The organism is Pseudomonas sp. LS-2 (assembly GCF_003605735.1).
In the GTDB taxonomy this organism is placed as follows: Bacteria; Pseudomonadota; Gammaproteobacteria; order Pseudomonadales; family Pseudomonadaceae; genus Aquipseudomonas.
Genome location: NZ_QXTJ01000033.1, coordinates 286,720 through 344,390 on the forward strand (window position 1 = coordinate 286,720; position 57,671 = coordinate 344,390).

General features: G+C 58.8%; 50 protein-coding genes and 1 pseudogene (1 of these 51 running past the window's edge). 23 read left to right on the forward strand and 28 right to left on the reverse strand.

Features of this window, described 5'->3' with window-relative positions:
* Positions 1-95 precede the first annotated feature (95 nt).
* On the forward strand, positions 96-698 hold the full coding sequence (locus D3M70_RS19580; protein WP_120127326.1) for a Yip1 family protein: 603 nt from the start codon (positions 96-98) through the stop codon (positions 696-698).
* 221 nt (positions 699-919) lie between these two features.
* Positions 920-1,414, forward strand: coding sequence for a SprT family zinc-dependent metalloprotease (locus D3M70_RS19585; RefSeq protein WP_120127327.1), 495 nt, complete (start codon positions 920-922; stop codon positions 1,412-1,414).
* On the opposite strand, the gene D3M70_RS19590 is transcribed toward D3M70_RS19585, so the two are convergent.
* Positions 1,415-2,599, reverse strand: a complete 1,185-nt coding sequence (locus D3M70_RS19590; protein ID WP_120127328.1) for a CaiB/BaiF CoA-transferase family protein — start codon at positions 2,597-2,599, stop codon at positions 1,415-1,417.
* A gap of 347 nt (positions 2,600-2,946) precedes the next feature.
* Positions 2,947-4,281: a dicarboxylate/amino acid:cation symporter gene (locus D3M70_RS19595; protein ID WP_120127395.1), complete on the reverse strand. Its 1,335-nt coding sequence runs from the start codon at positions 4,279-4,281 to the stop codon at positions 2,947-2,949.
* 360 nt (positions 4,282-4,641) lie between these two features.
* Between D3M70_RS19595 and D3M70_RS19600 the strand changes: the two genes are divergently transcribed.
* On the forward strand, positions 4,642-5,640 hold the full coding sequence (locus D3M70_RS19600; RefSeq protein WP_120127329.1) for an AraC family transcriptional regulator: 999 nt from the start codon (positions 4,642-4,644) through the stop codon (positions 5,638-5,640).
* A 16-nt stretch (positions 5,641-5,656) separates the two neighbouring features.
* Here the strand turns inward: D3M70_RS19600 and D3M70_RS19605 are convergent, their stop codons facing one another.
* The 3 genes from D3M70_RS19605 to D3M70_RS19615 are packed head-to-tail and all read right to left on the reverse strand — an operon-like array spanning position 5,657 to position 7,986.
* The gene (locus tag D3M70_RS19605; RefSeq protein ID WP_120127330.1) at positions 5,657-7,000 is read right to left on the reverse strand and encodes an ATP-binding protein; all 1,344 of its coding nucleotides are present in this window, start codon (positions 6,998-7,000) and stop codon (positions 5,657-5,659) included.
* Entirely contained in the window at positions 6,997-7,674 is a 678-nt protein-coding gene (locus D3M70_RS19610) for a response regulator (protein ID WP_120127331.1), read from the reverse strand. The genes D3M70_RS19605 and D3M70_RS19610 overlap by 4 nt, the downstream gene beginning before the upstream one ends.
* A gap of 57 nt (positions 7,675-7,731) precedes the next feature.
* Positions 7,732-7,986 (reverse strand): hypothetical protein, encoded by a 255-nt coding sequence (locus D3M70_RS19615; protein WP_120127332.1) that lies wholly within the window; start codon positions 7,984-7,986, stop codon positions 7,732-7,734.
* A 206-nt stretch (positions 7,987-8,192) separates the two neighbouring features.
* On the opposite strand from D3M70_RS19615, the gene D3M70_RS19620 reads away from it, so the two are divergent.
* Together D3M70_RS19620 and D3M70_RS19625 are read left to right on the forward strand one after the other, a co-directional pair.
* Entirely contained in the window at positions 8,193-8,999 is an 807-nt protein-coding gene (locus D3M70_RS19620) for a dienelactone hydrolase family protein (protein ID WP_120127333.1), read from the forward strand.
* Positions 9,000-9,170: 171 nt separating this feature from the next.
* The gene (locus D3M70_RS19625) at positions 9,171-9,896 is read left to right on the forward strand and encodes a 4'-phosphopantetheinyl transferase (RefSeq protein ID WP_218568438.1); all 726 of its coding nucleotides are present in this window, start codon (positions 9,171-9,173) and stop codon (positions 9,894-9,896) included.
* A gap of 95 nt (positions 9,897-9,991) precedes the next feature.
* On the opposite strand, the gene fhuF is transcribed toward D3M70_RS19625, so the two are convergent.
* The 3 genes from fhuF to D3M70_RS19640 are packed head-to-tail and all read right to left on the reverse strand — an operon-like array spanning position 9,992 to position 13,089.
* The gene (gene fhuF / locus D3M70_RS19630) at positions 9,992-10,699 is read right to left on the reverse strand and encodes a siderophore-iron reductase FhuF (RefSeq protein ID WP_256659924.1); all 708 of its coding nucleotides are present in this window, start codon (positions 10,697-10,699) and stop codon (positions 9,992-9,994) included.
* On the reverse strand, positions 10,696-12,336 hold the full coding sequence (locus tag D3M70_RS19635) for an ATP-binding protein (protein WP_120127336.1): 1,641 nt from the start codon (positions 12,334-12,336) through the stop codon (positions 10,696-10,698). Before D3M70_RS19635 ends, fhuF begins: the two co-directional genes overlap by 4 nt.
* Positions 12,337-12,351: 15 nt before the next feature.
* Positions 12,352-13,089 carry a response regulator gene (locus D3M70_RS19640; protein WP_165869844.1) on the reverse strand — a complete coding sequence of 246 codons (738 nt, stop codon included), beginning with the start codon at positions 13,087-13,089 and terminating at the stop codon, positions 12,352-12,354.
* 908 nt (positions 13,090-13,997) lie between these two features.
* Between D3M70_RS19640 and D3M70_RS19645 the strand changes: the two genes are divergently transcribed.
* The 5 genes from D3M70_RS19645 (at position 13,998) to D3M70_RS19665 (ending at position 21,063) form a co-directional block, all read left to right on the forward strand.
* Positions 13,998-16,910 (forward strand): ribonucleoside-diphosphate reductase subunit alpha, encoded by a 2,913-nt coding sequence (locus tag D3M70_RS19645; RefSeq protein WP_120127337.1) that lies wholly within the window; start codon positions 13,998-14,000, stop codon positions 16,908-16,910.
* Positions 16,911-17,050: 140 nt separating this feature from the next.
* Positions 17,051-17,221: a YhfG family protein gene (locus D3M70_RS19650; RefSeq protein WP_120127338.1), complete on the forward strand. Its 171-nt coding sequence runs from the start codon at positions 17,051-17,053 to the stop codon at positions 17,219-17,221.
* Positions 17,221-17,820, forward strand: coding sequence for a putative adenosine monophosphate-protein transferase Fic (locus D3M70_RS19655; protein WP_120127339.1), 600 nt, complete (start codon positions 17,221-17,223; stop codon positions 17,818-17,820). The genes D3M70_RS19650 and D3M70_RS19655 overlap by 1 nt, the downstream gene beginning before the upstream one ends.
* A gap of 693 nt (positions 17,821-18,513) precedes the next feature.
* On the forward strand, positions 18,514-19,761 hold the full coding sequence (locus D3M70_RS19660) for a ribonucleotide-diphosphate reductase subunit beta (protein WP_120127340.1): 1,248 nt from the start codon (positions 18,514-18,516) through the stop codon (positions 19,759-19,761).
* Positions 19,762-20,529: 768 nt separating this feature from the next.
* Complete coding sequence (locus tag D3M70_RS19665; RefSeq protein WP_120127341.1) at positions 20,530-21,063, forward strand: transposase; 534 nt, start codon at positions 20,530-20,532, stop codon at positions 21,061-21,063.
* Between the two features lie 108 nt (positions 21,064-21,171).
* Here D3M70_RS19665 and D3M70_RS19670 read toward each other — a convergent pair whose 3' ends face one another.
* Positions 21,172-22,851, reverse strand: a complete 1,680-nt coding sequence (locus D3M70_RS19670) for a DNA cytosine methyltransferase (protein WP_120127397.1) — start codon at positions 22,849-22,851, stop codon at positions 21,172-21,174.
* A 49-nt stretch (positions 22,852-22,900) separates the two neighbouring features.
* Here D3M70_RS19670 and D3M70_RS19675 point away from each other — a divergent pair, with 49 nt between their 5' ends.
* Positions 22,901-23,308, forward strand: coding sequence for a very short patch repair endonuclease (locus D3M70_RS19675; protein ID WP_305955097.1), 408 nt, complete (start codon positions 22,901-22,903; stop codon positions 23,306-23,308).
* A gap of 85 nt (positions 23,309-23,393) precedes the next feature.
* Here D3M70_RS19675 and D3M70_RS31760 read toward each other — a convergent pair whose 3' ends face one another.
* The 3 genes from D3M70_RS31760 to D3M70_RS19685 are packed head-to-tail and all read right to left on the reverse strand — an operon-like array spanning position 23,394 to position 26,816.
* Complete coding sequence (locus D3M70_RS31760) at positions 23,394-24,116, reverse strand: hypothetical protein (RefSeq protein ID WP_133306496.1); 723 nt, start codon at positions 24,114-24,116, stop codon at positions 23,394-23,396.
* A 32-nt stretch (positions 24,117-24,148) separates the two neighbouring features.
* Complete coding sequence (locus D3M70_RS19680; RefSeq protein WP_120127343.1) at positions 24,149-24,928, reverse strand: hypothetical protein; 780 nt, start codon at positions 24,926-24,928, stop codon at positions 24,149-24,151.
* Positions 24,903-26,816 (reverse strand): hypothetical protein, encoded by a 1,914-nt coding sequence (locus D3M70_RS19685; protein WP_133306497.1) that lies wholly within the window; start codon positions 26,814-26,816, stop codon positions 24,903-24,905. Before D3M70_RS19685 ends, D3M70_RS19680 begins: the two co-directional genes overlap by 26 nt.
* Positions 26,817-27,393: 577 nt before the next feature.
* Here D3M70_RS19685 and D3M70_RS19695 point away from each other — a divergent pair.
* Positions 27,394-27,873 carry a Bro-N domain-containing protein gene (locus D3M70_RS19695; RefSeq protein WP_120127346.1) on the forward strand — a complete coding sequence of 160 codons (480 nt, stop codon included), beginning with the start codon at positions 27,394-27,396 and terminating at the stop codon, positions 27,871-27,873.
* Positions 27,874-29,310: 1,437 nt separating this feature from the next.
* Here D3M70_RS19695 and D3M70_RS19710 read toward each other — a convergent pair.
* From D3M70_RS19710 to D3M70_RS19725, 3 genes are all read right to left on the reverse strand, one after another.
* Positions 29,311-29,679 carry a hypothetical protein gene (locus D3M70_RS19710; protein ID WP_165869845.1) on the reverse strand — a complete coding sequence of 123 codons (369 nt, stop codon included), beginning with the start codon at positions 29,677-29,679 and terminating at the stop codon, positions 29,311-29,313.
* Positions 29,680-30,811: 1,132 nt separating this feature from the next.
* A complete protein-coding gene (locus D3M70_RS19720; RefSeq protein WP_120127350.1) occupies positions 30,812-31,795 on the reverse strand; it encodes a hypothetical protein in 984 nt (327 codons plus the stop codon).
* Between the two features lie 8 nt (positions 31,796-31,803).
* Positions 31,804-32,292 carry a type VI secretion system tube protein Hcp gene (locus D3M70_RS19725; RefSeq protein WP_120127351.1) on the reverse strand — a complete coding sequence of 163 codons (489 nt, stop codon included), beginning with the start codon at positions 32,290-32,292 and terminating at the stop codon, positions 31,804-31,806.
* A 323-nt stretch (positions 32,293-32,615) separates the two neighbouring features.
* Between D3M70_RS19725 and D3M70_RS19730 the strand changes: the two genes are divergently transcribed.
* From D3M70_RS19730 to D3M70_RS19745, 5 genes are all read left to right on the forward strand, one after another.
* A complete protein-coding gene (locus D3M70_RS19730; RefSeq protein ID WP_120127352.1) occupies positions 32,616-33,530 on the forward strand; it encodes a restriction endonuclease in 915 nt (304 codons plus the stop codon).
* A 703-nt stretch (positions 33,531-34,233) separates the two neighbouring features.
* Positions 34,234-34,458 carry a hypothetical protein gene (locus tag D3M70_RS19735; RefSeq protein ID WP_120127353.1) on the forward strand — a complete coding sequence of 75 codons (225 nt, stop codon included), beginning with the start codon at positions 34,234-34,236 and terminating at the stop codon, positions 34,456-34,458.
* A gap of 215 nt (positions 34,459-34,673) precedes the next feature.
* Positions 34,674-34,805, forward strand: coding sequence for a hypothetical protein (locus tag D3M70_RS33415; RefSeq protein WP_256659926.1), 132 nt, complete (start codon positions 34,674-34,676; stop codon positions 34,803-34,805).
* A gap of 119 nt (positions 34,806-34,924) precedes the next feature.
* Positions 34,925-35,779 carry a hypothetical protein gene (locus D3M70_RS33420; protein WP_256659927.1) on the forward strand — a complete coding sequence of 285 codons (855 nt, stop codon included), beginning with the start codon at positions 34,925-34,927 and terminating at the stop codon, positions 35,777-35,779.
* 249 nt (positions 35,780-36,028) lie between these two features.
* Positions 36,029-37,108, forward strand: coding sequence for a diguanylate cyclase (locus D3M70_RS19745; RefSeq protein ID WP_120127354.1), 1,080 nt, complete (start codon positions 36,029-36,031; stop codon positions 37,106-37,108).
* Between the two features lie 58 nt (positions 37,109-37,166).
* Here the strand turns inward: D3M70_RS19745 and D3M70_RS19750 are convergent, their stop codons facing one another.
* From D3M70_RS19750 to D3M70_RS33430, 11 genes and pseudogenes are all read right to left on the reverse strand, one after another.
* A complete protein-coding gene (locus D3M70_RS19750) occupies positions 37,167-37,829 on the reverse strand; it encodes a hypothetical protein (RefSeq protein WP_120127355.1) in 663 nt (220 codons plus the stop codon).
* Between the two features lie 182 nt (positions 37,830-38,011).
* Positions 38,012-38,311: a helix-turn-helix transcriptional regulator gene (locus tag D3M70_RS19755; protein WP_120127356.1), complete on the reverse strand. Its 300-nt coding sequence runs from the start codon at positions 38,309-38,311 to the stop codon at positions 38,012-38,014.
* 422 nt (positions 38,312-38,733) lie between these two features.
* On the reverse strand, positions 38,734-39,204 hold the full coding sequence (locus D3M70_RS19760; RefSeq protein WP_120127357.1) for a VOC family protein: 471 nt from the start codon (positions 39,202-39,204) through the stop codon (positions 38,734-38,736).
* A 36-nt stretch (positions 39,205-39,240) separates the two neighbouring features.
* Positions 39,241-39,675: a nuclear transport factor 2 family protein gene (locus D3M70_RS19765; RefSeq protein ID WP_120127358.1), complete on the reverse strand. Its 435-nt coding sequence runs from the start codon at positions 39,673-39,675 to the stop codon at positions 39,241-39,243.
* Positions 39,672-40,064 carry a YciI family protein gene (locus D3M70_RS19770; RefSeq protein ID WP_120127359.1) on the reverse strand — a complete coding sequence of 131 codons (393 nt, stop codon included), beginning with the start codon at positions 40,062-40,064 and terminating at the stop codon, positions 39,672-39,674. The genes D3M70_RS19765 and D3M70_RS19770 overlap by 4 nt, the downstream gene beginning before the upstream one ends.
* Before the next feature lie 241 nt (positions 40,065-40,305).
* The gene (locus D3M70_RS19775) at positions 40,306-41,577 is read right to left on the reverse strand and encodes an RNA polymerase sigma factor (protein ID WP_120127360.1); all 1,272 of its coding nucleotides are present in this window, start codon (positions 41,575-41,577) and stop codon (positions 40,306-40,308) included.
* 83 nt (positions 41,578-41,660) lie between these two features.
* Complete coding sequence (locus D3M70_RS19780; protein WP_120127361.1) at positions 41,661-42,980, reverse strand: MFS transporter; 1,320 nt, start codon at positions 42,978-42,980, stop codon at positions 41,661-41,663.
* A gap of 110 nt (positions 42,981-43,090) precedes the next feature.
* Positions 43,091-43,861, reverse strand: coding sequence for a helix-turn-helix domain-containing protein (locus D3M70_RS19785; protein ID WP_120127362.1), 771 nt, complete (start codon positions 43,859-43,861; stop codon positions 43,091-43,093).
* 87 nt (positions 43,862-43,948) lie between these two features.
* The gene (locus D3M70_RS19790) at positions 43,949-44,434 is read right to left on the reverse strand and encodes a GNAT family N-acetyltransferase (protein WP_120127363.1); all 486 of its coding nucleotides are present in this window, start codon (positions 44,432-44,434) and stop codon (positions 43,949-43,951) included.
* Positions 44,435-44,610: 176 nt separating this feature from the next.
* The coding region (locus D3M70_RS33425; protein WP_256659928.1) for a TonB-dependent siderophore receptor at positions 44,611-45,378 on the reverse strand (768 nt) is incomplete at its 5' end.
* Position 45,379: 1 nt separating this feature from the next.
* Positions 45,380-46,736: pseudogene (locus tag D3M70_RS33430) on the reverse strand (TonB-dependent siderophore receptor); the annotation flags it as partial.
* 171 nt (positions 46,737-46,907) lie between these two features.
* On the opposite strand from D3M70_RS33430, the gene D3M70_RS19800 reads away from it, so the two are divergent.
* On the forward strand, positions 46,908-47,546 hold the full coding sequence (locus tag D3M70_RS19800; protein ID WP_120127364.1) for a LysE family translocator: 639 nt from the start codon (positions 46,908-46,910) through the stop codon (positions 47,544-47,546).
* Positions 47,547-47,670: 124 nt separating this feature from the next.
* Here the strand turns inward: D3M70_RS19800 and D3M70_RS19805 are convergent, their stop codons facing one another.
* A complete protein-coding gene (locus D3M70_RS19805) occupies positions 47,671-48,567 on the reverse strand; it encodes a LysR substrate-binding domain-containing protein (RefSeq protein WP_120127365.1) in 897 nt (298 codons plus the stop codon).
* A gap of 115 nt (positions 48,568-48,682) precedes the next feature.
* Here D3M70_RS19805 and D3M70_RS19810 point away from each other — a divergent pair, with 115 nt between their 5' ends.
* Positions 48,683-49,111 (forward strand): PACE efflux transporter, encoded by a 429-nt coding sequence (locus D3M70_RS19810; RefSeq protein WP_120127366.1) that lies wholly within the window; start codon positions 48,683-48,685, stop codon positions 49,109-49,111.
* Between the two features lie 48 nt (positions 49,112-49,159).
* On the opposite strand, the gene pap is transcribed toward D3M70_RS19810, so the two are convergent.
* Entirely contained in the window at positions 49,160-50,671 is a 1,512-nt protein-coding gene (gene pap / locus D3M70_RS19815) for a polyphosphate:AMP phosphotransferase (RefSeq protein ID WP_120127367.1), read from the reverse strand.
* A 154-nt stretch (positions 50,672-50,825) separates the two neighbouring features.
* Here pap and mnmC point away from each other — a divergent pair, with 154 nt between their 5' ends.
* The 4 genes from mnmC to D3M70_RS19835 form a co-directional block, all read left to right on the forward strand.
* On the forward strand, positions 50,826-52,802 hold the full coding sequence (mnmC, locus tag D3M70_RS19820; protein WP_120127368.1) for a bifunctional tRNA (5-methylaminomethyl-2-thiouridine)(34)-methyltransferase MnmD/FAD-dependent 5-carboxymethylaminomethyl-2-thiouridine(34) oxidoreductase MnmC: 1,977 nt from the start codon (positions 50,826-50,828) through the stop codon (positions 52,800-52,802).
* 958 nt (positions 52,803-53,760) lie between these two features.
* The gene (locus D3M70_RS19825) at positions 53,761-54,429 is read left to right on the forward strand and encodes an ABC transporter ATP-binding protein (protein ID WP_120127369.1); all 669 of its coding nucleotides are present in this window, start codon (positions 53,761-53,763) and stop codon (positions 54,427-54,429) included.
* Complete coding sequence (locus D3M70_RS19830) at positions 54,429-56,909, forward strand: ABC transporter permease (RefSeq protein WP_120127370.1); 2,481 nt, start codon at positions 54,429-54,431, stop codon at positions 56,907-56,909. Before D3M70_RS19825 ends, D3M70_RS19830 begins: the two co-directional genes overlap by 1 nt.
* 7 nt (positions 56,910-56,916) lie before the next feature.
* Positions 56,917-57,671, forward strand: partial view of a lipocalin-like domain-containing protein gene (locus D3M70_RS19835; protein WP_120127399.1) — the 5' portion only. It continues 334 nt past the right edge of the window; 755 of the gene's 1,089 nt are visible here — the first part of the coding sequence; it begins with the start codon at positions 56,917-56,919; the stop codon falls past the right edge of the window.

Genomic DNA, 57,671 nt, shown 5'->3' on the forward strand with positions numbered 1-57,671 from the left:
AATGAGGTCGCAGCCATTCCCGCGTTGAGATTGTGGCCTTGCCCTGGCGGCATGTGGCCGGTCAGGTGCGACGGACATCATCAGGAGTAAAGGGCATGATCCATCACGTTTTGGGGCTGTTCACGCACCCCGATCAAGAATGGCAACAGATACGTGGCGAAAAAGAAGAAAGCATCAGCCACATGTACCTCACCCACACACTCGTCCTGGCAGCGATCCCGGCGATTTCCGCCTACATCGGCACTACTCAGGTCGGCTGGGTCATCGGCAACCGCGCGCCGGTCATGCTGACCAGTGAAAGCGCGGTCTGGATGACCATCATGTCCTACATCGCCATGCTCGCCGGCGTCGGCGTCATGGGCGGTTTCATTCACTGGATGGCCCGCACCTACGACGCCAGCCCGAGCCTGGCGCGCTGCGTGGCGTTTGCCACCTACACCGCGACGCCCTTGTTCCTTGGAGGGCTGGCGGCGCTGTACCCGCACATGTGGCTGGGGATGATGGTCGGTCTGGCGGCGGTCTGCTACACGGTTTACCTGCTGTATGTGGGCCTGCCGGTGTTCATGAACATCCATCCGGATGAAGGCTTCATGTTTTCCAGCTCGGTGCTGGCGGTGGGTCTGGTGGTGCTGGTGGCGATCATGGCGTTCACCGTGGTGCTGTGGGGCATCGGGGTGGGGCCCGAGTATACGAATTGAGGCCTGTCGGTCATCGATCCACCGACCGTACGCAAAACCTGTAGGAGTGAGCTTGCTCGCGATTGCGGTGTGCCAGACACAAAGGTTTTCTGACAGAACGCAATCGCGGACAAGCGCGCTCCTACACGGCTCGGCGGTTGATTCACGACCATTCGGCAGCTTGAGTTTTCGGCAAGCACACGCTTTGCGGCATACTTGCATCCTCTGGAGACCGATGAAGCATGCTCGAGCAACTCAATACCCGCGTCGAATCCTGTTACCAACAAGCCGAAGATTTCTTCAAACGCCCATTCAAACGCCCAGTCGTCATCCTCAAATTGCGGGGCCAGAAGGCCGGTGTCGCGCACCTGCATGAAAACCTCCTGCGCTTCAATCCGCAGCTGTACCGCGAAAACAGCGAAGATTTCCTGCGCCAGACCGTGGCTCATGAGGTGGCGCATCTGGTCGCCCATCAACTGTTCGGCGACACCATCCAACCGCACGGTGAGGAATGGCAGCTGATCATGCGCGGCGTGTACGAACTGCCGCCCAACCGCTGCCACACCTACGAAATCCAGCGCCGCAGCGTCACGCGGTATATCTACCGCTGCCCGTGCCCGGAAAGCGATTTTCCGTTCTCCGTGCAACGGCACAAGCTGGTGCGCAAAGGACGTCGGTATTTGTGCCGAAGTTGCCGCGAAATCCTGGTATTCAGCGGCGAAACCCGCGTCGAATGATCATGGCCCCAGTGCGCCGGCCTGACGCAGGGCCGCGATGTCCTGATCGCTGAATCCCGTCTCGCGCAATACCTGATCACTGTGTAACCCCGCCGCCACGCCAATGTGCCGGGGCGGCGGCAATCCCGCTGAGAACTTCACCGGGCAGGCCATCTGCGGCTGCAGGCTCCCGTCCTCTCTCGGCACCTGCGTCACCATGTGCCGGGCCCGGAGTTGCGGGTGGTCAACGGCTTCGGCAAAACTCAACACCGGTTCGACACAGGCGTCGATCCCCGCGAACAGCGCTTCGAGCTCCTCAAAGCTGCGGCGTTCGAATTCGATCTCGAGCTCCTGCTTGAGCGCCATCTGATCGACCTGCGCCGGGGACAAGCCGCGCCTGGCCAGCTCGGGCCGCCCCAGCGCTTCGCACAACGCGCCCATGAACACAGGTTCAAGGCTGCCCACCGAGAACCAGCGTCCGTCGCGACTGCGGTAATAGTCATAGAAACTGCCGCCATTGAGCATCTGCCCCTCCGGCTGCGGCTCGACGCCGGCGGCCAGATACCCCGCCCCCGCCAGGGCATTCAGGCTGAACGCGCAATCGGTCATGCTGATGTCGACGTACTGACCCTGCCCTGTCTGATGGCGGGCGACGACAGCGGCCAGAAGCCCGATCACCCCATGCAGCGAACCTCCGGCGACATCCGCCACCTGCACGCCCAGCGGCAGCGGCCCACTCTCCTTGCGCCCGGTATGGCTGGCGACACCGGCCAGCGCCAGGTAGTTGATGTCATGCCCGGCGCGCTCGCGATAAGGGCCAGTCTGGCCGTAGCCTGTGATCGCCACGTAGATCAGTCGCGGGTTGATGGCCTTGAGCGCCTCATAGCCGATGCCCAGTCGATCCATCACGCCGGGACGAAACTGCTCCAGGACGATGTCGTATTCGGCGACCAGGCGTTTGACCACATCGATCGCCTGTGGCTGCTTGAGGTCCAGCACCAAGCTGCGTTTGTTGCGATTGAGATAAGCGTGGCTGGCTGAAACGCCCTGATCATGGGGCGGGAGCACGCGCAGCAGGTCCAGCCGGGTGGGCGACTCGATGCGCAACACCGCAGCGCCCATGTCCGCCAACAGCAACGAAGCGAACGGCCCAGGCAACAGCGTCGAGAAATCGAGGACTTTGAGTGAGGACAGCGGACCTTGCATGTGAAACCTCCCTGATGAACGGCGAATGGGATCAGAGTAGGCAGCGGTGACGTGTGCGGCAATGACACAAAGCGCCATCCGCCTGGACTCCGCTTCGATTCTGCCCGGAGGGCGTGGGAGGCCGGCTTGCCGACGATCTGCCGGACACCGGCAGTAAATTCTGTATATACGGTGTATCAGCCAGAGCCAGGTCATCGTGTTTTACTGCCGCTGCGCAGCAGATCACTGGCAAGCCAGGCTCCCACGCCCTCCGGGCAGACGCAGACTCCGGCGTGCCGCCAGCCCAACAAAAAGCCCGCCCAGGTTTCCCATGGGCGGGCTTTTCAATTCAACGTGAAGTTAACAGATCAGGAACGACCCACCGAAGCAGGGCCTTCGGCCACGCCCAGATCGTCTTCCGGACGGGTCTCTTCGATGGCACGGCCACCGGATGCCAGCTCGGCCTGCAGTTGCGGCTCGTCCAGCTCTTTGACCCACTTGGCAACGACCAGAGTGGCGACAGCGTTACCGACCAGGTTGGTCAATGCGCGGGCTTCGGACATGAAGCGGTCGATACCCAGAATCAGCGCCAGACCGGCCACTGGCAGGTGACCTACGGCCGACAGCGTGGCCGCCAGTACGATGAAGCCCGAACCGGTCACGCCCGCAGCGCCTTTGGAGGACAGCAGCAACACCAGCAGCAGGGTGATCTGGTGGGTGATGTCCATGTGGGTGTTGGTCGCCTGAGCGATGAACACAGCGGCCATGGTCAGGTAGATCGAGGTGCCGTCCAGGTTGAACGAGTAACCGGTCGGGATCACCAGACCCACGACGGATTTTTTCGCGCCCAGGCGCTCCATCTTGATCAGCATGCGTGGCAGTGCCGATTCAGACGAGGAAGTACCCAGCACGATCAGCAGTTCTTCGCGGATGTACTTGATCAGCTTCAGGATGCTGAAACCGTGAGCACGAGCGATACCGCCCAGCACCACCAGCACGAACAGCAGGCAGGTGATGTAGAAGCACAACATCAGCTGACCCAGTTGCACCAGCGAGCTCACGCCGTAAGCGCCGATGGTGAAGGCCATCGCGCCCAGCGCACCCAGTGGCGCCAGCTTCATGATCATGTTGATGATGTTGAACATGACGTGGGCGAAGCGATCAATGAAGTCCAGGATCGGCTTGCCGTAGGAGCCCAGGCGATGCAGGGCGAAACCGAAGATCACCGAGAACATCAGCACTTGCAGGATGTCGCCGTTGGCGAAGGCGCCGACGATGGTGTTCGGGATCACGTTCAGGATGAAGCCGACGATGCTCTGGTCTTTACCTGCGGTGACGTAGGCAGCGACCTTGGAGGCGTCGAGGGTCGAAACGTCGATGTTCATGCCGGCGCCCGGCTGAACCACGTTGACCACGATCAGGCCGATGATCAGCGAGATGGTGGAGACGATTTCGAAGTAGAGCAGCGCGTAGCCACCGGTCTTGCCCACCGATTTCATGCTCTGCATGCCAGCGATGCCGCTGACCACGGTGCAGAAGATGATGGGGGCGATGACCATTTTGATCAGTTTGATGAACCCGTCACCCAAGGGCTTGAGCGTAACGGCTGTTTCGGGGTACCAGTGACCGAGCGCGATACCGATGATGATTGCAACGATCACCTGGGCATACAGGGATTTGTAGATTGGCTGACGAGTCGTCATTGCAGTTTCCTCAAGAGCATCGCTTTGCATCATTCCTGATACCACGACGCCTAAAGTGCGAACCCTCCTGCTCGGAGGGATTTGTTTTTGTCGAGCTGCGCGCGGCAGACCTCTACGGCCTCTATCGCAAGCCCCGTGCCACTCTCGACAAAATCGCTGAAAGTCCCGTGCGGCATGGACTGCCTGGTTAACGGTCGACAAGAATGTCCGGGCGCGATGGCGGATTTCCGCCCATTAACGGCAAATCAGCCCTCTCATTGGCGGGTATCCGCCTTGTCGGGCGTTCCCGTCGCCGCCTACCATCAGCCCATGCCCGAGCCTCGAGCGGCCCATCGCTGCGAACGACAACAAGAGCCCGCCATGCGCCATCGAACCATCGCCAGCCATTTTGCCCGCGCCGTCCTGCATGGCGCGCGTCGCTATGAACTCGATTGCCAGCCGATACTGGAACAGGTCGGCATTCGGCCGGAATTGCTGAACGAGCCGCGGGCGCGCATTGCCCCGGAGCAGTTCGCCCATCTGATCCAACTGGTGTGGCGGGCGCTGGACGACGAATACCTGGGTTTCGGGCTGGCGCCGAGCAAACGCGGCACGTTCGCCATGATGTGCCACGCGCTGATTCACTGCCGCACGCTGGACAAGGCCTTGCAGCGGGGCTTCATGTTTTATGGGCTGTTTCCCGACTCGCCGCGCCTGAGCCTGGAGCGTGACGGCGAATGGGTGCGACTGTGTCTGGACGATTCGAGCCTGCGCGATCCCGAACATTTTCTGAGCGAATCGCTGCTGGTGATCTGGCATCGTCTGGCCAGTTGGCTGATCGGTCAGCGTATCCGGCTGGACAACGCGACCTTCGCCTACGCAAAGCCGGCCCACAGCGCCGAGTACGACCTGCTGTTCTACTGCCCGATCCAGTTTGAGACCGAGCAGACGGCGCTGACCTTTCATTCGCGTTATCTGGACCTGCCGCTGTTGCAGGATGAGCGCACCCTCAAGCGTTTCCTTGAACGCTCCCCTGCCGATCTTCTGGCCCGCCCGGACGACGGCGACAGCCTCAGCAGTCAGCTGCGGCGCCTGCTCAGTCGCGACTGCAACCAATGGCCGGACCTGGAAGCCGTCGCCGATCACCTGCACATCAGCCCCCAGACCCTGCGCCGACATCTACGGGACGAGGGCACGAGTTTTCAGGGGCTGAAAGATGAATTGCGGCGGGACATGGCGATTTATCACCTGGGCCAGGCTGATCTTTCGCTGCAGGAGATTGCCGAGCAACTGGGGTTTTCCGAGCCGTCGGCGTTTCATCGGGCGTTCAAGAAGTGGACCGGACTCACGCCGGGGGCGTATCGGGCGCAGGAGATTTAGGCTGGCTGAAACCACACTAAATTGCGAACTGAATCCTGAACGCCGCGCCTCCCAGCACCGAGTCTCCAAGGGTCAGCTGCGCGCCATAGCTTTCGATGATGTCCTTGACCACCGCCAGACCGATCCCCTGCCCCGGGTTCTTCTCGTCCAGACGCTCGCCCCGCTCCAGAATCCGCGCACGCTGGCTGTGTGGCACGCCAGGGCCGTCGTCTTCGATGCACAACTCATCGCCCATGATCGACGGCTGCCAACTCACCCGCACCTCGTCCAGACACAGGCGATACGCGTTTTCCAGCAAGTTGCCGAGCATTTCCAGCAGCGCGCCCTCCTCCATCTGCACCTGACAATCGTCCGGCAGATCCAGCTCCACCTTCACCCGCTTGTCGCGATAGACCTTTTCCAGCGTATTGCACAGGCTCTCGACCACCGGCTTCAATGCGACGTGATGGCGCACCAGACCGCTCTTGCGCAGGCTCGCCCGTTGCAACTGATAGCCGATCTGCTGGCTCATGCGCTCGATCTGCGATTGCAGAATGCGCGCCTGCTCAAGGTCTTCGGGGCGTTTGGCGATGTTCTCGCTGACACCTTGAAGCACCGCCAGCGGGGTTTTCAAGCTATGGGCCAGATCGCCCAGCGAGTCACGATAACGAATGCGCTGCTCACGTTCGCTGCGCAACAGGCGGTTGAGGGAATCGGTCAGGCGCAACAGCTCGCTGGGGTGTTCTTCACTCAGACTTTCCCGCGACCCCGCCTCGACCTGGTCCAGTTCATGGCTCATGCCGCGCAACGCGCGCAGGCCCCAGGTCAGACCGACCCACAGCAGAATCAGCAACACCAGCAAGGCGCCGCCAAAGCCCAGATAAAGCTTCTCGCGCAGGCCTGAAATGGTTTCCTGATACTCACGCACCGGCTGCAAGGCCACGATGCTGAACGCCGCATTGCGCCCGCCCAACAGCTTGATTTCCACGTCATAGACGAAGAACTCCTCACCATTGGGCTGACGGATCTTGGCGAACTCACTGCCGCGCCCGTCGTAGCGCGGCTGGTAATCGATGGCCTGGTCTTCGGTGGCCCGAGAACGCCACACCAACTTGCCGGCGCGGTTATAGATGTAGCCGAGCAAGCGGCTGTCGGGCAGGCTGAATTGCTCACCGGGCAGCAGGCTCGGCATCAGCAGGCGGTCGTCTTCGACCCGTGCGGCGGAGATCAGCGTGGTGACGTCAGAGGCCAGACGTTTTTCGATGGAGCTTTCCAGCGCCAGGCTGAAGGCGCTTTGCAGTGCGGGCAACATCAACAGCATGAAAATGACCGCCAGGGTCGCGGCGGCCAGCATCAATCGAACGCGCAGCGAACGAATCATCGACAGCGCTCAGTGAACAGGTAACCCAGCCCGCGCACCGTATCGATCGGCTTGAAGCCGGCCGGACCTTCCAGCTTGCGCCGCAAACGGCCGACCAGCACCTCGATCACGTTCGGATCGCGCTCGTCGTCATCCGGATACAACTGCTCCATCAGGCGCTCCTTGGGGACCACCTGCTGATGGTGACGCATGAGGTATTCCAGAATCCGGTACTCATAGGCCGTCAGTGCCAGAGGCTGTTCGTCCAGCGACGCCTGCTTGCGGTTGAGGTCCAGCAACAGTGGCCCGGCGATGATCGTCGACTGGGTAAAACCGCTGGAACGACGCAGCAAGGCGTTCATGCGCGCCTCGAGCTCTTCGAACTGAAACGGCTTGACCACGTAATCGTCGGCGCCCGCCGCAAGGCCTTCGACCTTGTCCTGCCAGTTGCCGCGCGCGGTGAGGATCAGGATCGGAAACGCTTTGTTCTGAGCGCGCAACTGACGTATCAGGTCCAGGCCACCGATCCCCGGCAGCCCCAGATCGATGACCGCCAGATCGTGATTGAACTGACCGGCCTGATACAGCGCCTCCTCGGCATTGCCCACGGCCTCCACCACATGACCGCTTTCGGTCAGGCGTGTCTGCAAGTGATGGCGCAACAGGGCCTCATCCTCGACAACCAGCAATTTCATGAAGCTCTCCCAGGCACGAACATACCTCTCGATTGGTGATCTCTGGACGCCGACGGCTTACAAGCGGTGATGAGCGGGCAGATAACTGTCCGGACTCTGGCTCAGGCTCGACAACCCTGATGCGTAGGCACCGCTCATCGCGGGGGTCGCGTCAGACAGTTTAGCTGCGCCCGGCAGCATTATTCCCGTGAGTTTTTTGCTGGTTCGACCCAGGTCGATGCGGGACGCGTCTGCGGTGCTGTCTGCGGCCTGAACAGCGGCACTGCCGCCAAGGAACGCCAAAGCCAGAAAAAACTTGTTGAACGCCATCATGTGCAGGTCCTCCGGCGCCGGGCGCCTTGGTGGGTACGGATCCGAGAATACGCAGCAGGCGCTGAACCCCTCCTGAACACGTTCTGAACCTGAGCTGAACTTGCTGTGAACATATACTTACCGCACAGGGTCGGAACTTGAACGGCAGAATCGTCTAGGCTCAGTGCCAGACACGCCTTCGAACAGACGACAGAAAGGAGAACACCATGCGGTTACTGCTAGCGTTCACCCTCATGTGCCTGGCGAGCCTTGCCCAGGCCGAAGTAAAAACCCGCACCATCGATTACCAGAGCGCCGACGGCACCAAACTCGTCGGCTATTACGCCTATGACGACGCCATCAAGGGTCCGCGCCCCGGCATCGTGGTGGTTCACGAGTGGTGGGGCCTGAACGACTACGCCAAAAAACGCGCCCGGGATCTCGCCGTGCTGGGCTACAGCGCCATGGCCATCGACATGTACGGCGAAGGCAAGAACACCGAGCACCCGAAAGACGCCATGGCCTTCATGAAAGCCGCCAGCGCAGACAGCGCGGCATCCGCCAAACGCTTTGATGCCGGGATCGAACAGCTGAAAAAACAACCCGAAACCAACCCGCAGAAGATCGCGGCCATTGGTTACTGCTTCGGCGGCGGTGTGGTGCTCGATGCCGCACGACGCGGCGAACCACTGGACGCCGTGGTGAGTTTCCACGGCGCACTGACCACCAAGACCCCAGCCAGGGAGGGCGTGACCAAGACGCCGATGCTGATCGAGCACGGCAACAACGACACCATGGTCACTGCGCAGAACGTTGCAGACTTCAAGAAGGAAATGGACGCGGCCAAGGCCGACTACAAATTCGTGGGTATCGACGGCGCCAAACACGGTTTCACCAACCCGGACGCCGACAAACTCAGCCACGGCGACCACGGCGGGCCTGATATCGGCTACAACCAGACCGCCGACATGAGCTCATGGGCAGACATGAAGGCCTTCCTCAAAGAGCAGTTCGCGAAGAATTCAACGATGTAATCCTCCACCAGCGGCTCACATCCCGTAGGAGCGCGCTTGCCCGCGATAGCTATCTGTCCGATACGTGGCCTGCGTCTGACACACCGCAATCGCGGGCAAGCGCGCTCCTACAGGTTTGCATGGCAGCGTCTCAGGCTGACATCAACCAGCTTTCACGGCAAAATGCCGCCCATGACCCATTCCCAAACCCTTCCCAACTGCTGCCCCACCCTCACCGCCCACTGGCCCCTGCCCCAGTTGCTGGAGAACGCAGTATTGGTCAGCACTCGGTTCGACCCGCACAAACTCGTCGATGGCGATTTCCAGCGCTGCCTGATCGAGCCACCCGCCAGTATTCAACGCTCGGTCGCCAAACGTCAGACCGAGTTCCTCGCCGGTCGGCTCTGTGCTCGGGAAGCCATGCGCCTGCTGGATGGGCGCCAGCATGTCCCGATGATCGGCGAGGATCGCGCCCCGGTCTGGCCAACCGACGTCTGCGGTTCGATCACCCACAGCACCGGCTGGGCAGCGGCCATCGTCGCCAGCAAACAGCATTGGCGCGGGCTGGGGATGGACGTGGAACAGGTGATGACCAGCGAACGCGCCGCACGACTGGCTGGCGAAATCCTCACAGCCGACGAATTGCAGCGCATGGCCGCAGGGCCAGAGCATCACGTCGCGTTAGGGGTGACGCTGACTTTTTCGCTGAAAGAAAGCCTGTTCAAAGCGCTCTACCCCATCGTGCTCAAACGCTTCTACTTCGAAGACGCCGAACTGCTGGAATGGTCGAACAGCGGCCATGCACGGTTGCGGCTGAAGATCGATCTGTCTGAACAATGGCACAGCGGCAAAGAGCTGGACGCGCAGTTCAGCGTGCGGGATGGGCAGTTGTTGAGTCTGGTCGCGGTTCCCGCCTGAACCCACATCCCTTCTAGGAGCGCGCTTGCCCGCGATTGCGCTGCATCAGACGCCCTTTGCATCGCAGATACACCCCATCGCGGGCAAGCGCGCTCCTACAGGTCAGTGTCTCTAAGCAACGGACAATGCTCACACCGCCCCACCCATTCCACTCGATAACTCAAACAGCAACTGCGCCGCTGCCTGACGGACTGCCCATCATCCCCTTCTATATAAGTAACCGCGTTGAACAGCGGATTGCGCCTGCCATCGGGCCGCCGCCGCTCGTGCAACAGAGCGTATCCAACCTCCAGCGACACGTCGCTTGCCGCCGCCAATTGACGCAGACAGGTTTCCAGATAATCCCCGGCACTGCCCCACAACACGCCCGGCGCCACGTTGCCATACGCGCTCAAGCGGTTGATCACCTGTTCCAGGTTCTCCAGCAACGGCGCGAAACGCTCGAACGGGGCGCTGGACCGGGACGCCTCAAACGCCGCACCGTCAAACTTCACACCGTCGAGAAATCCTCGCCCGTGGAGCGCGAAGCCAAGCCGATCCAGCTGTAACGGCCAACTCACGCCATGCACCAGATTCGCCACGACAATCGGCGGAATCAACTGCATCGCGTAAAACTTCATCCACTGAGACACCAATACCGGCAGTTTCCCGGGCATGAGTTCCGGGCCGTAGACCTGCAACAACAGCCGATCAAGTGTTTCGCGCTGCAACAGCTCAGGCAGCGCAAACACCGACCGGGCCTCATCGAGCACCAGCGTTCTGGCGAACCCGGCCAGCGCCCCGGCAAAAAAATCCTGACTCACGCCTCCCCCTGTCGACGCGGCCAGGCGAGGCTAAAGCAGGCGCCCCCGAGCGTCTGGCTGCGCCCGATCAACGCACGACCGGCGTGCCAGTGAATGATCCGGCGCACAATCGACAATCCCAGGCCATGGCCGCCCGAAGCCCGCGTGCGGCTGTCGTCCAGACGCATGAAAGGCGTGAAAATCCGCTCCCAGGCGCTTTCCGGCACGCCGGGGCCATCGTCTTCGACATCGATACGGCAGCGGTCCTGACTTAACTGAAATCCGATACGCACCTCGGATTCAGCATGACGCATCGCATTGCTCACCAGATTCTGCAACGCACGGTGCAGATACCGCGGCTCGGCCTCGACCCACGCCGTCATCTCTTGCGAAGTGTTCTCGTTCACGGTGATGCAGTCCCCGCGGGTCACCTTGACGCTGGCGCGCAACGGCGCCAGTTCGGCGATGACCTGATCGATCAGGGCGGCGAGGTCGATACGCTGGAAATTCAAGGTCGGCGAGCCCTGTTCGAGGCGCGCGTACGTCAGCATCTCGTCCACCAGCTTGTCGAGGTCCTGAATGTCGTTGTCCATGCCGACCATGTACTTGTGTCGCGCCTCGGGGGTGCTGGCGTCGCCAATCATCTCCAGACCGAAGCGCAGCCGCGCCACCGGCGTGCGCAGCTCGTGGGACACCGCCCGCACCAGTTCACGCTGAATCGTCAGCGACCGCTGCAAATGCTCGGCCATGCCATTGAACGCGGACGCCAGACGCCCCACCGAATCGGCGCCCGTGGCTGGCACGCGGGTTTCCAGACTGCCCTGGGCGATTTGCGTGGCCGCGGCTTCCAGCCCGCGCAAGCGATGTTCCAGACGACGGACCAGCAGATAGACCACCAGGCCGATAAGGCACAGCCCCAGAAACGCGATCAACACCAACAGCTCCGGCGGGTAGGGATTGAACTGGTACAGCGGGCCAATCTCCAGCACCCACGGCGTTTCACCCACGCCGGACAAGACTCGGATCGAATCACCGCCCTTGCCCAGCGCCATCACCGTGTCGCCTTCATCGATGCGCCGGCGCTGGTCGTCATCGACGTCGGCCTGCTCCAGTTTGATCAGGTGCATGTCGAAGCCGAAACCCTTGCTCAGACGCAGGGTCTCCAGGCGGACTGGCTGCTCGTCGACGGAAAACCGCACCAGTTCGTCAAGCAGCAGGAAGATCGTCGCCCGGGCCAACTGTTCGCTGATCTGCTGCACCTCGCCGGTCAGCAACAAGGCAGCGCCCGGTTGGTCGGAAGTCCCCGGCTCGACCTGACGAAACACCCGCGCCGCGTGGGGCCCGGTCTGCTCGACCACCACCTGGCCGCGACTCAGGCGATTGCGCGCCCCGCCATCGAGATGCGCCTGCTCGGCGGTTTCCAGCGCCAGCGGGATCCCCAGCAGGCGCTCCCACACCGCCAAGGCCCGTGTGCGTTCGATGGCGTCCATTTGTTTGAGGTTGTCGCCCATCAGCGTGAATGTGCCGTGGGCCAGTTGCTCGCGGTACTGCTCGCCACGCACCTTGTTCGCCAGATGCAGCGTCAGCACGCCGAGCAAGGCCACCAACACCAACACGCCGAGCATGCCGCCGTAGATGCGCAGAAAAATGGAGTTCATGGCTTTACCATCGGGTCAGCCGTTGAGCATGAAGTTGTTCATGTCCCTGGCGGCTTCCGGCACGAACAGATAACCCTTGCTGCGGATGGTCTTGATCAGGCGTGGATGAATGGGATCGTCGCCGATTCTGGGGCGGATTTTCGAGATTCGCACATCGATGGAGCGGTCCTGCCCGTCATAACCGACACCTCGCAGCGCGGTGAAGATCTCCTCGCGGGACAGAATGCGCCCGGCGTTGGCCACCAGCAGCCACAACAGATCGAATTCGGCGCTGGTCAGATCGATGCTCTGTTCGTTGAGCCACGCCTCGCGCAAGGCGTTGTCCACCACCAACGGGCCGAATACCAGACGTCGCGCCTCCTGCGTGGGGGCCTCGGCCACTTCGCTGCGCCGCAGCAAGGCATGGATGCGCGCCAGCAGCACGCGGGGGTGCACGGGTTTGCCGACGTAATCGTCAGCGCCCATGTCCAGGCCCTGGATCTGGTCGCTGTCGTCGGTGCGAGCGGTGAGCATCAGAATCGGGCCGTCATAGCGGTCACGCACTTTGCGGCAGATGCTCAAACCGTCCTCGCCGGGCAGCATCAGGTCGAGGATCACCAGATCCGGCTGCTCTTCGATGATCCGATGCACCGCCCGCGCGCCGTCCCCCTCGAGGCTGACCTGCAAGCCGTTGCTTTCAAGATAGTCGCGAGTCAGTTCGGCCAGCCGCCGATCATCCTCGACGATCATCACCTGCCAGGGTTCTTGCTGCACGGTCCGTGTCTCCCGAGGTGGTTGTTCTTATTAATAGAGGGGTTGCCGAGTCTGCTTCTGCCGAAAGCGTAGACGCTTAGCTTGCTAGCGATCTGCCGGAACCCGGCAGCAAGATCAGCACACGCGGACAGCCTGACGCACCGAGATTGCAGGTTTCACGACTGCTGCGCAGCCGATCGCCGACAAGTCGGGCTCCCACGGCCTTCAGCCAGAATCAGGTACGGATTCACAGGAACCACGCAATAGTAACCACTCCCCCAACATGACACACGACATGCAAAATCGCCTTGCGTGCCCGCCGCCATCACCCTTGCCAACCCACTTTTATGTGATAGGGTTCGCGCCCGCAAAAAACCGGGCAACTGATTTCTATCCTTCGAAAAACAGTGATAGGCGGCCCATCCCAGTAGCCATGCGGCCTACACGCAATTTCCCCAATTCGCACACAAATTACACACAGCTTTATCCACAGGTAACACATTGCAATTGGTGTCCCAAACGCATTATCTTGTAGCCCGTCGTTCGAGAAGACCCTACATGTAGGGGTTGAGTCGAAAAACCAAACACAAGTGACAGAGAGATTTCAAGCATTTTTCTCGTCCATCAAGGGCTGAACCACCTCTGGTTTCCCGCCTGACCGCCCTCACGCGAATGGCAGACAACAAGGCTTCACGATCTGCGCGTAACGGTACAAGTGTTGCAACATTAAGTGGGCATTCTGCATCAGATTTTTACAGGGCGACGGGCTTAGAACGGCGCCCTTTTGGACTTCAAAGCCAGGGTCGGCCTCCTTCAGCCTTCCCATCCGTTTTGAAGTCATTGGACTGACGTTTGTCGGTCAACTGCCTCAAGACGGAACGGTGGACGCCAATGGCGTCCAAATAAACATAGAGAACGTGGAGACACCCATGCAAACAGACACAACTCGCGAGAATCCGCAGGCCATTGCGCCGCAGACAGGTGCGACCCAGCAGGACCTGTCCGCGACCGCACCGGGTCAGTTGCGTGTGATCAAGCGTAACGGCACCGTTGTTCCGTACACCGATGACAAGATCACCATTGCCATCACCAAGGCCTTCCTCGCAGTTGAAGGCGGTACCGCCGCCGCGTCGTCGCGTATCCACGACACCGTTGCCCGTCTGACCGAACAAGTCACCGCGACCTTCAAGCGTCGCATGCCTTCGGGCGGCACCATCCACATCGAAGAAATCCAGGATCAGGTAGAACTGGCGCTGATGCGCGCTGGCGAGCAAAAAGTGGCTCGCGACTACGTGATCTACCGTAACGACCGCTCCAAAGAGCGCGCCGGTCGTACGGGCGAAGCCCCTGTGCAGGCTCACCCGTCGATCCGCATCACCGCCAAAGACGGCAGCCTCGCGCCGCTGGACATGGGCCGCCTGAACACCATCATCACCGAAGCGTGTGAAGGCCTGGCCGAGGTTGACGCCAACCTGATCCAGAACGAAACCCTGAAAAACCTGTACGACGGCGTAGCGCTGACCGACGTCAACACCGCTCTGGTGATGACCGCGCGTACCCTCGTAGAACGTGAGCCAAACTACTCGTTCGTGACCGCGCGCCTGCTGATGGACACCCTGCGCGCCGAAGGCCTGGGTTTCCTGAACGTCGCCGAAAGCGCCACTCACCACGAAATGGCCGACCTGTACGCCAAGGCCCTGCCGGCTTACGTCGCCAAAGGTATCGAGTTCGAACTGCTGAACCCTGTCCTGGCCGAATTCGACCTGGAAAAACTGGGCAAGGCGATCAACCACGAACGCGACCAGCAATTCACCTACCTGGGCCTGCAGACCCTGTACGACCGTTACTTCATCCACAAGGATGGCGTGCGTTTTGAATTGCCGCAGATCTTCTTCATGCGTGTGGCCATGGGCCTGGCAATCGAAGAGAAAGCCCGTGAAGACCGCGCCATCGAGTTCTACAACCTGTTGTCGTCCTTCGACTACATGGCTTCGACCCCGACGCTGTTCAACGCCGGCACCCTGCGTCCACAGCTGTCGAGCTGCTACCTGACCACCGTTCCGGATGACCTGTCGGGCATTTACCACGCCATCCACGACAACGCCATGCTGTCCAAATTCGCAGGCGGTCTGGGCAACGACTGGACGCCGGTTCGTGCGCTGGGCTCGTACATCAAGGGCACCAACGGCAAATCCCAGGGCGTCGTGCCGTTCCTGAAAGTGGTCAACGACACCGCTGTTGCAGTGAACCAGGGCGGCAAGCGCAAAGGCGCTGTCTGTGCCTACCTGGAAACCTGGCACATGGACATCGAAGAGTTCATTGAGCTGCGCAAGAACACCGGTGATGATCGCCGTCGTACCCACGACATGAACACCGCCAACTGGATCCCTGACCTGTTCATGAAGCGTGTCTTCGACGACGGCAAATGGACCCTGTTCTCGCCGTCCGAAGTACCGGACCTGCACGACCTGACCGGTAAAGCCTTCGAAGAGCGCTACGAGTACTACGAAGCGCTGACCGAGTACCCAGGCAAGGTCAAGCTGTTCAAGACCATCCAGGCCAAAGACCTGTGGCGCAAAATGCTGTCCATGCTGTTTGAAACCGGCCACCCATGGCTGACGTTCAAAGACCCGTGCAACCTGCGTTCGCCGCAGCAGCACGTCGGTGTGGTCCACAGCTCGAACCTGTGCACCGAGATCACCCTGAACACCAACAAGGACGAGATCGCGGTCTGCAACCTGGGCTCGATCAACCTGCCGAACCACATCGTCAACGGCAAGCTGGACACCGACAAGCTCAAGCGCACCATCGACGTAGCCGTTCGCATGCTCGATAACGTCATCGACATCAACTACTACTCCGTGCCGCAAGCTCGCAACTCCAACCTGCGTCACCGCCCGGTCGGTCTGGGCATCATGGGCTTCCAGGACGCGCTGTACCTGCAGCACATCGCCTACGGTTCCGACGCTGCCGTCGAGTTCGCCGACCGTTCGATGGAAGCCGTCAGCTACTACGCGATCCAGGCTTCCTGCGATCTGGCGGACGAGCGCGGTGCCTACGAGACGTTCCAGGGTTCGCTGTGGTCCAAAGGCGTGCTGCCGCTGGATTCGCAACAGATCCTGATCGAAGCTCGCGGCCAGAAGTACATCGACGTCGATCTGGAAGAGACCCTGGACTGGGCGCCAGTGCGTGCTCGCGTTCAGAAAGGCATTCGTAACTCGAACATCATGGCCATCGCGCCGACCGCGACCATCGCCAACATCACCGGCGTTTCGCAGTCGATCGAACCGACCTACCAGAACCTGTACGTGAAATCGAACCTCTCGGGCGAATTCACCGTGATCAACCCGTACCTGGTTCGCGACCTCAAGGCCCGCGATCTGTGGGACTCGGTCATGATCAACGACCTCAAGTACTACGACGGTTCGGTGCAACAGATCGAGCGCATCCCGCAGGAACTCAAAGACCTGTACGCCACCGCGTTCGAAGTCGACACCAAGTGGATCGTTGACGCCGCCAGCCGTCGTCAGAAGTGGATCGACCAGGCTCAGTCGCTGAACCTGTACATCGCCGGCGCATCGGGCAAGAAGCTGGACGTGACCTACCGCATGGCCTGGTACCGTGGTCTGAAAACCACTTACTACCTCCGTGCCCTGGCCGCGACCAGCACCGAGAAGTCGACCATCAACACCGGCAAGCTCAACGCCGTTTCCAGCGGTGGCCACGGCCCGGACGACTCGGCGATCACCGCCCCGCGTCCTGCCGAAGCTGCTCCAGCCGGTCCTGCGCCAGTGCCAAAAGCCTGCGCGATCGACGAGCCGGACTGCGAAGCCTGCCAGTAATGCCGATCAGCTCACTCCCACATAACCTGTAGGAGTGAGCTTGCTCGCGATGGGGCCTGGCCCCATCACTGACACGACACAAAACCTGCACCACCCCGAATTCCGCTACACTCGGCTCATTCCAACCACGAGGCCATGCCATGCCAACGCCCTCTCTGGATGCCAAAAAAGCCTACTGCGCCAGAACGCGCCGCTCCAATTACGCCGCCAGCCTGCGTCTTGAAGGCTTCGAAACCTCGCCCGGCGACTCCGAACGCCGCCTCCCCTCGCGGGAAGAACTGCTCAATACCTACCGCAAAAAACAGGCCTGATGGTCGACAAATACGGCGCCGGCCAAGACCCCTACTGCCCGCCCGGCAGCACCGTACTGCGTAACCGCCTGAACCTCACCGACGCAAAGACCTTGGCGCAAGCCGAACGCGACCTGTCCGAAGTCGCCGCCGAATCCATCGACTTTTCGCCACCGCCCTACAGCCTCTCCTATCTGCAAGCGATCCATCGCCGACTCTTTTCCGACCTCTACGATTGGGCCGGAGAGCTGCGTACCGTCGACATCTCCAAAGATGACACCCACTTTTGTGTCACCAGCCGCATCGAGCCGGAAGCCAACAAACTGTTCAATGCGCTGGCCGGCGCCAACTGGTTTCAGGAGCTTGATCGAGCCGATCTCATAATCGCCAGCGCAGAACTGTTTGGCGACCTCAACGTGGTTCATCCCTTCCGCGAAGGCAACGGCCGTGCGCAACGCATCCTGTTCGAACACATCATCGTCAACGCAGGGTATGAGATCAGCTGGTGGCCCGTGGAACCGGGCGAATGGATACAGGCCAACATCGACGCCGTGGGGTGTGATTACGCAGGATTGGTGAGCGTGTTCGAGCGGTGTGTGGGGCAGGCAATCTGCAACTGAATATTCGCGTGTTCAGCGCTCACGTGTGACGGAGCCAGATCATGGCCACTCGTCGATTACGTCACAATTTGGCGCCGCATTTCGACTGGGTATTCAATACTGATTTTCGCGTGTTGTCCCCTGCACGCCTCTGGATACGCAACCTCAACGCATGATCAAGGCCTTGATCCAGATCAGCCCGGATGAATTCGTCGAAATTCGACCTCGCCCGTCGATTGCCGACAGCCAGGACACACTATATGATGTGTCTCGCTTCGAAACGAAACACTAGATACGTGATTAACCTCTAATATCAACGCGCTGTTCCTCAAGCATGACTTGGCGAAGAACGCAAAGGAAAATGAAGGCAATTCGACCCTCAAATTCCGTCAGGGACGAACCCGCGCCGGGCAAAATCTGTATAATCCCGCGCTCATCCAGGGTACTCAAAATGACCGTTTGCACATTGCAAAGCTGGCACTCTGAAAACAGCCCCGTTGACTCGCTTCGCCGGCCTTCCACAGGTGGCCATCGCAGCACGTTCGCCGATCGATCCGAAGCAACGATTCTCGTCTTCGTAGATCAATCACAGTAAGGCCCTGAGCAGCACCCAACCTATTCCCGTTGCCAGCCCTGCGACATGCAACGCTGGCAACGCCGACTTTAAAATCCAATCGACCGCCTAGGCGGTCCTCACGCAGGAGCCTCATCACCATGCTGAGCTGGGACGAATTCGACAAAGAAGACGCAGCCGAACCCGCCAAAGGCGCCAACGCCGGCCACGCTTCTGAAGCAGCCATGGACAAACTCGACAGCGCCGGTGGTGCCGCCGCACTGGAAGCACGCGCTGCCAATGCCAGCGACTCCCCTGCCGTTGCCCGCGCCAAGGCTGCCCTGAACAAACTCGACGTCGCCGAAGGTCTGGCCGAACTTGAAGGCTCCGCCGCCCGCGTGGCCGTCGACGAAAAGCGCATGATCAACTGCCGCGCCGACCTCAACCAACTTGTGCCATTCAAGTACGACTGGGCCTGGCAGAAGTACCTGGACGGCTGCGCAAACCACTGGATGCCGCAAGAAGTCAACATGACCGCCGACATCGCCGTATGGCGTAACCCGGAAGGCCTGACCGACGACGAACGCCGCATCGTCATGCGCAACCTGGGCTTCTTCTCCACCGCCGACTCCCTGGTCGCCAACAACCTCGCACTGGCCGTGTATCGCCTGATCACCAACCCTGAATGCCGCCAGTACATCCTGCGCCAGGCCTTCGAGGAAGCGATCCACACCCACGCCTACCAGTACTGCATCGAATCGCTGGGCATGGACGAAGGCGAAATCTTCAACATGTACCACGAGATCCCGTCGGTCGCCAAAAAGGCAGCCTGGGGCCTGAAATACACCCGCGCCATCTCCGACCCGGAATTCAACACCGGCACCGTCGAGACCGACAAAGAACTGCTGCGCAACCTGATCGCTTACTACTGCGTCCTGGAAGGCATCTTCTTCTACTGCGGCTTCACCCAGATCCTCTCCATGGGCCGCCGCAACAAAATGACCGGCGTTGCAGAACAGTTCCAGTACATCCTGCGCGACGAGTCCATGCACCTGAACTTCGGCATCGACGTGATCAACCAGATCAAAATCGAAAACCCGCACCTGTGGGACGCCGAGCTGAAGGAAGAGGCTTCGCAGATGATTCTGCAAGGCACCCAGCTCGAAATCGAATACGCCCGCGACACCATGCCGCGCGGCGTCCTGGGCATGAACGCCGCGATGATGGAGGACTACCTCAAATTCATCGCCAACCGTCGCCTGAGCCAGATCGGTTTGAAGGAAGAGTACCCAGGCACCACCAACCCGTTCCCATGGATGAGCGAAATCATGGACTTGAAGAAAGAGAAAAACTTCTTTGAGACGCGGGTGATTGAGTATCAGACCGGTGGGGCTTTGAGCTGGGATTGATTTGAATCCTGCTCACACCGCTTAAGAAGAAAGGGCTGCCAGAGATGGTGGCCCTTTTGGTTTCAAATGATCGTTCCCACGCCCCGAGTTTCTGCTGGAGAGCTGATCGTTCCCACGCTCCGCGTGGGAATGCAGCCACTGACGCTCCGCGTCAAACCCGCGCCTGAGCGGATCCCTCCCCATACCTGAAGCACCACGAACACAGCAAGACTTGATCGTTCCCAAGCCTCGCGTCCCCGCTGGAAAGCTGATCGTTCCCACGCTCCGCGTGGGAATGCAGCCACTGACGCTCCGCGTCAAACCCGCGCCTGAACAGATCCCTCCCCCACACCCGAAGCACCACGAAACACAGCAAGACTCACATTGAGCCTCGCTCAATCTATTGATCGTTCCCACGCCTCGCGTCCCTGCTGGAAAGCTGATCGTTCCCCCGCTCCGCGTGGGAATGCAGCCACTGACGCTCCGCGTCAAACCCGCGCCTGAGTGGATCGCCTCCCATACCTGAAGCACCACGAAACACAGCAAGACTCACATTGAGCCTCGCTCAATCTATTGATCGTTCCCACGCTCCGCGTCCCTGCTGGAAAGCTGATCGTTCCCCCCGCTCCGCGTGGGAATGCAGCCACTGACGCTCCGCGTCAAACCCGCGCCTGAGCGGATACCTCCCCATACCTGAAGCACCACGAAACACAGCAAGACTCACATTGAGCCTCGCTCAAACTAGCCTCGAAAGCTCCGTGCCCCCACTTCAGATTCAAGGAAGAATCCATGGCCCGAAGCCGCTACACCATCACCGAAATCGACAAACCTCACTTCCTGACCTGCACCATCGTCGAATGGCTCCCGTTATTCACTCGCCCTGCCCTTGTCGATATCGTTCTAAACACCTGGCGATACCAGCAAGCTAACCAGAACCTAAAGCTATACGGCTATGTCGTTCTAGAAAACCATCTCCACTACCTAGCTCAATCTCCAAACCTTGCGAAATCCGTCTCCAGCTTCAAATCCTTCACGGCACGAAACATCGTTGACCACCTTCAACACCTAAATGCTAAAACCACGCTACAGCGACTGAGGTTTGCCAAGCGAGCACACAAGCTCGACCGCGTGTATCAGGTCTGGCAGGAAGGCGTGCACGCAGAGATGATTTACAGCGAAAGCGTAATGCGCCAGAAGCTCGACTACATACACCACAACCCAGTGAAACGAGGCTATGTGGATCGGGGGGAGCATTGGCGGTATTCAAGCGCACGGGATTATCTAGGGCAGCCGGGGCTGATTGAGGTACAGCGGTGGTACTAGCTGACGCAGAGCGTCAGAGGATGCATTCCCACGCGGAGCGTGGGACCACGTCGCCGCTGAATGGACGCTGACCGCTCATAACTCTGCGAGCGGCCATCCGTCAGGGGATCAAGCACGCTCTAGCAGGTCACGCTGCGAGCTTTCAGTACTACAGATATCAGCACCTTTATTTTCCTGATTTTTCTTGCAGACAACATCATATACAACCGAAGCAATTTTATAAGCCAAGAGTGGAGGAACCGCATTCCCAACTTGGTGGAATTGATGCGTTCGATTCCCTTGAAAAAAATAATTATCGGGGAACGTTTGTAACCGCGCAGCTTCCCTGACCGTCAAGCTTCGACACTGTTTAGGATCGTAATGAATAAAATAATGCCCATCTTTTGAGATATGGCTAGTCACTGTGGTAGCCGGTAACCCCTCCAACTGAACCCTAAATCGATCGCTGAACTTCCCAGTTTCCCAATTCTTGTGAGCTGGCGCGAGACCAGATAGCCCAAACTGCTGATGCCCCTTTGGAGACACGTGGTACGCCCGGGCATAAACGCTTGCAAACATGTACCGCCGGAGATCAGATGGCATGTGTCCACGGGCATCATGATTCAGCCAATACTTGAGATTCTCATCACGATACCAACGGTCCAGCCCATCATTCTCAGTCCCACCATCATCTTTTTGTCGAGGCACCCGAAGTCCCCCAACCTGCAAAGAAGTGGAAAACAATGAATCCCGAGCTCTATTCATCGCAGATGCAAGCTTGGGCTCGACCTTAACATCCACTTCAGATCGCAATTCATCGAGATGATTGGCAACCTCGCGATACCAGACCTCGCGATCATCAGCCTGCTTAGTCAACCGACTTCTCAGCTCTGGCAAATTACCGATCACTTGCCTGGTGCTGACCCTCTTCGCGATCTCGAGGAGACTCCCATGAGCGGGAATATTCCCTTGCTCATCAAGAGCAATACCTAAAAGGATGACTCGGTGCCTTGCCTGTGGAATGCCGTGGTTCTCCGCCCTGATGATAAAACCGCGCGGGTCTATCTTGCTGACATCATCCCCAGGGCCAAAGGACTGCTCACTCACTAGCGAGCAGATTCGGTATTTAACACCAGGTGACGTATCCCCAAGAGCTTTGTTGGGATCGGTGAGATCCTCCAGGATCTGAGAAAAAATGCTCTCACCGCCAACCTTGGATGAAAGAATCCCTTTCACGTTTTCCATCACGAAAACGGTCGGTTTTCGCTCCTTGATGATTCGCAGATATTCCTTGTACAAAAAATGCCGATGATCGTTCTCAGCGCTGTAGTCAGCCTTCCCCTTGTTCCGTGAACGACCGACAATTGAATACGCTTGGCACGGCGGACCACCTATCAACACCCAAGGTCGGTCCTTCAGACGTTTGTTCAGAGCTTCATCCAGCACTGAATTCCCCTCTGCCGAGCCCAATGTGATGCATTTGGCCTCTTCGTCAGCCTCATCCCACTGATGCTTGCTCTCATCGCTATAAGGCGTATCCCTCAGGCCGTTACAAAAATCGTAGTAGTCACATAGCCGGCTAGGATTTTTCTGCTTGAGAAGTCGGAAAAACGCTCTGAGCTTGAGCGTTTGCCTCGCATTGGGGTCCATTTCAGCAGAAACCACGATTTCAAAACGATTGCCGCCACCAGATGACGAAAACCCTTCCCCAAGCCCCCCTGGGCCCGCGAAGAGATCGACGATCTGAATCGGCTCCGAAAGCTCAACAAGGCTATCAACAGCTATTTCTCGGCCTAACGGCAAATTCATCTGGGGTTCAGTCATGGACATAGTCAGTAAAGAGGTAAGATCTCGCATGATGGCCGCCATACGTGGCAGCAACACATCTCCCGAGATGAAGGTCCGAAAGCTCCTGCATAGGCATGGCTTCAGGTATCGCCTGCATCCCCGAGAGCTTCCAGGTAAGCCAGACGTCGTACTTCCGCGCTACAACGTCTGCATTTTCATTCACGGCTGCTTCTGGCATCGCCATCCGGGGTGCAGGTATGCCACAAATCCACGTACCCGCGAAGAGTTTTGGCGCACAAAATTCGACCAAAACGTGAAGCGGGATGCCAGAAACAAAGCCGAGCTGCTCGAGCGAGGCTGGCGAGTGTTCGAGCTCTGGGAGTGCGGGATCCGGAGGCCTGAAACAGAAATAGAGTGGCTTTTGGAAGCAGTACCGGATTGTAATGAAAAATACATTTTTTGGCCCGACTTTCGGTAACACAGCCGTGCATGGAGCGCCAGCGAGCTGGAGGGTACAGGAATACCTAGGGGTAAATACCCTCCCACAGCCCCCCAATTAAGCGCTAATCAGTGGACGATACTGCCTTCTCTTTCCATCGTTGATATTCAGTCGGCAGTAGGGCCACAATCTGCTCCCCCGTCATTCGACGTAGATTATAAGTTCGCTCAAATTGACGAAATGTGAATGGCAACCGACGAACACTTCCTAATCCTGCCTTATTTTTTGGATCTATGCGGGCGCCTTTTTTACGCTGCGAAGTTGCTCCTCGCTTAACCGATCCATCACTAGTTGAATAAAGAGAATTCGCGACTGGCCAAAAGCTTCGATGGGAATAAACTTCTTGACGCGATGTCATTTGCTCCGCCATTTCACCCCAAGGAGACTTTGAAGAACCTAAGGCAACCTTTGCGGCCTCCCCATGTAGCACCAGCAAATCCCATGCTGTGCGGGCAACCAAACGATAACCTAGACGAGCAGACTCCATAACATAGTGAGATTTGGCCAGGGGATTGCCTATACGCTTGCCTTGGCGACTTTTTAGACTATCAATGAAAGCTAACGAAATCCACGCCCACATACCGTGATCAGAAAGCAAAGCTAGACGATCGATGGACCCAACAAAAACTTCATTTGCCAAGTAAGACCCAAGCTCGTAGCTAGTCGAGAACGTTTTAGAAATGTCCAGCTCATACCCACCAACTACTTCTGCATAATCATCATCCTGGAGAATTACAATCGGAACTTGTCCTGCAGGGTTGTCTAGCCATTCTGATAGTTTAGCCACGCCCAAACTGTTAAGAGACCTAACCAAAACCATTACTGAACCCCCTCCATCTCGGCAACTGCCCTAGCCACATGATGCCTGAAAATTCCTTTGGCAGTGAATTTCATGACAACCTCTTCCGACCAAGCCTGCTGAGCGAGCTCGTCTTCATCAGACTCGGGCGGACGATCGACACCAAGTGACTCAATAAACCCTGCCCACGCTGCAATCCAGTGTTCTGAATCGTCTAAAGACGATGGAGATTTGGCTATCGCTAGAGCGATTTGCCGCATCACCTCCGGCATGACAAGGATACCAAACCAAGGATGGCTTACCGCTGACGCGGCCGTTGGGAATATCTTTTTCTCGACAAGTACGTTGGGCTTTTCGCCATTGCCCGTGCCTTCAGGAAGTAATAGCGTCCAAGTCACACCCTTTAAATCAACAGGCTCAATATCTACTAGACTGGGACCTAAACCACCAGCCTCGTCCAAGGCCTTTACCCCATCGGCATAGCCCACAAGCAACGACTCGTCCGAATTATTAAAGATAAACCTAAACTTAAGTGGGCGATCCGTGGCAAGTCCACGGATGCTTTTAGGTTCGTCATCTAACTCGGAGACGGAACCCAGCTCAAAATACTCCTCCGTACTGCCAGCATGCGCGATACAGCTCAGCAGCAAACTTGAATTAAGGCCAGCGGCCTTATAATCGAAGCTATCTAACCAAAAAACTTTCCCACCAGAAGCATCAACTCCAACCCTTACCACAAAATGGCTCTTATCTACCTGCTTCAATTTAGTAGGATTAGTTGTCCTCGTAATCTGCCCCATCAGACACCTCCTTGTATTTAATGCGTATTTCCAATTGACGATTCTTATCAAACCCTGAAACCGACAGGCTTGCAGCGTCAGTATTGAGTAAAAAATTCATTCTATTAAGAGACGTTTCCAATTGAGTAATGCCAGAGAGAGAGCGCTTATAGAGATGCTGATCCCCAATCCAAAAATCTGCAGCATCCCACAACTTGAATGCATCACCTACAGCAGTCGCATAAGCCAACGTAACTTCACACTCAATTGGAAACAGAAAGTCATCGGAACTCTTCGCGCGAACCTCAAAACCATCATCTAAAAGCCGCAACTCTATAGGTTTTGGTTTTGGCTTCGGGATATCACCGAGAGCTTTTTGATCACCTCTCTGCTTGTCAGGCACCTCCCCTCGCCCCCCACTAGCAGCGGGCTTCTCGGCCGCGGGGTCAGCGAAATAGATCGCCAAAGCTGTTTCATCTTTCTTCCCCTCGGGTGAAATCAGCTGCACAAGCCGTAGTGCCGCGTTTCGGACCGCGTTTAATACGTCGCTGGGGGACTGGTACAGAGCTAATACTTTCGGTCGCCGAGCATTCCAGTTGCGGTGAGTTGGTTCCTCAGCGGCAACGAGTAAATCAGAAAGAGCAGCGTCCTGAATGAATGTTAATGCTTTGACGTTCGCTACGGTTCTCGCCGCCTTTAAGCGTTTTTCGCCATCAATGCCTAAATCTTGGCGGACGAAGAGCTCCTGACTATTGTCTGAGCTCTCGTCTTGCTGAAGAAAAACGCGAAAGCTTGCGACTGATACGTCTTTTGCGAGTTTCCTCTTAATTGAAAGCTTAAAGTCTACAATTACAAGCTCGGAGCTTGCGAATCTTTCCTTCAGCAAATTTAGCTCTACATCTTCAAAGCTGCTCGCTGTTAGCTTTGCCTCTTTATTCCATGAACTTTTTGCAGTCGCTGTTGCTAGATCCCCAACACGACCAGCAGCTGACAAAAGAAACCCACGAAAACTTTTATCCAGCCTGCATTGCTCTCCCATTTCATCCGCTATGGACGAAATACTCGACGCATCTAAGACATACTCACCCACTTTGACTACTAAACGGCCTCGACTGATCGCAAAGAAGAATTCGTTCACTACTGCGTTACGTAGTGCCACTTCGGTGATGTCATCCATCGGCAACGGGACAATGAATGTGGTACCGGCCAAACCGGATCTAGCTAAGCCGAGTTCAGCTTTTACATTACTAAGTATCGCTTTATCAGAGATAGGGACTGCTAAGTCGTTGGGATCGCTGATTGCGCCCCACCGCGCTTCTTTCGCCCAACGTCGCACGTCACCTGCAAGCCGATAGTTACGTTTAAAACGGCAACATCCGAATAAAAGCTCCTCTCCGTCACTCTTACGCTTAGTTAGCGCAAACACACTCCTCAACTTGCTAGCAAGATATAAGGTAATTTTACCTTGACCTGCACCTCCATTAGACTTAGTCGTTTTTGCCCCTTCACCCTCACGAAACCAAAATGCGTTCCAATTTTCGCTCGAACCTTCATATGAAGAGTCGGTATAGCATCCCTCCAGCCCAGTAGTGCCAAAATCCTCGACAACAAGAAAGGTTACAATGGCAGGGCGCTCGCCGTTGTCGATAAGTTCTCCAGCTTGAAAATGCTTGACCCAATTGTCGGAAAAAATAGACTTAGCGAACTCACTATCAGCCAACCTCAGCGTGGCCAACTTATATTCAACTCTAACAACGCCATCGCTACTTCTAGCATCCAAGGGGTTCTGTAGGGTTTCACGAACCAGAATCTCCACACTTGTACGTTCTTCATCTGCAAAATTATCGTCAGAAATACTTGATCCCGAAGTTTCATTAGGATTTAACGGTCGAAATTGCCAGTGAGCCACAATCAAATCTCCATTTTGACATCCCCGTTTTTCCGGGGTAACACACCAAGATTTAAACCTCAGACTCTTGGAAAGAAACGTTAGGAAGTGCAATCATCTGCGAAACCTAGCTCTCCGCGCAACAATTTTAATGGCCCTAGGCCACGGTTGAGCCAAAGACCGGAATGATTAATGGCTTTGGACACGCTCGAGTTCCGTGACCATTCAATCAACGGGCTTGTGAATATTTTCCGAAGATTGATTTCAGAAAATTCTTACACACCAGAATTTTGCCGACTCATGCGGTGCGCCGTACTCTTGCGCCGCGCCCAAAAAACGCACAAGAGACCTAACACAGCAGCGGCCTGCCCGCTTCCGATACCATGCGGCTTTTTTGATCCTGCGGCTTCTGGCTGCGCGTCATAAAATCTCTGATATGTCGGGAGTGGACGAATACAAGACCCGCAAGGGGAATCAGTCCGGCCTTTCTGCTGTGGGGTTTCTTAGCTCCCGACACCCTAGCCATGAAGGCTATTCGTAGAGAAAGGACAATGACAAACAGCCTCGCCCCACCACCTTCCACCGCCACAACCGCCCCCTGCGCACCCTCCTTCTCGAATCCCAAGTCTGGTTCTGCGCCCGCGACATGGGTCGCCTCATGGGCTGGCCTTTGAACGAACGCACGACGCGCAAGCTCGATGCTGATCAGCGTCGGGTGGTGACATTGGTGGATTCGTGCGGTGAGGCGGATGAGCTGATGGTGAGTGAGTCGGGGGTGTATGCGATGTTGGTGCATCACCATCACGCGGAGAATCGTGAGCTGCGGCAGTGGATCACCAACGAGGTGGTGCCGTGTGTGCGCGATGAGCTTGAGCCGCCAGAGGCGTGCAGTCCTTGCCTGAGTTTTCTGCAGTGGCCGGGATTGTCGGTGAGCATGCTGCATTGGCGCAGTGAGCCATGGATTCGGTTGCGCGATATGCCGAGGGTGTTGGCGCACTCCAGTGAGGCTGACCGCTTTCATCGAGAGTCGCGCCATTCGTGGTGGAGGATTGCGAAAGCGTTCTTAGGGCGCAGTTGAGCTGGATGCGGCCTGGATAATGAGAGCAGCGAAGCTATGCACGAGTCGCTAGGCTTTGCTGAAACCGAACGATTGGTCTACTTCCTGAAGTCTCTCGGTCAATAATTTCGGGAAGGCAACCTTACGAGTGCGCTTGGGGACTCATTACCAAGGGGCGATCCCAGTTCTCATGATTAGCCAACCTGCCCCCGCCCAAAAGTCCGAATACTATGACTGTCATAAACGTAGAGCACTGATCAATAACGCAGAACGCGGGCAAAAGGAAAAGCCCTAGATCAAACCTAGGACATCGACAACTACCGTCAACACTAGCTGTGCGGCTGTCAAATTACTAAGCAACCTCTCCATAAATCACCTCGCCAATGCTTTCAGTAGAGAGAGTTCCGACTTCGCCTCCCACCCTGCCACTCAGCCCAAAGCCCAAGGAGGCGCAGGCGTTGATGCTAGCCCTCTCGCCAGCACCGGAGCTTACCCACATAGACAAGGCTATTTGATCCCAACGAGGAAGCCGCAACATCAGGCGCAAGCTTTTTTGCAAATCAGACAGTAGTCGGTTCTCGAATGCCTTATTCCACTTCGAACATCGCTAAAACCCAACCTGACGAGCAGTTTCCATCGGCCCCCAGACCAGTAATTTGCATGCGATCAACGCTAACATCCAAACCCAACAAGCTATGAACGGCGGGTACAGCGCCATTTTTAACTTATTGGACACAGCCAGAACTTCTTTTTCAAGAACCCATCCTTTCCAGATACAGAACCGACAGTTGATGCACAGTGAAAATATTGAACTACAAAATACGACGTCACCTGCCAACCCCAAACGCCTCATCCACTTCTTATTTTCCAAGACGAGCGGGCTGCGTTCAAAAACCGCCTCAAGCTTACTTGCTAACTTGTGTGACGCGAACACCACCCAAATAGAGACAAAGGGCATAGGCACCATTACTGCTACCGTTATAATGTCAGTGACATCCGATCTAATCATAGACTTGCTCGTAAATTACTCTGCCAATCACTTCTGCGCCATCGCCACCAAGTTCTCCTCCTCCCAAGAACCGGCGCCAGCAGCAACCGGCACACAGGAGGCCATGCCTCTTCCGCGGGTGAGTAACCCATCAATAACTTACAAGCCTGTAAGGATTGACCGCCACCGATTGCCCCGCCTGCTACACCCCCACCCAAACTCCCAATAAACTCCCCCCTCCACATACCGCGCCTTCCTGCACTGCCGCTCATCCCCCGCAAGACAATCCTCTCTAATCTCCGGAGAGGTAGATGCCACATCAAGCGCGACGCCGATGTAGCCGCCTCGTTTGATGATGGTCGCAGCTCTCGCCACACCCGCTACGGTATCGGCGTAGCGGGCGATCTCGCCGTGCTTCGTGTTGCTTTTGGTCGATAACGCGCCTCAGTCACAACAAAAACACATATAACTTACCAGACGAACACACCACAAATAAATAGTGCAACTGTCCATATGCCAGACGCAATGAAGGGAGGGTAGACCGTCATTTTCCACTCTTTAGGTACCGCATCGACTTCCTCTTGCAAGACCGATCCATCTCGCACAAATGATTTTGGGCAGATAAGAATTGCACATACCGAACCGCAGAGCATTATCTTACCTGCGATTCCTAGTCCTTTCATAACCCCCTTGTTTTCATTAACAAACTTGCTGCGCACCCATACACTCTCTAACTTAGCCACCATTCGATGAGAAACAATTGCCGACCATAATGCTATAAGCGGCAGAGGGCCAACTACCATCAGGGTCACGATATCGGTGAACGCTGTTCTACTCATCATTATCCTCGTAGACGACCTCACCAAATTTTTCACCGCCCCTTCCTCCGACTTCGCCTCCTGCCAAGCTACTTAGCCAACCGCCCACGGCGGGGCAGGCTTTAGGGCCTGCCCTCTCGCCAGCACTGCAGTCCACCACAGTGATGCCAAGACTATTTGATCCCAACGAGCAAGCTGCAACATCAGACGCAAGCTTGCCTTGCAAATCAAATAGACTAGATTTGTAGTCAATCTTCGAACCCGCTATTCAATTTTCAGTATTGCTACAAACCAACCTCACGCGCGCTTTTTATGGGGCCCAGATCAGAAAATTGCATGCGATCAACGCTAACATCCAAACCCAACATGCAACAAACGGCGGGTACAGGATCGTTTTTTGCCTCTTGGACACAGCCAACACTTCGCTTTCGATAATCCAGACCCTTCGGATACAAAATCGCCAATTAATACATAAGGCAAATATCGAACTGCAGTACATGACCTCCCCTACAATTCCCAAACCGCGCATCCAAGCTATGTTTTTCCTCACGAAAGAGCTGCGTGAAGAAATCGTGTCCAGATCATCTATCACCTTGTGCGACGCTATCGCCGTCCATAGAGGGATAAACGGCAAAGGCAGCGTAACTATCATCGTTATTGAGTCAGTGACGCCCGACCTAATCATAAGCTCCCTCATAAATAATCTCGCCCATCATCTCCATTGCCACTCCTGCCACTTCACCTCCTGCTCATGCAGCTGTTAGTTACTTTCCTCATTTTGATTTTGCATCATGTGATTTAGAGATAAACAGCACCCCATATAAATAGTGCGATTGCCCATAAAAAAAGAGCAGAAAATGGGTAGCAGAGTTTTAACTTCAAGCTTCTAGGGACCGATAAGATTTCACTCTCAATGGCGTCCCCTCTCGATACGCTCCAACGAGGAAATAAGAAGACTAAAAATACTGCGCCGCACCTCATAACTTTACCCGGCATCCCCAAGCGCCTATGCAGCCGCTCATTCACCTTAAGAAACTTGCTGCATGGAAAATGAGCTTCTAGCTGATCAAGTAGCAGATAAGAGGCCAAATACACCCAGCCTGCGACAACTGGGAGCGGAAGAGCTATCAACACTGTAATGAAATCTGAAATTCTAGATCTCATCACCAATTTCTCCATACAATACCTCACTGACTTTTTCCCCGCTCAAGCCTCCTATCTCACCTCCACCCCAGCCCCCCAACCCGCTTCCCACTGCTACACATGCAGTCACCCCCCTACCTCGCGTAATAACACCCAATAAAACAGTGCATAGCTTTTCAGATACAACAGATCCAAATGAACCTCCTACAACACCCCCACCCAAACTCCCAATCAACTTCCCCCCCTCCACATACCGCGCCTTCCTGCACTGCCGCTCATCTCCCGCAAGACAAGCCTCTCTGATCTCCAGCGACGTAGACGCCACATCCAGCGCGACGCCGATGTATCCGCCGCGTTTGATGATCGTTGCGGCTTTTGCGACGCCGGCAACGGTGTCGGCGTAGCGTGCGATTTCGCGGTGTTTCGAATAGCTTTTGGTCGACAGGCCCAGCATGTCTTTGATGCGGGTGTTTCTGCCGAGTCCCGAGCCGGTGCTGGCAACGCTGCTGAGTTGCTTTTGTATGTTGGCTTCCAGCAGTGCGCGTTTCTGGAAGAAGAGTTCGCGGTTCTGGAGTTTCCCTGAGGACAGATGGCTTTTGTACAGGGCGTTGATTTCTTCCAGGCTGCTCTCGATGCTTTTCAGGTGTCGGCTCCAGCCATCGGAGACGACGCCTGTCGCTATGGACGTTCTGTCGATGACGTCTTGCAGGAAGTCGTAGTTCTCGACGATGTAGCTATCCCCTTCCATGCCGTTGATGAGGAGCATGTGGTGCACTTCGGTCGCCTTTTTCATCAAGTAGGCTTCTTGCGTGGTGCAGGATTGGGTGGATGAGTCGCCAATGATGACCAGTTCGCCGGCGAGCACGACGCTGTCGCGTATATGCGCGTTGAGGATGTCGAACTTGGCCAGGGGCTTGCCCGCGAGGGATACGCTGGATTTCAAGCCCTGGTAAGTTTGCATGCGTGGGTTGATGAAGCTGTATGGAGTGGCCATGGAATTCCTCAGGCGTATTTCCTGTTGCCGATTCGGTCCCAGCCACCCGCGACATTGCCGCCGCCACTGCCGTCGGTGCGCCTCTGTTGGGTGTAGACGGTTTTGATCCGTCCATAGTTGAGCTGCACTATTTCAACGGGGACGCCGGTGCTCGCGTTCTGCGTGTATTCGGAAATGATCACTTCTTCGAGGACGATTTCGAAATATTTGAGCTTTTCGGAGCCCGCGCGGTTGAGGGTCAGCCTGACTTCTTTCAGGTGTTCGCCCGCGCAGCAGGCTTCCATCAACTTGCAACTGGCCTTGTCGAGAAACTTGGTAAAGGTGAAGTTGGTCAGGGTTGTGCGCCCGGATGACGCGCCGCCCGCAGAACTGGCCGTCGCGGTGGTGCTTTGGTGGCTGCCGAAGTGATAGCCGGTGATTTCGATCCAGTCTTTGTGCTTGTCGTCGAGCGCCTCACCCCCCACGCCATCGATCTTGATAAATGCGTCTAACGCCATTGCTTGCTCTCCCGTGTCGTTGTTCAGAATGTTGCGCAGGTGAAATTCTGCGGGTCATGCAAGGCTTCGCGAGGGGTGCGATGGCGCCGGGTGACGTAGGACGTTTTTGATTGTGGTGATGAAATTTCTTACAGACGTTGGCTTGTCGGGTGCATGAGCGAAGTAAGAAGTGGCGGCGTTAGTTGGGTGTGCGCGAGGGTTTTCTCTATAGAATGGCGCCGCTGTTGATTGTGTGAATGCTGCCGCTGGCAAGCCGGACTGCTACAGGTCTGTGGGTTTGCGGGTATCTTTTCTTTCCCGGATTTTTGAAAAAGACCACGGACATGGCCAAGAAAACCTCTGCTCTTGAAGGCTTCATTTACCTTGCCAGCAAACTCCCTTGGTGGATCAGCCTTGCGCTGGCCGCTGCGTCGGGGATGTATTTGCATTCGGTTGCCAGCGCGCCAATGCCGACGTCCATCGACATGCGTCATTTCGATACGGTGCTGACGGGTACAGCCTTTCGGGGGATGGCGACGGTTGGGCAGTTTTTCGTGCCGATGATTTTTATCGGTGGCGCGGTTGGGTCAATTCTGGGGCGGGCCAGGCGGCGCAAGTTGCTGGACTCGGTGCACACGCCGGGTGGCAATACGCTGTTGAGCATCAGTTGGCAGGATTTCGAACGGCTGGTGGGGGAAGCCTTGCGACGTCGGGGTTATGCGGTGCAGGAGAATGGCGCGAAGGGCCCCGATGGCGGCATCGATCTGGTTGCGCGCAAGGAGGGCGAAACGTATCTGGTGCAGTGCAAGCAGTGGCGTTCGGTGCAGGTGGGTGTGCCGGTGGTGCGTGAGTTGTATGGCGCAATGGCGGCCGAAGGGGCTGTCGGCGGGTTCGTGGTGACGAGCGGGACGTTTACCCAACAGGCGCGGGATTTTGCTTCTGGTCGCAATTTGCAGTTGGTCGATGGGTCAGTGTTGAAGCAGTGGATTGCGGAAGCGAAGAAGCCTGCGCCACGGCCTACGGTTGAGGTGGTTGAAGAGCGGGTTGAGCCGGTTGTCGTTGCGCAACCTGTCAGGCGGAAAGTTGAACCTGAGGTGAAGGCGGAGGTGGAGGCGCCGGCCTGTCCGCATTGTCGCAAGCGGATGGTGGTGCGAGTGGCCCGTACTGGCGCCAATGCGGGGGGAAATTTCTGGGGTTGTGTGGATTATCCGAAGTGTCGGGGCATTCGGGCGATTTTTGCGCCGATGAAGGTGCGGTGAATGTTGATTCGTTTGATTGCCTGACAGGGTAGTTGTGGATGGATTGGCTGCCGCTTCGCGCCAGATCGCTGGCAAGCCGAGCTCCCACGGCCTCCGGCCAGAATCAAGGGCAGATCGGTGGTGAGTCTGGGTCTCTCGGACTTCGGCCAGAATCAAGGGCAGATTGGTGGTGAGCCTGGGTCACTCAGCCTCCGGCCAGAACAACGGCAGATCGGTGGCGAGTCTGGGTCTCCCGGACTTCGGCCAGAATCAAGGGCAGATTGGTGGTGAGCCTGGGTCACTCAGCCTCCGGCCAGAACAACGGCAGATCGGTGGCGAGTCTGGCTCTCTCGGCCTCCGGCCAGAATCAAGGGCAGATTGGTGGTGAGCCTGGGTCACTCAGCCTCCGGCCAGAACAACGGCAGATCGGTGGTGAGTCTGGGTCTCTCGGCCTCCGGCCAGAATCAAGGGCAGATCGGTGGTGAGTGTGGCTCTCTCGGGCTTCGGCCAGAATCGAGAGGAAATCAGTGGCGAGTCTGCCTCATTCAGCCTTCGGCCAGAATCAACAGCACAAGGGAAAACTATTGATGCTTATTAATTCCCTGACACTCACATAACATTTTCTCTAATCAATATTTACTCGGGTTTCATTTGATCCGGGGCCGCTGAGTTCTTACAGTGGCCTCACTTAATCGAACTTGCACCTGCAAGAAGGTTTATTCAAATGTTTAAATCCATTGGTTTTGCCAGCGCGCTTGTCTTGTCTTCTCTGTTAGTCGCTCCGTTTGCCATGGCGGAAGAGTCTCCGGCGTTCGTTGCTCGAAATGAAGCGATTCATACGAACTTCGAACAGCATGAAGAAGCCTTGGCCGCTAAGGCCAAGGCGTATGACAACACGCAACAGGCCTCGACCTATAACCCTCAAATGGAGAACGCCAAACACACCTGACCTGTACGTCGCTTCATGGGTCTGTCCTATGTTTTACGTCGTTGTTTCATCCTGTTCCGCGTCGTTGCTCCCGGCGTGGGGCCTCAAAGCTCCAAACTTCAGCCGCTGCCCCCAGCGGCTTTTTTTTTGCACCGAAAAGCCCCCCCTCCAACAAGAGGGCTTCGCACTTATAAACACTGCCAATCGCGAATAAAGTCCATGGGGCATAGTGATCAGTGAATGCATCTTTCAAATACCGCGCGTTGTTCTCTGCCGTGACGGCGACGTTGTCGAGTGCGGCGTATGCCGATGACAGCGCCAGCAGTGAGTATCGGGTGATTGTCGATTATTCAATGGATGTGTTCTGACACGACGTGTCCACGGCCTTTGTAGGCGTCTGTCGCCCCGTCGCATTCCTACCCACTTGCTAGCCCCCTCAGGCAAAATGCCGACCCTCTGTAGGAATTGGCTTTTTAACGAGGTAGGAATGCGCTTGCTCAATCTGAAAACCGTCGTGACCTCCAGCGCTCTGGCCTTGTGCCTGGGCATGACTGGTGCGCACGCGGCGACTGACACCCCGCAGCCTGCCCAAACGACCAAGTCGACCTCTTCGACGCCGTCGTCTAAAACCTCGAAAACCTCTACCCGCTCCAAGGCCGCGACGACGTCGACGAAAGCCAAAACCGCCAAGACGACCACTACCTCGAAAACCGCTAAAACTTCGAAGACGTCGAAGACGTCGAAGACATCGAAGGCCTCCACTAAACCAAAGACTTCGAAAACCTCAAAGATGTCCGCCGCCTCCAGGACGACCCAAACCTCGAAGTCTGCCAAGGCCGCCCCCAAGGCCGTTCCCGCGCCGCTCGCGACGCAAAACGTCTCGATGCTCGGCAGCAAGCTCGCCTTCAATCTGCCCAAGGATTACGTTCAGGGCCCGATGGAAGAGATCGACGACAAGGCCAGAGCCGCTGGGGTCACGGGGTCGCTGTACATGAACAAACCTGCAAAACGTGTGGTGATCATCACCGAAACGCCATTGCCGGATGGCCAGAGCGTACCGTCCAACGACAGTCAGACCCTTGACAACATCATTGCCGAGACCCTCGTCCAGCAGCAGTCCAGCTACAAGGACTTCAGCAAGCTGGGTGAGAAAAAGATCGTGCGCAACGGCCTGGAGCTGCGCCAGCTCGACATCTCCGGCAGTGTGGAAGGCGGCAAAGTCCTGAGTACGACGATTGCGGCGGTCTCAGGCAACCGTAACGCGCTGATCAATGTGATTTCGCTGGAGAAAGACGCTGTGGCGCATGCGGCGTTGGTGAACGAGGTGACGGGGGGCAAGTAAGCATCGCTGCTTGTTGAATACCGACCGTCACAGATGACGGGCGTCAGTTGTGGATCCACTGACAGCGGCTACGCTTGGCGCATCCGGCGTCGCGCCTTGACGCTGTCAGCAGGCGACGGTCGGCCGTCTGAATTTGACGAATAATGGCACAAGGCCCTTCCCAGCACCCAGCAGGCGAGCGACACTCAGAGTCGTTCGTCGTGGCCGATGTTTCAGTCCGGATGCTGCGTTATAACCCGGTGAAGAGCTATGAACACCTCAACCCACAAAGGTCTCTCGTTTGCCCGGCGCATGTACCTGCCGCGCAGCGTCGGGCTGGGTATCGGTTTTTTCACGGTCGCTGCCGCGCTGTATCCGTCGCATCCGCCGACCTGGGTGTGGGTGTTGATGATCCTCCACGGCTACGGCTGGTCCCACGGGGCTTACCTGTTGGCGAAGATTTCCCGCCAACCGTACAAGGCCGAGCGCCGCAATCTCATCTACGACTCATTGGCCGGTGGTTTCTGGGCCGGGGCAATGGGGCTCAATCCCCTGCCGACGGTCACGGCGTTGTCGATGATGGCCATGAACAACATCGCCGCGGGTGGGCCGCGATTTTTTCTGACCGGCGCCCTCGCGCAGATCGCGGGCGCAGTGCTGGGCTACGCGATATTGCGGCCAGAGCTGTTTCCTGCAATCACTCAGATCCAGGTCTATGCCTGCCTGCCAATGCTGGTGATCTACCCGATGGCTATCGGGCTGGTCTGCTATCGCGTGGCCGTGCAATTGTCGAAAAGTAAAAAGGCGCTGGAAAAGCTCAGCACCACCGACAGCCTGACCGGCCTGATGAACCACGGCGCCTGGAAGGATTTGCTGAGCGTGGAGTTCGGCAACTGCCAGGCCCTGAAGCGGCAGAACAGCGTGGCCCTGATCGACATCGACCATTTCAAGTCCATCAACGACACCTACGGACACATCATCGGCGACACAGTGCTCAAGCAACTGAGCAATGCGCTGACCGCCAGCCTGCGGGAAACCGATCTGGCCGGGCGTTATGGCGGGGACGAGTTCTGCGTCATCCTGCCGGACACCACCCTCGCCCAGGCCACCGACATTCTCGAACGCTTGCGCCGTACCGTTCACGAACATACCCACCTCGCGCTTCCGAACCTGAAACTGAGCTTGAGCATCGGCATCGCCGCCTACGGGCCGCACCTCACCGACGCCGGCATGTGGCTGCACGAGGCGGACATGGCGTTGTACGACGCCAAAAGCACCGGGCGCAACCGAGTGACGTCGGCCAAGCCCGGAGTGAAGGTGTGTGAGACATTGAGTGCGGAATTTGAATGAGTCAGAACGCATGATCCGGGACGGGCGTGAATCCGCTTGCCCGGTGCGGCTCAAGCGTTCACCGCAATGATTTCTCTGCCGGGCGAACCTGTTCGAGCAGCTCGACGGGCGAAATCGTCTGCAGCAGGACCACAAGGTTGTCAGCCAGCATCAGTGGCCCATACAGCACCTCTTCGCGGTCTAGATGGGCTTGCTGAGTTTCGCGATAAGCGTCGGGGTAGATGCTTTTTTCAACCGGTAGCAGCCGGTCGTAATGCTCCAGCAAACCACGGAACACGATGCGGCGTTCGACGACGCCGCGGGTGGTGGCGATCAGCTTGATGAAGAAGTCCGAGTCACACTGGCGCATGGCCTCATAAGCTGCGTAGCGTTCAACCAAGGTGTACACGCCGGAATCATCGAATACCACGCAACAGAGCGCTTCGCGGCTCAGGCCTCTGAACGGATTGACCACAGCGCTGCGACGATTGCTCTTTGCCAATGCGAACACCACCGCGCGCTCTGCCAGATGGGCGCGGGCGTCGTCTGCCAGCATGTCAACTTCGTCCAGTGCGGGCGCCTGGCGTCCGAGCCGGTCGATTTCAGCACTGAACGTTGCAAATATCCCCTGCGGTCCGAGCCATTGTTTGTGCAGGGTTTCAAGATGACCACTGCTCAGCAAGGCCTGCTGATCGACCAGCAGATTGAAACGCGCCGTCACATCGGCATCATTTGGGGCCATCGCCGGGAGTGGTTTTGATGTGAGTGTCCTGTTGCGGGTCGTATTGCATAGAACCATTGGATTCTTCCTTGTTGTTTTTTAGGAGTCGCTGACAAGAACATGAAACTTTTTTGCGATGCAGACATAAACCCGAATATCTCCTATTGAAACACCCTCCCCAACTCTTTCCATCGCGCAAGCGCTCAGTTCAATACGGCACCATTATCGCCATCCGCTTCAATCAAACAATCCGTCAGATGTAGGGGTACTTCGGTTTTTTTCTTGCGTGGCACCGGGACATGCAAAGCCACGAGTTGTGCTCTATTACGCACTTCGTTCTTTCTGAGCAGCGCCGACACGTGGTCACGCGCCGTGTAATCGCTGATGCCCAGTTGCTCGGCGATGTCTCTGTTGGTGTAGCCCTGCAGCACCAGCTGCAGGACTTCCCGCTCTCTGGGGGTTGCCCGGCTCAATCGTTTTCGCTTCCCTTCTCGTTGCAGCATTGGCGTTTTAGGACCTCCAGTTAATTCGCCGGCCAGGCGTCAAACATCCCATCGGCAGTGAACGACTTTTATTGAGTCATATTTTTTATAGAGGCGGACTTTAATCAACAAACTGCGAACATAGTCAATTTCGATAGCATAAAGGTAACTATTCCTACAAAAACAAAAGACACTTCTCAAATGAGCGTTACAACGATATGTCGCGCACACCCATCACCGCATGTGCAACAACACCGCGCAGTTTGGACATCGAACTTTGATGGAGGGCGAAGATAAACGTTGAAAATGGTATTTACAATCATTGATTACAATTGAAGCGCGAAGCGCTCGGGGGATAGGAGCAAGGCCTGTAGGCAAACGCGATCTGCAGTGAGCAACCGGCAGATCGCGTTACGCAAAGGAAGGAAAACACCGACGCAGGATCAGGACTCCGGCTGACCGAACATCTTCATGGCTCGTTCGCGTATCTGGTCAGGAGTGAGGTCTTCCTTGTGGGTGCCAATGAACCAGAGATGGCCGAAAGGGTCGCGTACGCTGCCGCTGCGGTCGCGGTAGAACATGTCCTGGACCTCGGTCACCCCGCTGGCGCCCGCGTCCACGGCGCGCTTGAACTGCTGGTCGACGTCAAGCACATAAAGGTGCATGCCAAAGGACGTTTTGCCGCCGGGGTCAGGACTGACAAAGCCGCCTTGATCACAGGGTTCGGACACCATCAGGCGCGAGTCGCCGATCTGCAGTTCGGCATGCCCGACCCGCCCTCCCGGCCCGTCGAGACGAAACAATTCCTCGGCGCCAAAGGCCTTCTTGTAGAAGTCGATCGCTTTATCTGCGGGTGAAACGCCCATGTACACCGTCAGGCTATGGAAACCTTCGGGAATCGGTTTGACGCTCATGATCGTTCTCCTTGAATGGCTTCATTGAGCAGGATGTCAGGGTTGCAGTTCGAACAAGGCTTTGCCGCTGGCCATGTCGAAGGGCGCGGAAAAGTGCTCGTGCACGGCTTTCCAGCCGTCGGCGGTCTTGCGATAGCCGGCACTGGCGCGCATCCACGAAGATTTCACCTCTCCCTTGTCGTCTGTCCCGCCGCACTTGTTCAACCAATGGGCGAATGCAACGGCACCGTCGGCGTGAACGACCAGTTGGTGGGTCTCGAACAGCATCGCCCCTTCGCACATTCCCAGGCAGAATTCCCAGTGTTTGCGATAGGCTTCTGCGCCACGAAACTGCAAGGCGATGATCGCATCGAAGGCAACGATGTCGGGGGCGTAGTACGCCATGATCGCCTCGATGTCCTTGTCGCGGACGGCGGCGCACCAACGTTCGATCAGGGTCTGAATCTGCTTTTCATCGGCACCGTTGCTCATGACTGGCCTCCTGCGGCGAACGCCTGGGTTGAGGTTTGGCTGGCTTGCAGGTTTAGCTCACGCACGGGACGGACTTCGACGCTGCCCACGCGAGCTGCGGGAATGTGCGCCGCAACCTGTAGTGCATCGTTCAGGTCACGCGCTTCTATGAGGTAGAAACCTGCCAGTTGTTCTTTGGTTTCCGCGAACGGACCGTCGGTGATCGACACCTTGCCGTTGCGCATTCGGACGGTGGTGGCGGTATCCACTGACTCAAGCGGTTCTGCCGCCAACATGCGTCCGCTGGCCGCCACCGACTGCGCGTAGGCCAGGCATTCGTCATCTCGCGGGCTGTCCGGGTGCGAATGCAGGATTTGCTCGTTGCTGTAGATCAGACACAGGTATTTCATGACGACCTCCGTGAGGTGCAACCTGCGACCTCATGTTTATCTCCTGAAAATGACCGCTCTGCAGCCGCCCGGCTTGCCGGCGGCAGCACACTCGAGGTCGCCATCGCCCGCGAGCCGGACGGCTACAGGATGCTCACCCTGATGCGTTGGCGAAGGAGCCTCGTACTAAGCTAGTCGTTCGCTGCCAGCGCAAATCGACACAGCTGCGAAAGAATTTTCAGCGCCTGACCGACGGTCGATCTCAATCGGCAAGGTCGAGCAGACAGCGTTCGAGAAAACGCCGGTCGACACCCTGCCGGGCCTGCTCAATGGCTTTGAGATAGGCCACTCGCGCCTCGTCGTTACGACCCATTCTGCGACACAGATCGGCACGCGCCGCCCAGGCCAGGTGATAGCCCTCCAGCTCACCGCTCGCCAACAGCTCATCGACCAGCCGCAATGCTGTAGCCGGGCCCTGCACCATCGCCAGCGCCACGGCGCGATTGAGCTGCACGATGGCCGAATCGTTGAAGCGGAGCAGCACGTCGTACAGACCGATGATCTGCGTCCAGTCCGTATCCTGCGCATGCAGGGCTTCGGCGTGTACGGCGGCGATTGCCGCCTGAACGCTGTAAGCGCCAGTCCTTCCTGAGCGTAGGGCTTGTTCCACCAATGCTTGGCCTTCTTGAATCAGCGGACGCTGCCACAGGCTTCGGTCTTGCCGGTCCAGCATGACCGGTTCGCCCTCCCGGGAAAGCCGGGCGGGGCGGCGGGATTCGATCAGCAACATCAAACCCAGCAAACCCGCCACCTCTGGTTCGGGCAGCAAATCCAGTAATAGGCGCCCCAGCCGGATCGCTTCCGCCGACAGGTCGCTGCGTGTCAGTTGTTCACCGGAGGACGCGAAATAGCCTTCGTTGAACACCAGGTAAATCACCCGTAACACCGCCTCCAGGCGCTCAGGCAATTCGTTGTGGGCAGGGACTTCATAGGGAATGTGCGCGTCGCGAATCTTGTTCTTGGCGCGGACGATGCGCTGGGCAATCGTCGATGGCGTGATGAGAAAGGCCCGGGCGATTTCCTCCGTGGTCAGGTCGCAGACTTCGCGCAGCGTCAGGGCCACCTGGGCGTCGGCGCTCAAGGCCGGGTGACAACAGACGAAAATCAAGCGCAGCCGGTCGTCCTCGACGCTTTCGATATCGGCTGCATCATCGCTGAATCGATCCTCGAGTTGACGCGCCAGCTCATGGAGGGAAGCGTCGAAACGGGCGCGACGACGCAGGCTGTCGATGGCCTTGAAGCGGCCCGCCGACACCAGCCAGGCACGAGGATTGTTGGGCATTCCGGAGTGCGGCCACTGCTCGACCGCCGCGATGAACGCCTCCTGCAGCGCCTCTTCGGCGCGTTCGAAACTGCCCAGCAGGCGAATCAACGTGGCGAGGACGCGTCGGGATTCCTGACGATAGAGGGTATCGACATGCGCCCGTATGACTGACGTGGCGCTGAGATCATTCTTATCAGGGTTATCGCTCATGCCCACACTCGCCGACGACTGTTCCGATAGTGGTCGGCCAAGCGTAGTCGTGGATCGGGCGCCGCTCAACGGCGCCCCGACGGTCAGTGGCTGCAGGGCGCAGCGACCGTATCGTCGACCTGCATGCCCTTGCGCATGCCAAAGAACATCGCGGTCATGAGACCCACCGCGCCCATGATCACGCAGTAGCCGACGCACACCCACGGACTCCACGGCATCAGTGCGATCAGCGCCAGCGGCGTGGTGCTGGCCCATAGCGCGTAGCTGATGTTGTAGGTCAGGGAAATCCCCGACACCCGAATCTTCGCCGGGAACAGTCCGACCATGACCGAGGGCACCACGCCGACGATGCCGCAGGCCAGCCCCGCCACGGCGTAGGCCAGACCCACCGGCAGCCACTGGATGACCAGACTGGCGTACAACAGGCCGACACCCACAGGCAGCAACAGGCTGTAGAGCACGACCGCACGCCAGGCACCGATGCGATCCACCAGCATGCCGGCCAGCACGCAGCCGATATTGAGGAAGACGATGCCGACGCTGCTCAAGGCGAAGGTGTCGCTGGGGCTCATGCCGAAGCGCTGTTGCATGACGGTCGGTGTGATGACCACCAGCGTCACGACGGCCGACGTCAGTACGCAGGTCAGCAAGGCGGCAGGCAACAACGACCGACGATGTTCGCGCACGACGGCGCGCAGGGGCAGTTCGGTCCTGCCTTCGCGCTGGGCGTGCAGCGCCATGAACACCGGCGTCTCGCTCAACCAGCGACGCAGCCAGACGCCGATGACGCCGAACACGCCGCCCAGCAGGAACGGGATGCGCCAGGCGTAATCGAGGATTTGCGCGTGACTGAACACGTTGGCCAGCCAGGTCGCGGTCAGGGCTCCAATCAGGTAGCCGAACGTCAGCCCCGCTTGCAGCACGCCCAGGGCGTAACCGCGATGACCCTTGGGCGCATGTTCGGCGACGAACACCCAGGCGCTTGGCACTTCGCCGCCCACCGCCGCGCCTTGAAGGATGCGCAGCGCCAACAGAATCAACGGAGCCCAATAGCCGATGTCAGCGTAGGTCGGCATCACTCCGATCAACAGGCACGGCAGCGCCATCATCAGAATACTGAGACTGAAAACCCGCTTGCGCCCCAGCCTGTCGGCGAAATGGGCCATGAGGATGCCGCCCAGCGGGCGCGCCAGATAGCCGGTGACGAAGATCCCGAAGCTTTGCAGCAAACGCAGCCACTCGGGCATTTCCGGCGGGAAGAACAGCTGGCTGAGGGTCAGCGCGAAGAACACGAAAATGATGAAATCGTAGATTTCCAGCGCCCCGCCCAGTGCCGCCAGGCCCAGGGTCTTATAGTCGCCCCGGCTGATCGGTTGTGGACGTGGTCGAAGAATGGCTGTCATGAAAGACCCCATTTGGCAGGTTAAAACGGCAGTTAGGTGCGACAAAGGCGCGCAGGATAACAAAGCTGGCGCTTGAGCGGCGCTTGGCAGACAACCGGACTTGCGTCACATCACAGGGCATACACGCCGGGGGTCATGCCGAACTGCGCGTTGAAGGCACTGATGAAGGTGCTGACACTGTCATACCCCAGGCGCTGGGCGACGCGATTGACGTTGTCGCCCTGGGCCAGCAATTCCAGTGCGCGTTTCATTCGCGCGACGATGCGCCACTGCACCAGCGACATGCCGGTTTCTGCGCGAAAATGCCGGGTCAAACCTCGGCGGGACATGCCGACGCGTCTGGCCCAATCGTCCAGGCTGGTCTTGTTGGCGGGGTCGGCGACGATGGTCAGGGTCATGCCCACCAGGTGAGGGCTGCTGGGCATGGGCAGAAACAGCGGATTGGCGAGGGAGATCTTCAAGTCATCGAACAGCACGTCCAGTTGGCGATGCTGTGGCGGTGTGAGCTCGGCAGAACCCCCATTCCAGGTGCCAATGCGTTCGAGCAGCGCGCTGGACAGCGGCGTCATGTCGAACACCGTCGGCGTGGTGGGGAACAGCGGACACAGGTCCGGGCGCAGATAGATCATCCAGCCTTTCGCGGCGTCGTGGACTCGCGCTGCGTGGGCGACGCCCGGTGGAATCCAGCCAATGTGTCGTGCGGGAACCACCCAGCTGCCGTTGTCCAGTTCGGCGGTGATCACGCCCTGCTTCACGGCCCACAACTGGCCTTCGCGATATCGATGCAACGTGTCGTCCGTGCCCGATTGCAGCGGCTCTGCGTTGACCAGCAGCGGTCGTCCATCCTGGATACGGCGTTGCAACGGGTACTGTGCTGGCATGGCCCGATTTCCCTGTTGTGAGGCACGCCGACGGTAGCAAGCCAGCGTCGGCGACGCCAGTCATGCCATAGGTTTTCAGGGTGGCGCTTAATGCACGGAATCGGCAGGCAGATCCCGCTCCATGTACAGACTGCGCAGGCTGATGCCGCTGGGGTGGGCATAGGCGTCGTCTCGGATGGCGACGAAGCCCATGGCGCGATAGAAATCGGCGGCGTTGAGCGATGAATAGAGGTACAGACGGCTGAAGTATTCCTCGGCGGCCATCGTCTCCAGGCCCTCCATCAAGCGCTTGCCAATGCCTTTGCCCGCGTGGGCGGGTTCGACGAACAGCGCAATGACTTCGCCGCTCTGGCGATCCAGAATCCCGTAGCCGAGCAACTGGCCGTCTTCCTCGGCGAGCAGCGCGCAATCGGTGGCCAGCAGACGCAGATAGGATTCCGGCGGCGCGGCCTCGCTCCAGATTTCAATCTGCTCAACCGAATAGTGACTGGCGCACAGCTTGCGAACGGCGCGGGTGCGCAGCGACCACAGCAGTGGAATGTCAGGGATGCTTCCCGATTTCAATTCAATCATCTGCCGCTCCCGCCCCCCCCTTGGATAACGCACGGACGTTCCTGTCGATGCACAGCTATTCGCTCAGGGTGACAGGATGCACCAAAACACCGAGAACCTGTAGAGCACGGCCTGCCGGCGATCATGCCCTGCAACTCGCCACCGCCGGCAAGCCGGACTGCTACAGATCGCGAGTTCTAGAAACTTACCGTAGCCGACAACCGGGCGGTACGCGGGGCGCCGAGGAACAGGTAGTCGTCGCCGAGGTATTCGCCGACATCGCGCCAGTAGCGTTTGTCGAACAGGTTGTCGACAGTCAGGCGAAACACGGTGTCGTAGCCTTCGAGCCTGGTGCTGTAGCGGCTGCCCGCGTTGAACACCGCGTAATCGTCCACTTTCACCGAACCCTCGCGATTGGCGTATTTACTGGAGCTGTATTGCATGCCGCCCAGCAGTGCCAGCCCTGGAATCGGCAGGCTGTAATCGGCGGACAGGCTGCCACGGTATTTGGGCACGTTGATCGCCTGATGCTCTTCATAGTCCGCTGTCCCGCTGCCGTCGACCCGCGCACGAATGGCCGCGACGCTGGCAGCGATCTGCAATTGCGAGGTCAGCCAGCCGTTGGCACTGAGCTCCAGCCCCGTGTTTTTCTGCTGGCCCTGTTGCACGAAGGTCAGGCTGCCGTCGTCGTTGGGCCTGGAATACTGATAGGCCTGACGCGTCTGGAACAGCGCCGCGGTGAAGCTCATGCGACGCCAGTCGTACTTGACCCCCGCTTCCAGCTGACGAGAGATCGTCGGCGCGAGGATTTCCCCGACGTTAGTGTCGAATACCGACGCCGTAGCGCCCAGCGACAGGCCCTTGCTGTAGCTGGTGTAGAACGAAACGTTGTCCACCGGTTTGTAGATCAGCGCCGCCTGAGGCAGGAAGATCGAACGCTGGGTGTGGCGATTGTCGCTGCCGTCNCTGTCTGCCATTGATCATTGAAATGGATGCGATCGGTCGCGAACAGGCCGTACTGACGACTGTCCAGACGCCGTTCGGTATGCCCCACCGGAAGATCGGAGGGCGCGAAGGTTTGCGGGGCTTCATGAATGTTGCCAGAGCCGACGAACTCACTGAAATACGGACGGGTGTCGACCGTGCGCCGGAACGCGCTGGTGCCGAACGTCAGCTCGTGCTTGAGCCATCCGGTGTTGAACAGGCCGGTCATCGCCGTTTCGACTTCATCGTTGCGCCGGGTGTCGTCGGGGCTGCGGAAGTCGTAGATGTCATAGCCGCCATTGGGTGTGAAGTGGCCGGTCACCGGCGTGGTCGGGCAATCGCTCTGGTAGTAGCAGCCATAGGCGAACGCGCTGTAATCGTCGATCACCACACGGCTGCGCGAGGCGCTGAGGCTGGCTTTCCAGTCGTCGTTGAAACGGTATTCATAGCGACCGTTCATGTTCAGCGAATCGATACCCACCGGATTCGACCCGCTCTGATAACCGAGCAGCTTGCGCGGGGATGCGTCGTGGGGCAGTTCGGTGCCGCCGAGCAATTGATAGCCAGGCACCGAGCGCTGTTCCTTGGTTTGATACTCGACATCCAGTTGCAGGGTCGATTGGTCGTTGATGTTCCAGTCGAATGCCAGCGAGGCGAAATCGCGCTTGCCGTCGGCGTGTTCGACATAAGAACGGATGTCTTCGTGGGCGACATTGGCGCGCAGGCCGAATTGTTTCTCGCTGCCGAACCAGCCGCCGACGTCGGTGGCAATGTAGCGTTCGCCGTGTTCGTTGGTCGAAACGGTCACCGAGCGCACGTCTTCGGGCCGTTTGGTCTTGTAATTGACCACGCCCGCCGGTTCCGACACGCCGCTTTGCAAACCGGACAGCCCTTTGAGCAGTTCGACCTGTTCCTTGTTTTCCAGCGCCACGTTCTGCTCGCCGGTAATGCTGCGGCCGTTGATGCGGTAGCTGTTGGCCGCATTCAATGAAAAACCGCGCACCACGAAGTTTTCGTAGTAGCCCACCGGCGCATAGCTGTCGCCCACCGAAGCGTCATTGCGCAGCACGTCGCTGAGCAATTTGGCCTGCTGGTTCTTGAGCATTTCTTCGCTGAAGACGGAAATTGACGAAGGCGTGTCGAGCAAAGGCGCTTCGTTGAAGCCACCGACCGAGGCGCTGCCGTCCTGATAGCTCGACGCTTGTTCACCGGACACCTTCACCGCATCCAGGGTCAGCGGCTCGGCTTCCTGAGCGGCCAGCCAAGGCGATGCGAAGGCAATACTCAGCGGCAAAAGGCGTCGCGAAAAGCCTGCGGCAGGTCGGTGTCGAGTGGTCATTGAGGGTGAAGCTCCGGGCGAATTTTTGTCGGCGCATCTTTTACGTTCTGTGTCGTTTTTTTACAACCTCGACACCACTTCTTTAAACGTGTGAAACGTCTGGAAACTGACCTCGAAAAGGCATGCTCCCCTCATCTACACTCGAGCCTCAACCTCACAAGGATCTCTGTGATGACGCCATCTTTGCTCCTCGCCGTACTCGCCTCAGGTTTTATCTATGCCATTTCACCCGGCCCGGGCGTGCTGGCGGTGTTCGGCATTGGCGCCTCCAGAGGTCGTCGCGCCGGGGCCGCGTTTCTCTGCGGGCACCTGCTGGGGGATGTGATCTGGTGCAGTACGGCGCTGGCGGCAATCATTGGTGCCAAGGTGATCGGCACCACGGCATTCGACGTGCTGGGCATCATCAGCGGGCTGTTCCTGTTCTGGCTCGGCTGGCGGGCGATCCGGGCCAAACGCAGCAGCGAAGGTGAACCCAAGGCGCCGGGGCGGCATCCGTTCTGGCACGGCATCATGTTCGGCCTGACCAACCCCAAGGCCTACCCGGTGGCGGTGGCAACCTTCACCGCATTGCTCTCCAGCCGCGCCGACCTGCTGAACTGGTCGATGCTGCCACTGTTGATTCTGGTCAGCACGCTGGGCGGGATCGTGGCCTACGGCATCATCATCGGCGTGGTCGGCGCACGCCATGTGCGCACGCTGTATCAGCGTCATGAGTTGACCATCACGCGCCTGTGCGGGGTGATGTTCATCGGGTTTGCAATCAATGCGCTGATGCATGCAGTGCCGGGATTGTTGCCGCGCAGGCCGTGATCCGGCACCTGTTTCAAATCTGTAGGGTGAGCTTGCTCGCGAAGCCAGGGGACGTGTAGATCAGTTGTGACTGACACACCGTTATCGCAAGCAAGCTCACTCCTACAGAGGAAGGTGAGTGGTATCAGCCCAGCGGCGTGGCCGCAGCCTCTTCGGCGAGCCACCTCAGAAACGCCTTTACCGGTTCCTGCCGTTCGCGCCCCGGTACGCAGACGGCGACGTAGCGCGGACCGGGCAGACTGATGTCCGGCTTGTAGGGGACCAGTTCACCGCGCTTGAGACTGTCGGCCACCAGCACATTGCTCGCCAGCACCCAACCGTGCCCGGCGACGGCGGCGCTCAAAGCGTAGTGCTCATCGTCGAATTCGTGCATCCGCGCCGTTTCCAGCCAGTGGTGGCAGCCGGCCGCCGCACACCAGCTTTTCCAACTGACGGCAAATGCGCCGGGAATCTGCCAGCGCAGGTCGATCAGTTCCATACGGGCACCGTTCGCTGCCTCCACGAGATCCGGCGCGGCATACACCGCGAACCGCTCGTTCATCAACGTCCGGCATACCAGGTTCGGGTCGTCGCGACTGAGCGTACGAATCGCCAGATCGATGCTGGAATCGCGCAACAGGTCCACCAGCTCATTGCGGGTATCGACCCGAACATTGAATTGCGGATACGCCCGATAGAAGCCGCCCAACCTCGGGATCAGCCAGGCGGCAGCCAGCCCCGGCGTGGTCGAAAGGGTGAGGGTCTGGGAGGCCGTCTCCGGGCAGAACCTTTCCAGACTGCGGCTGATGTCCAGCAACGCGCGGTGGGTCTGGCGATACAGTTGCTCGCCCTCCTGCGTCGGCGCCACGCCTTGCCCGGATCGCTCGAACAGCAGCGCGCCAAGCCAGGCTTCGAGGGTTTTAACCTGATGGGAAATCGCGGCAGGTGTCACCGACAGTTCTTCAGCTGCGGCCTTGAAGCTGCCCAGACGTGCCGCCGCTTCGAAGGTGCGCAGCGCGGTGAGCGGAAGAGTGGAAAACACGGGCAGCTCCCTGCATGAATTGAATTGAAGCGGGGTCAATTTATCTCATTTTTCGGCGCATGAACGAGCCGGTAGCGTGGCAGGCATTCGTCCCCTCTCGCTATCGGAGAACGCCATGCAAGGCCCCGCACGCAAGCTGACTCAAGCCATCCTGTACGAAGCGATCGCCATCGCCGTGCTGTCTCCCGCCCTCGCGCTGATCTACGACGCCGGCCTGGCCCACACCGGCGCGCTGTCGCTGATGCTTTCGGCCAGCGCCCTGATCTGGAACGTACTGTACAACTACGTCTTCGAATACTGGGAGGCAAGGCAGGCACACCGCACGCGCACCCTTCGCCGCCGGATGCTGCACTCATTCGGCTTCGAGGGGGGATTGGTCTTGCTGCTGGTGCCGCTCGTGGCCTGGTGGCTGGGCATTTCCTGGTGGGCGGCGCTGGTGACCGACCTGGGCCTGTTCGTGTTTTTCTTCTTATATGCGCTGGTCTTTCAGTGGGCGTTCGACCGCGTTTTCGATGTGCCCGTATCGGCCAGCGCCGCCGGCTAAGGCACCGCAACGCTGCAAGAGCGAGCGCCTCTTGCAGCGTCGCAGCGATTACTTTCTATGCTTGTGCTTCTTGTCGGCCTTCTCGAATGCGGCCTCCAGCGCGTCGTTGATGGTGCGCAACACCTTCACCCGTGCCCAGCGTTTGTCATTGGCTTCGACCAATGTCCACGGGGCGATCTCGGTGCTGGTGCGGTCTACCATGTCGCCGACGGCTTCGCGGTATTGCGGCCATTTCTTGCGATTGCGCCAGTCGTCGTCGGTGATCTTGTGGCGTTTGAAGGGGATCTTCTCCCGCGCCTGAAAACGCTCCAGCTGGGTCTTGTCATCAATCGCCAGCCAGAACTTCACCACCACGATATTGGCGTCGGTGAGCTGCTCTTCGAAATCGTTGATCTCGCTGTAGGCCCGCAACCAGTCAGCTTCGGAACAGAAGCCTTCGACGCGTTCCACCAGCACCCGTCCGTACCAGGAGCGGTCGAACACGGTGAACTTGCCTCGCGCCGGAATCTGCCGCCAGAAGCGCCACAAATAGGGTTGCGCGCGTTCGTCCTCGCTGGGCGCGGCGATGGGCACGATGTGGTACTGACGGGGATCCAGCGCGCCGGCCACACGCTTGATCGCGCCACCTTTGCCCGCCGCATCGTTGCCCTCGAACACCGCCACCAGAGCGTGACGGCGCATGCGTTTGTCGCGCATCAGGCCGGACAACCGCGCCTGCTCGGTGATCAGTTGCTCCTCGTAATCGTCCTTTTCCAGCGCCAGGGTCATGTCCAGATTGTCCAGCAGGCTCAGCTCGTCGGTGTTGCTGGGCAGCGGCCCCAGGTTCACGAAATTGGCCTGGCCTTCCGGTGTCTTGAGGGCGCTTTGCAAACCTTCCAGCAGCAGGCGGCCCACCGTGAGGCTGCGGTAATTCGGGTCGGCGCCCTCGATCACGTGCCAGGGCGCATAGTCGCGGCTGGTGCGGCGCAGCACCCGCTCACCAAAGCGCACGAACTTGTCGTAGGTTTTCGACTGCTGCCAGTCCAGCGGGCTGATGCGCCAGCTGTGCAGCGGATCGTCCTTGAGCGTCTTGAGGCGCAGTTTCATTTGCTTCTTGGACAGGTGAAACCAGAACTTGAAGATCACCGCGCCTTCGTCGACGAGCATTTTTTCCAGTCGCTCGGCGCCGTTGATGGCCTGGTCCAGGACCGGGTCCTTGAACTGCTTGTGCAACCGGCCCTGGATCATCTGGCTGTACCAGTTGCCGAAGAACACGCCAATGCGGCCTTTGGGCGGCAACTGACGCCAGTAGCGCCAGACCGGCGGATGCGCCAGCTCTTCGTCGGTCTGCTGATCGAAGGTACGCACTTCGATGTAGCGCGGGTCCATCCACTCGTTGAGCAGTTTGACCGTTTCGCCCTTGCCCGCGCCTTCGATGCCGTTGATGAGGATGATGATCTGGCGCTTGGCCTGTTCATGGAGCTCGAACTGGGCATCGAGCAAGGCTTCTCGCAAGGCGGGAACGGCAGCGTGGTAGGTTTCGTCGTCGATGGTGTGGCCGATTTCAGCGGATTCGAACATGTACGGCTCCTGTTCCTGGTCGCTCAAGACTAGCGGATCTGATCAGTCAGTGAGGGCTATGACCGCGAATCACTGCCATGGGTCAATCCGGCTGCTGCATTCGGGCGTGCGCTGTGCGTTAAGATGCCCGCCTTGCTCCCGCCAAAGTTCGACCATGACCACTATCCAGCACGCCCAGCTCGACTGGGACGAAAACGGCAACCCGATCTCCCGGGCCTTCGCCGACGTCTACTTTTCCAACGAATCGGGGCTGGACGAAACCCGCCATGTGTTTCTGACCCAGAACGACCTGCAGCAACGCTTCGCTGCGCTGCCGGCTAACGGTCGGCTGGTGATTGGCGAAACCGGCTTTGGCACTGGGCTGAACTTTCTCTGCGCATGGCAGCTGTTCGAAGCCTGCGCGACACCAGGGGCGCGGCTGCAATTCCTGAGCGTCGAGAAGTTTCCCCTCAACCGCGTCGACCTTGAACGAGCCTTGAGGCTGTGGCCGGAGCTCAAAGCCTTCGCCGATCAGCTGCTCGAGCAATACGTCGCCATTCATGAAGGCTTCCAGCGACTGGTGTTCGACGGCGGGCGGGTGACGCTGACACTGTTGATCGGCGATGCGCTGCAGATGCTGCCGCAGCTGGACGGGCAGATCAACGCATGGTTTCTCGACGGCTTCGCGCCGTCGAAAAACCCGGAAATGTGGACCCCAGAACTGTTCGCCGAGCTGGCACGTCTGGCCGCACCGGGCTCCACCATCGGCACCTTTACCAGTACCGGCTGGGTGCGGCGCTCGCTGAACGCGGCGGGTTTCAAGATGAAGCGCGTGCCGGGCATCGGGCACAAGTGGGAAGTCCTCAAGGGCACTTTCATCGGCTGGCCGCAAGATGTGCCTTCGCCCTCTGCTGCGAAACCCTGGTTTGCGCGGCCCGAACTGGCGGTCAAAGAACGCAAGGCGTTGGTGATCGGCGCTGGCCTTGCCGGCTGTGCCACCGCTGCAAGCCTGGCTGCGCGGGGCTGGGAGGTCAGTCTGCTGGAACGCCATGGCGATCTGGCGCAAGAGGCTTCTGGCAATCCTCAAGGCGTGCTGTATCTGAAATTGTCGGCTCACGGCACGGCCCTTTCGCAATTGATCCTCAGTGGTTTCGGTCACACCCGGCGTTTGCTGGAGCGGCTGGAGCGTGGTGTCGACTGGAGCGATTGCGGCGTGCTGCAACTGGCTTTCGACGAGAAGGAACAGAAGCGACAGGGGGAGCTGGCCGAGGCGTTTTCGCCTGATCTGCTGCATGAGCTGAATCGTTCTGAAGCCGAAGGACGTGCCGGGGTCGCGCTCAACAGCGGCGGCCTCTTCTATCCCGAAGGCGGCTGGGTGCATCCCCCCGCGCTCTGCCGGTATCAGGCCGGGCAGGCGAACATTCGCCTGATGCCCCATAACGAGGTGGTCGAGCTGCGGCGCGAGGGTGAAATCTGGCAGGCGTGGGATGGCGAACGCCTGCTGGATTCGGCGCCGGTGGTGGTGCTGGCGGGTGCCGCGGAGGTGAAGCGTTTTCCGGCCAGCGCCGAAATTGCGTTGAAGCGCATTCGCGGGCAGATCACGCGGCTGAGCGAAACCCCATTGAGTCAAGCCTTGAGCACGGTGGTATGCGCCGAGGGTTATGTGGCGCCGGGCCGTTCAGGCGAACACACGCTAGGGGCGAGTTTCAATTTCAAGAGCGACGATCTGACGCCGAGCACGGCCGAGCATCTGAGCAATCTGGCGTTGCTGCGAGAAATCTCCGAGGACCTGACTGAGCGTCTGGGGGCCAATGGATTGCCCGCCGAGCAGCTTCAAGGCCGCGCCGCGTTTCGCTGCACCAGCCCGGATTACTTGCCTATCGTCGGGCCATTGGCGGACAAGGAAGCGTTCCTTGAGACTTACGCCGTGTTGCGTAAGGACGCACGGCAGGTCCCGCAGATTGAATGCCCCTGGCTCGACGGGCTTTATGTGAACAGCGGTCATGGCTCGCGGGGGTTGATCACCGCGCCGCTGTCCGGGGAATTGATCGCTGCGTGGCTGGATAACGAACCCCTGCCGCTGCCCCGCGCCGTGGCCGAAGCCTGTCACCCGAACCGCTTCGTGTTGCGCGGATTGATCCGGGGGAAGTAGCCGACGGGCAACACGCTCGATGTGCTTTTGATTCTGGCCCCAGCCCGTTGGAGCTCTGTGCTTTTGATTCTGGCCGCAGGCCGTAGGAGCTCCGTGCTTTTGATTCTGGCCGCAGGCCGTAGGAGCTCCGTGCTTTTGATTCTGGCCGCAGGCCGTAGGAGCTCTCGGAGGTTACGACGGCAGCGATCTGGCGCGCAGCGGCAGTAAATCCAGAGGTTGCGGTACATCTGACAGGGCCTGGGTGTCTGCTTTTACTGCCGGTTCCCGGCAGATCGCTGGCAAGCCGGCTCCCACGCCTTCGGCAGAATCAAACGCCAGGCGGTACGCCGCAACGCCTTCCTGCCATACGAACCGCTTCGTGATATCGCAGGCCGTAGGAGCTCTCGGAGGTTACGACGGCAGCGATCTGGCGCGCAGCGGCAGTAAATCCAGGCGCTGCGGTACATCTGACAGGGCCTGGGTGTCTGCTTTTACTGCCGGTTCCTGGCAGATCGCTGGCAAGCCGGCTCCCACGCCTTCGGCAGAATCAAACGCCAGACAGTACGCCGCATCGCCTTGATCTGTCGCCCGAACCGCTTCGTGATATCGCAGGCCGTAGGAGCTCTCGGAGGTTACGACGGCAGCGATCTGGCGCGCAGCGGCAGTAAATCCAGAGGCTGCGGTACATCTGGCAGGCCTGGGTGTCTGTTTTTACTGCCGGTTCCCGGCAGATCGCTGGCAAGCCGGCTCCTACGCCTTCGGCAGAATCAAACGCCAGGCGGTACGCCGCAACGCCTTCCTGCCATACGAACCGCTTCGTGTTGCGCGGACTGCCACAGACTCGTCGCTCACCGGATATCCTTCCCCTATCGCGGGACCGACGTATCCAACCCGCTACAAATCTCCACCACCGCGCTGTTTACATCTCCCCCGGCCAACCCGGTATTCTCCACTTCATTCCTCTTTCAGGTGCATGTCGATGCTGCAAGTCCAGGGCGTGTTCAAGAGCTATGCGACGGCCCAAGGTCCGCTGGCGGTATTGCGGGGCGTGGATTTGCAACTGGATGGCGGGCAGAGCCTGGCGCTGATGGGCGAGTCGGGCAGTGGCAAAAGCACCTTGCTGCATCTGGTGGCCGGGCTGGATCAGGTGGACAAAGGCAGCATCGAGATCGCCGGGCAGCGCCTGGATCAGATGAACGAAGCGCAGCTGGCGAACTGGCGGCGCACGGAAATCGGGCTGGTGTTTCAGCAGTTCAATCTGATCGGCAGCCTGAAAGTCGAAGACAACCTTGCCTTTCAGGCCCGGCTGGCCGGACGCTTCGAGCCACAGTGGCAAGCCGAACTGACCGATCGTCTGGGTCTGGGCACACTGCTCAAGCGTTATCCCGAACAGCTTTCCGGCGGCCAACAGCAACGAGTCGCCATTGGTCGCGCCCTCGCCTCGCGCCCCGGTTTGCTGCTGGCCGACGAGCCCACGGGCAACCTCGATGAAAACACCAGTGATGAAGTCCTGCAACTGTTGCTCGACCTGCTCGCCGACAGCCCCACCAGCCTGTTGATGGTGACCCACAGCCCCAGGGTCGCGGCGCGGCTGGACCGTCAGGCCATCCTGCATCTTGGGCAACTGGCTGCCGAAGGCCAGCGCTGATGCCGGTTTTCTACTGGACACTCAAAGCCCTGCTCAGCCACTGGCGGCGCCATCCCGTTCAGTTTTTCAGCGTGCTGACCGGATTGTGGCTTGCGACCAGCCTGCTCACCGGCGTGCAGGCACTCAACAGCCAGGCGCGAGAAAGCTATGCCAAGGCCAGCCAGTTGATCGGTGGCGAACCGCAGCAAGTGCTGGTCGCCCCCAATGGCGGGAATTTCTCGCAAGACGCCTTTGTCAGCCTGCGCCACGCGGGTTGGCCGGTGTCCCCGGCGCTGCGCGGCCGCGTCACCCTCAAGGATTTGCCCGACCAACGCCTGACGCTGCTGGGGGTCGAGCCGGTCTCGTTGCCGGTCAACACCGCCCTGGCCGGGCAGGCGCTGGACACCGCGCAGATCGTCGAGTTTTTCACCCCGCCGGGCAGCACCTGGATTTCCCCGCAGACCCTCAAGGCGCTGGGCCTGCACGAAGGTGAGCAGCCCCTGAGCGACAACGGAAAGACCCTGCCGCCCTTGCACGCCCACGCCGACATGGCCCCCGGCCTGCTGCTGATGGACATCGGCCTGGCGCAACAGGTGCTGAACCAGCCCGGCCAGATTTCCCGCCTGATCCTGCCCACGGATTTCGCCGAGAATGCTCCCCCGCTGCCGGATGAATTCAAGGGTGAACTGGTGATCCGCAAGAGCGGCGAAGACAACGATCTGGGGCGCCTGACTGAAAGTTTTCACCTGAACCTCGATGCGCTGGGCTTCCTGTCATTCGTGGTCGGCCTGTTTATCGTCCACGCAGCGATTGGCCTGGCGCTGGAGCAGCGTCGCGGATTGCTCAGAAACCTGCGCGCCTGTGGCGTCAGCGCCCGTGGACTGATCGCCAGCCTGATCGTCGAACTCGGCGTGCTGGCGTTGCTCGGCGGCATTGCCGGGGTGATCAGCGGCTACTGGCTGGCGAGCGTGTTACTGCCTGATGTCGCGGCCAGTCTGCGAGGTTTGTATGGCGCCGAGGTGGCCGGGCATCTGAACCTGAGCATCTGGTGGTGGCTGAGCGGGCTTGGGGTCGCACTGCTCGGCGCCTTTCTCGCCGGAGCCAGTAGCCTGTTGCGCGCGGCGCGTCTGCCGTTGCTCGCGCTGGCCAACGCTCAGGCCTGGCATGAAACCCATGCCCGCTGGTTGAAGCGCCAGGGCTGGATTGCGGGGATATCGGCCGTGATCGCGATACTCGCTGCGCTGTTCGGCAACAGCCTGTCCATGGGCTTCGTGTTGATGGCCAGCCTGTTGCTCGCTGCCGCATTGGGCTTGCCGGTATTGCTCAATACGCTGCTCAACGCACTGTTGGGCAAAAGCCGCTCAGTGCTCGGCCAGTGGTTTCTCGCCGACTGCCGTCAGCAACTGCCTGCCTTGAGCCTGGCGCTGATGGCACTGCTGCTGGCGATGGCCGCAAACATCGGCGCGGGCAGCATGACGTCAGGCTTCCGCCAGACCTTCACCCACTGGCTGGAACAACGGCTGAGCGCCGAGCTGTACATCAATCCGCAGAATGCCGCTCAGGCCGCGCCGCTGCAAAAGTGGCTGAGCGAACAACCGCTGACCTCCGCCGTGCTGCCCAATTATCAAGTCTCGCTGCAACTCAAAGGCTGGCCCGCCGAGCTGTTCGGCGTGATCGACCATCCGCATTACCGGCAACACTGGCCGTTGCTGGAATCCGCCAGCGGCGATGCCTGGGCAGCACTCGCCAAAGAAGACACGCTGATGCTCAGCGAGCAACTGGCGCGGCGGCTGAACGTCAGCATCGGCGATGAAGTGAAACTCCCTGCGCCCGACGGAGAATGGCCGCTGCGGGTGGTCGGCATCTACGCCGACTACGGCAATCCCAAGGGCCATATGCTGGTCAATGCCGATCACTTGCTCAAACATTGGCCGACCCTGACGCCCAACCGCTTCAACCTGCGCATCGACCCGCGCGCCATCCCGCAATTGCTGCGTGTGCTGCACAACAAATTCAGCATCGATGACAACCGCATCGTCGATCAGATCCAGCTCAAGACTTGGTCGCGTCAGGTCTTCGAACGCACCTTTGCCGCCACGGCCGCCCTGAACAGCCTGACGCTGATGGTCGCCGGCGTGGCGCTGTTCATCAGTCTGCTGACCCAGAGCCAGAGCCGCCTCGGGCAACTGGCGCCGCTGTGGGCATTGGGCGTTACGCGACGGCAATTGATGCTGCTGAATCTGGCGCAGACCTGGCTGTTGGCGGTGCTGACGCTGGTACTGGCGATTCCGTTGGGGCTGCTGCTGGCTTGGTGTCTGGATGCGGTGATCAACGTGCAGGCGTTCGGCTGGCGCCTGCCCTTGCAGGTGTTCCCGATGCAGTTGCTGCGGCTGATGCTGTTGGCAATGCTCGCGACCTTGCTGGCGTCTGCGTGGCCGCTGTATCGCCTGTACCGCACACGGCCGGCTGATTTATTGAGGACCTTCGCCAATGAAGGCTGATGGGTTGATAAAGGCCAAGGCGATTGCGCTGTTGATCGTCAGCCTGCTGATGGTCGGCTGCGACGACAAACCCGAGGAAGAGAAAGGCTTCGCCGGACTGGCGGACGATGCGGCGAGCTACGCACAGGTAACGCCGGACAAGCGCTTTCTCTTTCCCGAGGATCACGGCCCGCACAACGATTTTCGGATCGAGTGGTGGTACATCACCGCCAATCTCACGGACGCCGACGGTCAATCGTTCGGCGTGCAATGGACGCTCTTTCGCAACGCCCTTCCCCGCTCGAAAAACGCGCCGACCGACGATCAGGGCTGGAGCAATCGCAACCTGTGGATGGGCCACGCGGCAGTCACGTCCGAGGACCAGCACTTCGCAGCCGAACGCTATGCCCGAGGCGGCGTCGGCCAGGCGGGCGTGAACTTGGCGCCCTTCTCGGCGTGGATCGACGATTGGGCGCTGAACAGTCAGGCCCCCGGCGACGATCCGCTGGCCGACATGCAGCTTCAAGCCAGCGGCCCGCAGTTCCACTATCGACTGCACCTGACGGCAAGCAAACCGCTGGTGCTGCAAGGCAAACAGGGTTTCAGCCAGAAATCGGAACAGGGCCAAGCGTCGTATTACTACAGTCAGCCGTTCTTTGAGGCCCAGGGCAGCATCGAGATCGACGGCAAAACGTATCAGGTGTCCGGCCCGGCCTGGCTGGATCGCGAATGGAGCAGCCAGCCGCTGACGGAAAACCAGACCGGCTGGGACTGGTTCTCGCT

Bases quoted from the DNA above. Each gene is read 5' to 3' on its own strand.
- D3M70_RS19750 (WP_120127355.1), bottom strand. From the start codon at position 37,829: ATGGCCCCAAATGATGCCGATGTGACGGCGCGTTTCAATCTGCTGGTC.
- D3M70_RS19770 (WP_120127359.1), bottom strand. From the start codon at position 40,064: ATGAAATACCTGTGTCTGATCTACAGCAACGAGCAAATCCTGCATTCG.
- D3M70_RS19590 (WP_120127328.1), bottom strand. From the start codon at position 2,599: ATGCAAGGTCCGCTGTCCTCACTCAAAGTCCTCGATTTCTCGACGCTG.
- D3M70_RS19645 (WP_120127337.1), top strand. From the start codon at position 13,998: ATGCAAACAGACACAACTCGCGAGAATCCGCAGGCCATTGCGCCGCAG.
- D3M70_RS19680 (WP_120127343.1), bottom strand. From the start codon at position 24,928: ATGGGGCAGATTACGAGGACAACTAATCCTACTAAATTGAAGCAGGTA.
- D3M70_RS19765 (WP_120127358.1), bottom strand. From the start codon at position 39,675: ATGAGCAACGGTGCCGATGAAAAGCAGATTCAGACCCTGATCGAACGT.
- D3M70_RS19625 (WP_218568438.1), top strand. From the start codon at position 9,171: ATGACCCATTCCCAAACCCTTCCCAACTGCTGCCCCACCCTCACCGCC.
- D3M70_RS19780 (WP_120127361.1), bottom strand. From the start codon at position 42,980: ATGACAGCCATTCTTCGACCACGTCCACAACCGATCAGCCGGGGCGAC.
- D3M70_RS19830 (WP_120127370.1), top strand. From the start codon at position 54,429: ATGCCGGTTTTCTACTGGACACTCAAAGCCCTGCTCAGCCACTGGCGG.
- D3M70_RS19730 (WP_120127352.1), top strand. From the start codon at position 32,616: ATGGCCAAGAAAACCTCTGCTCTTGAAGGCTTCATTTACCTTGCCAGC.
- D3M70_RS33420 (WP_256659927.1), top strand. From the start codon at position 34,925: ATGCGCTTGCTCAATCTGAAAACCGTCGTGACCTCCAGCGCTCTGGCC.
- D3M70_RS19810 (WP_120127366.1), top strand. From the start codon at position 48,683: ATGCAAGGCCCCGCACGCAAGCTGACTCAAGCCATCCTGTACGAAGCG.
- D3M70_RS19650 (WP_120127338.1), top strand. From the start codon at position 17,051: ATGCCAACGCCCTCTCTGGATGCCAAAAAAGCCTACTGCGCCAGAACG.
- D3M70_RS19600 (WP_120127329.1), top strand. From the start codon at position 4,642: ATGCGCCATCGAACCATCGCCAGCCATTTTGCCCGCGCCGTCCTGCAT.
- D3M70_RS19635 (WP_120127336.1), bottom strand. From the start codon at position 12,336: ATGAACTCCATTTTTCTGCGCATCTACGGCGGCATGCTCGGCGTGTTG.
- D3M70_RS19755 (WP_120127356.1), bottom strand. From the start codon at position 38,311: ATGCTGCAACGAGAAGGGAAGCGAAAACGATTGAGCCGGGCAACCCCC.
- D3M70_RS19595 (WP_120127395.1), bottom strand. From the start codon at position 4,281: ATGACGACTCGTCAGCCAATCTACAAATCCCTGTATGCCCAGGTGATC.
- D3M70_RS19610 (WP_120127331.1), bottom strand. From the start codon at position 7,674: ATGAAATTGCTGGTTGTCGAGGATGAGGCCCTGTTGCGCCATCACTTG.
- D3M70_RS19585 (WP_120127327.1), top strand. From the start codon at position 920: ATGCTCGAGCAACTCAATACCCGCGTCGAATCCTGTTACCAACAAGCC.
- D3M70_RS19665 (WP_120127341.1), top strand. From the start codon at position 20,530: ATGGCCCGAAGCCGCTACACCATCACCGAAATCGACAAACCTCACTTC.
- D3M70_RS19675 (WP_305955097.1), top strand. From the start codon at position 22,901: ATGGCCGCCATACGTGGCAGCAACACATCTCCCGAGATGAAGGTCCGA.
- D3M70_RS19605 (WP_120127330.1), bottom strand. From the start codon at position 7,000: ATGATTCGTTCGCTGCGCGTTCGATTGATGCTGGCCGCCGCGACCCTG.
- D3M70_RS19775 (WP_120127360.1), bottom strand. From the start codon at position 41,577: ATGAGCGATAACCCTGATAAGAATGATCTCAGCGCCACGTCAGTCATA.
- D3M70_RS19660 (WP_120127340.1), top strand. From the start codon at position 18,514: ATGCTGAGCTGGGACGAATTCGACAAAGAAGACGCAGCCGAACCCGCC.
- D3M70_RS19825 (WP_120127369.1), top strand. From the start codon at position 53,761: ATGCTGCAAGTCCAGGGCGTGTTCAAGAGCTATGCGACGGCCCAAGGT.
- D3M70_RS19710 (WP_165869845.1), bottom strand. From the start codon at position 29,679: ATGAGTAGAACAGCGTTCACCGATATCGTGACCCTGATGGTAGTTGGC.
- D3M70_RS19800 (WP_120127364.1), top strand. From the start codon at position 46,908: ATGACGCCATCTTTGCTCCTCGCCGTACTCGCCTCAGGTTTTATCTAT.
- mnmC (WP_120127368.1), top strand. From the start codon at position 50,826: ATGACCACTATCCAGCACGCCCAGCTCGACTGGGACGAAAACGGCAAC.
- D3M70_RS19620 (WP_120127333.1), top strand. From the start codon at position 8,193: ATGCGGTTACTGCTAGCGTTCACCCTCATGTGCCTGGCGAGCCTTGCC.
- D3M70_RS19670 (WP_120127397.1), bottom strand. From the start codon at position 22,851: ATGAATTTGCCGTTAGGCCGAGAAATAGCTGTTGATAGCCTTGTTGAG.
- D3M70_RS19580 (WP_120127326.1), top strand. From the start codon at position 96: ATGATCCATCACGTTTTGGGGCTGTTCACGCACCCCGATCAAGAATGG.
- D3M70_RS19720 (WP_120127350.1), bottom strand. From the start codon at position 31,795: ATGGCCACTCCATACAGCTTCATCAACCCACGCATGCAAACTTACCAG.
- D3M70_RS19760 (WP_120127357.1), bottom strand. From the start codon at position 39,204: ATGAGCGTCAAACCGATTCCCGAAGGTTTCCATAGCCTGACGGTGTAC.
- D3M70_RS19725 (WP_120127351.1), bottom strand. From the start codon at position 32,292: ATGGCGTTAGACGCATTTATCAAGATCGATGGCGTGGGGGGTGAGGCG.
- D3M70_RS19615 (WP_120127332.1), bottom strand. From the start codon at position 7,986: ATGATGGCGTTCAACAAGTTTTTTCTGGCTTTGGCGTTCCTTGGCGGC.
- pap (WP_120127367.1), bottom strand. From the start codon at position 50,671: ATGTTCGAATCCGCTGAAATCGGCCACACCATCGACGACGAAACCTAC.
- D3M70_RS19745 (WP_120127354.1), top strand. From the start codon at position 36,029: ATGAACACCTCAACCCACAAAGGTCTCTCGTTTGCCCGGCGCATGTAC.
- D3M70_RS19785 (WP_120127362.1), bottom strand. From the start codon at position 43,861: ATGCCAGCACAGTACCCGTTGCAACGCCGTATCCAGGATGGACGACCG.
- D3M70_RS19735 (WP_120127353.1), top strand. From the start codon at position 34,234: ATGTTTAAATCCATTGGTTTTGCCAGCGCGCTTGTCTTGTCTTCTCTG.
- D3M70_RS19790 (WP_120127363.1), bottom strand. From the start codon at position 44,434: ATGATTGAATTGAAATCGGGAAGCATCCCTGACATTCCACTGCTGTGG.
- D3M70_RS19655 (WP_120127339.1), top strand. From the start codon at position 17,221: ATGGTCGACAAATACGGCGCCGGCCAAGACCCCTACTGCCCGCCCGGC.